Genomic DNA, 57024 nt, shown 5'->3' on the forward strand with positions numbered 1-57024 from the left:
CGATCGGGATGACGCGGACATTCTCGGTGCGCACCGGCTCGGCCTGCGCAGCGTTTGGCTCCATCTTGGACGTGAGTGGTCGCGGTCCGAGTACGGGCCTGCACACACCGCGGATTCGGTCGCCGAGGCCATCAAGCACGCCGCAAATTCACTAGGCTGAGCCGATGGAGCAATTTGACGGCGAAGTAGAGAAAGCACTGAACCGGGCCGGAAAAGCCTCTGGCGGGTTGACGATCCTGGCAGTGGTGATCCTGATCCTGGGCATCGGGGGCGGGTTGATCGGTGGTGCAGGGATGTTCCTCTCCGCCCTCGCGGGCGCGGCGCTGCTATACGGCGTCGCGGTGATCATCAACCTGCTCGGCATGCAGCTCGTGGTCTCGTGGGGGCAGATCCGCAAGTCGGGGAGTGACGGAGCCTCTCAGTGAGCCGCGAGGTCGGCGAGTAGATCGATTGCGGCCCTTGACGGGTCGTCGTCGTAGGCCGATGGGAAGGCCTCTTCGATTCGCCAGCCCGCCCGGTGCAATGCCCGGTGGCGCGCGATGTGTGCTTCGGGGCCCTCAGGGTGGACCTCGGCGACTACGCCGATTGCCTGTTCGGCTTCACCGAGCACCAGGTCCACCGTCCAATGGCCGACCGGATATGCCTGGCGCACTGGCACTTCCGCGCCTTCAAGCGCGTCCGCCAGTTTCGCCGTCCACTCGCCCACCGACTCGCCGTTGCCCGGCGAGCGCGGTGGTTGGTCGGCATACCGCAGGAACTCGCCGATGAGACCGTCCGGTTCGCCGATCGCGGTCACCACGTGCAGGTGCTCCCGTGCCCGGGTGACCATCACGTTGAACAAGTTCGCCCCTGCTGCGAAGCGCCGGCGTCCCGCCGTGTCACCCTCGGCCACGCCCAGCGCGATGATCACGGTCGCTGCCTCACTGCCCTGGAACGCGTGCACAGTGCCGGTCCGAAGCCGGTGGCGGCGAATGGTTTCGAGGTCGAAGCGCTTCAGGATGGCCGCCTCGATCGCCTCGGCCTGGGCCCGAAACGGGGAGATCACGGCCAGCCCGGTCGCGCCGGAGTCGACGAGTTCCGCCAGGAGGTCGATTGACCGTTCCACTTCAACCGGGATTACCCCGTCCTTAGAGGACTTGGCATTGACCCGGTGGACCGTGATGGCATCCGCCTCGTGGTTGCGCGGATGAGTAGTGATCGGTTTGACCCGCCCGTGGTAGAACTTCGCCGCCGAGAACCCGATCAAATGCGGCACGCTGCGGTGATGCTCGGTCAGTTCGACCACCGGCCCGGCCCCGCAGGCGAGGTCGTAGGCGCTTACTTTGCCGATGTCCAACTGCCCCAATCGATCGGACAGGTCGTGATTTGCCAGGACGTCCTCGGTCTTCGCGGCGCCGGTGAAGGAGACGAACCGCAGCTGCCGGGGATCGCCCGCGACTACCGCGCGGCGGGCGCGGGCAAGGACCGGGGCGGCCCGCATTTGGTTGATGTGGGAGGCCTCGTCGAGGATCACCAGGTCGAACATGCCCGGGCGGGCGGGGAGCACGTCCTCGACGTCGGCGACCGTGCCGATCCACAATGGCATGGCCTGGAGCAGCGCCTTCGCGTTCACCTGCTCCAGTAGCGTGCGCCGCTGCGGTCGGCCGCCCCGTCGCAGGGCGGCGGCGAGTTCGGCGACGGCGCGGCGAGAGGCGGCGTCGTGGCGCTGCGCCGATTCGGTCTCGATGGTCAGGGCCTGCCCGATCGCCTGGGCTGCTTCAGCGTCAGCGGTTTCGAGGCTGCGCCAGAGCGGCGCGAGACGCAGCCCGCCCGCGGACGCCAGGCGGGCGGCGTCACGCTGGTCGCGGGCGGCACGAAGCGCCCGAGCGATCGAGGCCGTGGCGCCGTCGCCTCCGGCGATGCGGCGCAGGCGTCTCCGGGCGACGCCCGCTCGCAGCCGCGGCCACCAACCGTCATCGGCGCTGTTCGCGATGGCGAGCAGTCGCTCCGCGCGGTCCAGATCGGCTTCCCGCAGGCCCGGGTAGTCATCGAGGAGGAACGACGGCAGGTCCTCGGCCCGGCTACGACGGCTCTCGATGTTCAGCCACTCGGCGACCTCGGCCTCGACCCGCTGGACATATTCGGTCGCCTCGGTCGCGGCCTGCCGTTGCCGTTCCACTTCACGGGCCTTGCGGCCCTTGGCAGTGCCGCCGCTGATGCGCGTCAGGAACCGATCGCGCCGCTCCGAATCGCCGAAGTGGACCGGCGGGGGACCGGGGTGGCGGTCGAGCAGGTCGGCGAGGACGTCCGCGGCGTGGACCGATTGGGTGGCGATGAGCACCGACTGCCCGTTCGCCATGGCGTCCAAGGCGATCGCGGCGAGAGTGTGGCTCTTGCCGCAACCCGGGGCACCGGCCACCACCGTGACCGGTGCGGTGCGGGCCTCTATCACGGCTGCGGTCTGCTCGCGGCTGAGCGGCAATGGTGACCAGAGTGGACGATCGTCGGTCGCGGGCAGGTCGTCGGACGGGTCGTACATCGCGGTGAGCGCGGTGCCGTCGACACCAGGACGGACGGCCCAGCCGCGCAGACCGCTGGCCAGAGGGGTCGGCGCCTGGTCGGCGGTAATGTAGACGACCGCTTTGACCACCACCAGGAGTCGATCCGGGTCGCGTTGCGCCGGAAGGTGCCAGAGCGTGGTGTCGGCGAACCCCGCTGCTTCGGCCGCCCGCTGGAGCCAGGTCAGGTCCTCCAGGACCGCGCTGCTGCGTTCGGGGTCGAAGACGGCTTCGAGCTGCGCGGCGAATTCGGTGCCCGCCAATGCCTCATGCACCTCGACATCACCCGCCGCGATCACCTCCTGCACTTCGGATCGCGCCGCGTCCGCCCGGAGGCGCACCGGGCGGTTGACGAGCGGGACGCGGATGCGCCGCTGCTTGCCGTCGACCTCGGTGCGGCCCACGACGACACCCCAGCCCTGACGCAGCAGCCGCTCGTCGCGGTGCAGCTCGTCGTACTTCGCCAGCTCCGCGGCTCCCCGGACATTGTCGAGATCCTTGCTCCACACGCACTGCTCCCCGAGATGGTCGCGCAGCAGCCGCTGCTGCGACGGCTGCGAGGTCGGGGCGAGATCGGCGAGGGCGTGGAGGAGCCGGGAGGCGCTCATGAGGGCCGAGTCTACTGGGGGACAAATCATTCCCGCTGGTCACACCTTCCGAGGCCACGGCCGACCGTGCTCCTGCCCACTTCGGTTTGCGTTCGAGCGCGCTCGAAGCCATAGCGTTCCCGGCATGAACGACACCACTGCCCGAACCTGGATCATCACCGGCGCCTCCCGCGGACTCGGACGCGCCATCGCCACCGAGGCACTCGCGGTAGGCGACAACGTCGTCGCGGCCGTGCGCCGCCCCGAAAGCGTCGCCGACCTCGAAGCCGCTCATCCGGACACGTTCGCCGCCATCGCCTTCGACGTGCGGGACATCGCGGCCGCCCCCGGACTCATCGGCGCGACCCTCGACCGCTTCGGACAACTCGACGTCCTGGTCAACAACGCGGGCCGCGCCGTCGTCGGCGCGGTCGAGGAGATCGCCGACGCGCAGCTGCGCGAGCTCATGGACCTGCACCTGTTCGGGCCCGCCGCGCTCGTCCGGGCCGCACTGCCCGTGATGCGGTCGCACGGCACCGGCACCATCGTGCAGATGAGCACGCAGGGCGGCCGCACCTCCTTCCCCGGCGTCTCCACCTACTCCGCCTCGAAATTCGCCCTCGAAGGCTGGTCAGAGGCGCTGGCCGGAGAAGTCGCCCCGTTCGGGGTGCGCGTCATGCTCGTCGAACCGAGCCGGTTCAGGACCGATTTCAACGCCGCCGACGTGCTCGAATTCGCCGAGGTCTCCGAGACCTACCGGGACGTGCTCGAAGCCGTCCGCAAGGACATGGCCGGGGCCGACGGCCGCCAGGAGGGCGACCCGGCGAAGGCCGCCGCGATCATCGTGTCCCTCGCCCACGGCGATGACGTGCCGCTGCGACTGCCGCTCGGGTCCGAAGCGGTGCAACGGCTCTCCGGTGCCTACCGCCGCGACCTGCAGGAACTCGAACGCTGGGCCGAGACCGCCCGCTCGGCCGATTTCGAGGACGTGCCCGCCTCGGTGCGGCCGGTCTAGGCTCGCCGTTATGGCCACCGATGAACTGATGGCGCGCGTCCTGGACATGCTCGGCGAGGACGGCCCGGTGTCGGTCGAGGCGATCCACAGCCTCATCGACCCGGCGGACCTCCCCGAGGCGATGACGATCGCCGAGGTCGCCGAGCTGCTGGACCTCTCCGCGCACACGCTGCGCTACTACGAGCGGGTCGGACTGGTCGAGGTCGCCCGCGACGGGCTCGGCCACCGCGTCTACGACGCAGAGGCGGTGCGCCGCCTGGTGTTCCTGACCCGGATGCGATTGTCGGGCATGCCGATGCGCGACCTGCAGCACTACATCGCGCTGGTCGACGCGGGGGATGCGACGGAGCCCGAGCGGCTGGACATGCTCGTGGAGCACCGTGACACCGTGCGGCGCCAGATCCGGGAGTTGACGCTCTCGCTCGTGGCGACCGAGTACAAGATCGCGAAGTACGGCGGGGCGACGGGCACCGATCTCTGAGGTGCCGTGCCTTTACGCTTCGGCCGGCTTCTCCGCGGCCGCTTCGGATTCGGCGTCGGCGGACACCTCGGGGCCGTCCGCGACCGGGGTGGTCTCGGGGGCCGCGGCCACGGGCTCGGGTTCCGGCTCGGGCTCTTCCTTGACCGGCATCGGGAGGGCCTGGGAGATCCGGAGGCTCTGCTGGAGGAGGTCCAGGCCGAGAGGGAGCGCGGCCGCGTCGGGCAGGTCGAGCTCGAAGCCGAGGTCGTCGGCGAGGCCGCCCTGCTTGGCGAGTTTGACCACGACGGGGTGCGCGGAGCGGTTCGGCGCGTAGCACCACTTGGGCGCGGCGAGGCCGAAGTCGCGGGCGATCATCATGGCGGCCATGGCGGCCGGGCCGTCGATGAGCATCGCGGTGGAGCGGGTCGCGGCGGTGAAGATCGCGGCGGCCATCGTGCCGAGCTGTGCCCCGCCGAGTCGCGACACGAGCGCTTCGGGGCTCCTCTTGAAGCCGCGGTTGAAGGCGAGGTGGTCGCGCAGGGCGGCGATGCGGCCCATCCAGGCCGAGTCGTAGACCGATCCGTTGGGGGCGTGCAGCTGCGGCATGTACGTGGTGATGTCGTCCTTGGCGATGAACGAGCAGACCGCGACGGAGGCGGTCGAGGCGCCGGCGCCGAGTCCGGCGATGAGGAGAAGGTCCGCGCCGCCGTCGATCGCCCGGTCGGCGGTCTCGCGGCCCAGGCGCAGGGCCTCGGTCAGCTCGGTCTCGTCGAGCAGCGGGCCTTCGACGCCTTCGCTCACAGGGGTGCGGACGACGGTGACGGGCAGCCCGGCGCGGGCGGCCTGCTCGGCGAGCGGGCCTTCGCCCTTTTCGAGTGCGGTGGCCTGCTCTTCGACGGGCGCGTAGTCGCCGGAGGCCCAGCCGTCCGGGTACTCCCCGGCGAAGAGGAGCATCTGCGGGGCGGTGAACGGTTCGGGGGCTTCGGTGGCCTGCATGCGGGCGGCCCAGCCGACGGCGGGCTGGAGGCGCCCGAGTCCGGCGCCCTCGATGAGCGCGTCCTGCAGCCGCGCGTTGGCGCGGGTGGTCCACACCCCGTTGGGGAACTTCGCTTTCAGGTCGGCGAGGGGCCCGGCGTCGGTCGTCTCAGTCACGGCATAAGGCTAGCGCGGGAGCCGTGGGGCACAATTGCCTAGTGACGACCATCGACTTCGCCAAGGGACACGGCACCGGGAACGACTTCGTGATCGTGCCCGACCTCAAGGACGCCCTGCCGTTGAAGGACGCCCAGGTGGCGCTCCTGTGCGACCGCCGCTTCGGGATCGGCGGGGACGGGCTGCTGCGCGTCGCGCCTTCGGAGGACCCGGCGGCCGAGTGGTTCATGGACTACCGCAACGCGGACGGCTCGATCGCCGAGATGTGCGGCAACGGCGTGCGGGTCTTCGTGCGCTACCTGCTGGAGCAGGGGCTGGCCGAGGGCCCGGAGGTTCCCGTGGCGACGCGCGCGGGGATCAAGACCGTGTACGTCGAGGGCGATGAGCTGCGGGTCGACATGGGAGCGGCCGCGTTCGGGCCGGTCTCGCAGGCTTCGGTGGAGGGTTTCACCTGGCCCGGCCAGTCCGTGTCGATGGGCAACCCGCACCTGGTGTGCCACCTCGGGGACGACGCGGAGCTGGAGGCTCTGGAGCTGTTCCACCAGCCGCGCTACGACGCGGGCGTGTTCCCTGACGGCGTGAACGTCGAGTTCGTGGTGGGCGCGGCGCCGCAGGTGCGGATGCGCGTCCACGAGCGGGGCGTCGGCGAGACCGCTTCGTGCGGCACCGGCGCGTGCGCGGTCGGCGCGGTCGCGCTGCGGCACGCCGGCCAGGACACGGGTGTGTGCAAAGTGGACGTCCCGGGCGGGACGCTCACCATCACCGTGACCGACGAGACGCTGTACCTGACGGGCCCGGCCGTGATCGTGGCCGAGGGGACCTTCCGGATCTAGCGCCCCGCGAAACGTGAATGTGAGGCGTGTCTGCCACAGGCCGTCCACAAACCCCCACCCTCCCAAGAGGGGACAGCCTCGGCGAAGCTTGCGAGCCGTAAATTGGCACAGCGGCGATCTTCGCGCCCGGGTCCGACAAAACGCCCCGGAAACCAGCGGTCTCCGGGGCGTCAAACGCGTCACGTCAGCGCATGGCCTGCTTGACCGCGGCCGCCACGGCCGGGGCCACGTTCGGGTCGAAGACGCTCGGCACGATGTACGTCGCGTTCACCTTCTCGGTGCCCACGCAGTCGGCGATCGCCGTCGCCGCCGCCAGCGCCGCGTCGTCGTTCCAGTCGTGCGCCTGCGCGTCCAGCAGCCCCCGGAACACGCCCGGGAACGCCAGCACGTTGTTGATCTGGTTCGGCTGGTCCGAGCGGCCGGTCGCCACGATCGCCGCGTACCGGGCGGCCTCCGTCGGGCTGATCTCCGGGTCCGGGTTCGCGAGGGCGAACACGATCGGGTCCTTGGCCATCTTCGCCACGTCGGAGCCCTTGAGGATGTTCGGCGCGCTCACGCCGATGAACACGTCCGCGCCCTCGACCGCGCCGGAGAGGTCACCGGAGTAGTCGGTCTTGTTGAAGTGCGTCCCGAGCCACTGGTGCGTCTCGTTGTCGGTCTCCATGTCGCTGTGCAGCGCACCGTCGCGGTCGACCGGGATGATGTCGCCGATCCCGGCCTTCTCCAGCAGCCGCATGATCGCGGTCCCGGCGGCGCCGCAGCCGACGATGGTCGCCCGGACGTCCTTGAACTCCTTGCCGACCACGCGCAGCGCGTTGGTCAGCGCCGCGAGCACGACGATCGCGGTGCCGTGCTGGTCGTCGTGGAACACGGGGATGTCGAGCCGCTCGCGCAGCCGCGCCTCGATCTCGAAGCACCGCGGCGCGGCGATGTCCTCGAGGTTGATGCCGCCGTATGTGGGCGCGAGCGCGGCCACGATGTTGACGATCTCGTCGGTGTCCTGCGTGTCCAGGCAGACGGGCCAGGCGTCGACGTCGCCGAACTTCTTGAACAGGGCGGCCTTGCCCTCCATGACCGGCATGGCCGCGGCGGGCCCGATGTTGCCCAGGCCGAGCACCGCGGAGCCGTCGGTCACGACGGCGACGGTGTTGCGCTTGATGGTGAGGCGCCGGGCGTCGTCGGGGTTCTCGGCGATCGCCATGCACACGCGGGCGACGCCGGGCGTGTAGGCCATCGACAGGTCGTCGCGGTTGCGCAGGGGCACTTTGGGGGTGACCTCGATCTTGCCGCCGAGGTGGACGAGGAAGGTCCGGTCGGAGACCTTCTTCACGTCGAAGTCCGGCATGGCCTCGAGGATCTGCGTGACCTGCTCGGCGTGGGCGGCGTCGGAGGTGTCGCAGGTGAGGTCGACGGTCATCCGCTTGTTGTCGGAGGCGACCACGTCGAGCGCGGTGACGATGGCGCCGGCCTGGCCGACGACCGTGGCGAGGCGCCCCGCCGCGCCCGGATCGGCGGACAGCGCCAGCCGGACAGTGATGGAGAACCCGGCACTCGGAAGACGCGCAGCAGTCATGCCACTCCTAATCAGTCACCACGTTGTGGACTCACGGTCGGTACCTCTGAATCATGCCACCGCGCCCGGGGGGTCTGCCCGCGCCCGGTCGCGGCGTGACGGCTCCTACCAGCGACTACGTCCTCGCTGGTCCGAATCGTCGACCAAGGGCCCCAGAGATCAATAAGAACAAATCTCCGCCCCGCCCCGCCGGATGGAGTGCGCGGCCATATTCGGTCGCCCTTTGTCGGCCGCACGTGTCAAGCTTGTGGTGATGCACCAAGAGCACATGAACTCCCAAGAAGACTTTCCGTCCACCGCCGCCCCTTCCGCGGGGGAGCTGGACCTGGAGGCCCGCCAAGCATTGCGGCGCGTCTCCGGTCTCGCCTCCACCGAACTCGCCGACGTCACCGACGCCGAGTACCGGCGACTGCGCCTCGAGCGCGTCGTCCTGGTCGGCGTCTGGACCGAGGGCACGATCGACGACGCAGAGAACTCCCTCGCGGAGCTCGCGCAGCTGGCCGAGACGGCCGGCTCCGAGGTCGTCGACGGCCTGATCCAGCGCCGCAGCAAGCCTGACGCCGGCACCTTCATCGGTTCCGGCAAGGTTCGCGAGGTCAAGGACACCGTCGAGGCCCTCGATGCCGACACGGTCATCGCCGACGGCGAGCTGTCCCCGGGCCAGCTGATCGCCCTCGAGAAGGCCATCAACGTCAAGGTCATCGACCGCACCGCGCTGATCCTCGACATCTTCGCCCAGCACGCGAAGAGCGCCGAGGGCAAGGCCCAGGTCGAGCTCGCGCAGCTGCAGTACCTGCTGCCGCGCCTGCGCGGCTGGGGCGACGCCATGAGCCGCCAGGGCGGCTCGAACGGCGGCGTGGGCCTGCGCGGCCCCGGTGAGACCAAGCTCGAGACCGACCGCCGCCGCATCCGCGCGAAGGTCGCCAAGCTCCGCCGCGAGCTCGCGAAACTCACCGTGACCCGTGAGACCAAGCGCGACTCGCGCACCCGCAACCGGGTCCCGGGCGTCGCCATCGCCGGGTACACCAACGCGGGCAAGTCGAGCCTGCTCAACGCCCTCACCGGCGCGGGCATCCTCGTCCAGGACGCGCTGTTCGCGACCCTCGACACCTCGACCCGCCGCTCCCGCACCGCCGAGGGCCGCGAGTACACGATCACCGACACGGTCGGTTTCGTACGCCACCTTCCGCACCAGCTCGTCGAGGCCTTCCGGTCGACGCTCGAGGAGGTCGCCGAGGCGGACCTCATCGTCCACGTCATCGACGGCTCGCACCCCGACCCGCTCGGCCAGGCCGACGCGGTCCGCGAGGTGCTCGCCGAGGTCGGCGCCGAGGAGGTCCCCGAGCTCGTCGTCGTCAACAAGCTCGACCTGGTCGCGCCGGACGACATGCTGCAACTGCGCTCCGACTGGCCTGACGCGGTCTTCGTCTCCGCCCACTCGGGCGAGGGCATCGACAAGCTCCGGGCCGCCATCGAGCAGGCGCTGCCGCAGCCGCACACGATGCTCACGGTCTGCATTCCTTACGTGCGCGGCGATCTCGTCTCCCGCCTGCGTTCGCGCGGCGAGGTCCTCGAGACCGACCACCGCGGCGACGGCACCGTGATCACGGCACGGGTCGACGAGGCACTGGCCGGGGAACTGCGAGCGTTTGTCCTGGAAAAGGACTGAATTCTAGTGGTCCTGAACATGTCTCACGGGGGTCCTGGCCAATACCCCCCGTGTTCTGGAACACTTGCGTGATGCGAGAGCGCCGTGTGGGCCGCAGGGTCCTACCTGCGCGGATCGTTGCCGGGGCTGCCGGAGCGGCTGTCCTGGTCACGGCCGCGCCCCCCGTGTACGCCCAAGAAGAGGGCGGCGGGGAAGTGGTGTGCGACCTGCACGACCCCCGACTGGCGAACCCTTCGGGCATCGCCGCCGCCGAAGACGGCGACGGCTGGTGGATCGTCTCCTCCGCCGACAACCAGGACTCGACGCTGTCGGTCCTGCGCGTCGGCGGGGACTGCAGTCCGCGCGACGCCGACGAGGTCTTCATCGAGCACCCGCCGATCGACCCGCAGGCGCTGGCGCTCGACGGCGGCGGCTTCATCTGGGTCGGCGACACCGGCGGCGCGACCGGCCGCGACTGGATCACCGTCAACCAGATCGAGATCGACTCCCTCGACAACAACGTCACCTACCGCTACGTCTTCCCCGATGCGGCCGAAGAGGTCGAGACGTTCCTCATCCCCGACTCCGGCGACAAGAAGCCGCTGTTCTTCTCCGCGGCCGACGGCGAGACCAACCTGTACTACCCGCCGGGGGAGAACCAACCCGAGAACACGCCGCTTGAGAACGTCGGCACCGTCGCCCTCTCCGAAGGCGGCTCGGTCACCGGCGCGGCCCTGAACGCGGACGCCAGCAAGGTCGCACTGCGCACCGAGACCGCCGTCTACGAGTGGACCGTCGACGGCGACGTCATCTCGACGCTGACCGAAGGCACCCCCGTGGTCACCCCCATCACCGATGCGGGCGGCGCGGAAGGCATGGCCTACGACGCCGACGGCAACTTCGACGTCCTGTCCTCCAGCGAGAGCGACGGCACGGTCGGGACCATCACCTCGTACGCCCCGGCCACCGCGGCCGCCGAAGAGCCCGCCGCCGACGACGGCGGCGACGAGCCCGCGGCCGAGGAAGAGGGCCCGAGCCTGGTCGACCGCATTCTCGACCTGGGCTTCGGCACCATCGTGAAGATCTTGGCCGCCATCGCGATCCTCGGCATGGCGACGATGGTCTTCGGCATCGTCATCATCCGCAAGTACCGCAAGCAGCAGGGCGAGAACGGCACCGAGGACGACGGGACCGAGATGGGCTTCGCCCGCGAGGAATCGGTCTTCGGCCGCGACCGGCACGCCGCTTACGACGACGACCCCGTGGACCTCGGCCTCGACTCCGGTCAGCCCGATCCCGACCTCGGGCAGATCGCCCGCGGCGCCACGGGCAGCGTCTACGGCGGCGCGCGCCCCGAGCCTTCGGGGAACGTCTACGGCGCCGCAGCCCCGGCCCGGCCCGAAACGACCGGCTCGGTCTACGGCGGTGCGCGCCAGGAACCCTCCGGGAACGTCTACGGCGCGAGCCCGGCCCGTCCCGAGGTGCCGCGGCCGAGCCCCGGCACCGGTTCGGTGTACGGCGGCGCCCGCGAGGAACCGCAGTACGGCGCGTTCGAAGGCGGCGGCCACGGCAGCGTCTACGACAACGCCGGCCCGGGCCAGTCCTTCGCGGCCCGTCCCGAGCCCTCAGGCAACGTCTACGGGGCTCGACCCGCCGCCCCGCCCACTGGTCAGGGAAGCGGGCACGTAGGCCCTCAGGGCGGCGTCTACGGGGCCGGAAACGCGGACCGGAGCCCGGAGCCGGAGGACGGCTTCTGGGGCCAGCCCGAAGGCGGCACCTACGGCCGGGGCCGCTGACACGACAGCGCCCGGAGCAGCGCATCGAACGCTGCTTCCGGGCACGGCTGTACTGCAGGGAGTACCAGTCGATCTAGGGGTACTAGATCTTCCGGAGGACGGCCACGACACGGCCGAGGATCTCGGCCTCTGAGGCGTCGATCGGGTCGTACAGGGAGTTCGCCGGGAGCAGCCACGGCTTGCCGTTCTTGCGCTTCCAGGTCTTCACCGTGGCCTCGCCGTCGATCATGGCGGCCACGATCTCGCCGTTGAGCGCGTCGGGCTGCTGGCGCACGACCACCCAGTCGCCGTCGGTGATGGCCGCTTCGACCATCGAGTCGCCCTTGACGCGCAGGAGGAAGTGCACGCCTTCTCCGACGAACTCGGCCGGCAGCGGCATGACGTCGTAGTCGCGCTCCTCGGCCAGGATCGGCTGCCCGGCGGCGATCTCGCCGACCATCGGGACGTACCGCGGCCGCGGGTGCTGCGAGCAGGTCTGCACGCCGCCCGGGGTGGACTGGCGGACGCCGACCGCGCGCGGCCGGCCGGCCAGGCGGTTGAGGTAGCCCTTCCGCTCGAGCTGCTTCATCTGGTAGGCGACGGACGAGGCCGAGGCGAGCCCGACTTCGGCGCCGATCTCCCGGACGCTGGGCGGGTAGCCCTTGTTGTTGATGAACTCCTCGATGTACTCGAGGACTTGCTGCTGCCGACGCGTGAGCTTGCGCGTTTTCGGTCGGGCTGTTGTGGTCTCGCTAGCCACAGGAGGCTCCCGTTAGACAAATGGGACGGTATGTCTGATTCCGACAATGTAACTCAGGTGCTGTGTCAAGTCAAACATTCGTGCGACTCCGGCGTGTCGTCGCGCTGGTTGGAATGTGTTTTGGCGCGGATTCACTCGAACGAGTGAACGATAGGCTTCCGCACGCTGCTGAAATATCGGCCCCGGCCCGAGTTTTCCGGGTGCTCGATTCAGCGTATCCTTGACACAAGATCTTGTGGTTTGTTGTATCGTCTCTCACTAGGTGTTGGGGTTTCCACACCTACTGGATTCGGTGGAGGGCAGACTGTCCCCTCCGCATCGCGCGCCGCAGGCGCGCCGGGATCCGGAAACTGTCAGACCCCAGAGCGACGATGGCGTGTGAAGGAGACTCTAGCGATGCGTTGCCCGTACTGTCGCCATCCCGACAGCCGCGTAGTGGACAGCCGTGAGGCAGAGGACGGGAAGATCATCCGCCGTCGCCGGGTCTGCCAGCAGTGCGAGAAGCGCTTCACCACGGTCGAGGAGTCCATTCTCGCTGTCGTGAAGCGAAGTGGCGCAACCGAACCGTTCAGCCGCAGGAAGGTCGCCTCCGGCGTTCTCAAGGCCTGTCAGGGCCGGCCCGTGGACGCCGACGACGTGGCGAAGCTGGCGCAGACCGTCGAAGACGAGATCCGCTCCCGCGGCGTGGCCGAGGTCCCCGCCAACGATGTCGGCCTGGCCATCCTCCAACCGCTGCGGCAGCTCGACGAAGTCGCCTACCTTCGCTTCGCCAGCGTCTACCGCAGCTTCGACTCCCTCGAGGACTTCGAGGCCGCCATCGCGCAACTGCGCGAAGAGCACGCCGCCCGCACCACCGTCGCCAACAACGACTGACCCCCAGCACGAACACCCATCCGATTCCCAGACCAGGCATGAGCAGACAGGGGCGAGGAACATGCCGAAGACCACGAAAGCCACTACCGCGACAGCACCGAAGCAGACGAAGCAGGCCAAGGCCGGCGGCCTCAAGGTGGAGCGCATCTTCACCAAACCGGGCGTGCACCCGTACGACGAGGTCAAGTGGGAGTCCCGCGACGTCGTCATGACCAACTGGCGCGACGGCTCGATCAACTTCGAGCAGCGCGGCGTCGAGTTCCCCGAGTTCTGGAGCATCAACGCCACCCAGATCGTCACCTCGAAGTACTTCCGCGGCGCCCTCGGCACCCCGCAGCGCGAGACCGGCCTCAAGCAGGTCATCGACCGCGTCGTGCGCCAGTACCACCTCGCCGGCGAGAAGAACGGCTACTTCGCCTCCGCCGAGGACGCCCAGATCTTCGCCGACGAACTCACCTGGCTGCTCCTCCACCAATACTTCAGCTTCAACTCGCCGGTCTGGTTCAACGTCGGCACCGCTGCGCCGCAGCAGGTCTCCGCCTGCTTCATCCTCAGCGTGGACGACACCATGGAGTCGATCCTCGACTGGTACAAGGAAGAGGGGATGATCTTCAAGGGCGGCTCCGGCGCCGGGGTCAACCTCTCCAAGATCCGCTCCTCCGCCGAGTTGCTCTCCTCGGGCGGCAACGCCTCCGGCCCGATCAGCTTCATGCGCGGCGCCGACGCCTCGGCGGGCACCATCAAGTCCGGCGGTGCGACCCGCCGAGCCGCCAAGATGGTCATCCTCGACGTCGACCACCCCGACATCGAAGCCTTCATTGACACCAAGGCGCGCGAAGAGGACAAGATCCGTGCCCTGCGCGATGCCGGGTACGACATGGATCTGGGCGGCGAGGACATGTTCTCGGTCCAGTACCAGAACGCCAACAACTCGGTCCGTGTCACGGACGAGTTCATGAAGGCCGTCGAGGAAGGCACCGACTACGCACTCAAAGGTCGACTCGACGGCAAGGAACTCTCCCGCCGCGACGCCCGTGAGGTCTTCCGCCGCATGGCCCAGGCCGCATGGGAATGCGCCGACCCGGGCATCCAGTACGACGACATCATCAACGATTGGCACACAAACGCCAATACCGACCGAATCTTCGCATCTAATCCTTGCTCGGAATATATGAGTCTAAATGACTCATCCTGCAATTTGGCGAGCCTGAACCTCATGAAGTTCCTCGGCGAAGACGGCTCGTTCGACGTCGAGCGCTTCGTCGCCACGGTCGAGTTCGTCATCACCGCCATGGAAATCTCGATCTCCTTCGCGGACTTCCCGACCGAAAAGATCGGCCAGACCACCCGCGACTTCCGCCAGCTCGGGATCGGCTACTCGAACCTCGGCGCGCTGCTCATGGCATCGGGCCACGCCTACGACTCCGAGGACGGCCGGGCCCTGGCCGCCGCCATCACCGCGCTGATGACCGGCGTCTCCTATCGTCGTTCCGCCGAGCTCGCAGGCGTCGTCGGTCCCTACGCGGGCTACGAGCTCAACGCCGAACCGCACCAGCGGGTCATGCACAAGCACGCCGCGGCCGCGGACGAAGTCCGCACCTTCGGCGACGTCGACGCCACCGTTCTCGACGCCGCAAAGGCCGAGTGGGCCAAGGGCAACGAGATCGGCGCCGTCAACGGCTGGCGCAACGCCCAGGCCTCCGTGCTGGCCCCGACCGGCTGCCTCACCGGCGACACCCTGATCACGACCGACCGCGGCCTCACCCGGCTCGAGTCGCTCGGCGACCCGTTCGGGGGGAAGTGGCAGGACCTCGACGCGACGGTCTCCACCGATGAAGGCCCGATGAAGGCGACGAAGTTCTTCGTCAACGGCGAAGAGCCGACACGTCGGATCACCACCGAGGCCGGATACCGGATTCAGGGCACACTCGTCCACCGGATCAAGGTCGTCGACGACGCGACCGGACAGTGGGAGTGGAAGCGACTGGCCGAGGTTCAGGCCGGCGACCTCGTTCCGATGCAGCTGCGGCAACTCGTCGGCGAACCCAACCGAGTGCCGCTGCCCGTGCTCGACCAGGCTTACTACACCGAAGACGGCGAACTCACCGTTCCGGACTCGGTGAGTGAAGAGTTGGCGGAGCTCGTCGGCTACTTCATGGGCGACGGCAGCCTGCACGCCAAGGGCATCCGCCTGTGCGTCGCCGAGGACGACCAAGACGTCACGGACCACCTCTGCCGACTCAGCGAGAAGCTGTTCAATCTCACTCCGCAGCTCGGCCAGCGCGAGGGCTATACCGAGGTCACGCTCCAGTCGGTCCGTCTTGCGCGTTGGTGGCAGGCTGCCGGCTTCGCCAAGGGCCGCCCCAGCGAAGACCACAGCGGGAAGGGCTGGAAGCCGCGCATCCCGGCGGCGATCCTGGAGACGAACTCCGAATCGGTCTACGAGGCTTTCATCCGCGGACTCTTTGAGGCGGACGGGACTGTCGGGGAAGGGGTGCAGAGCGTTTGCACCTGCACGCCGGAATTTGCCGACGAGATCCGGACCCTCCTGCTCACGCTCGGCTTCGCCACGACGACGCGCATCACTCCGACCGGCTGGGGCGGCGACGCCTCCGTCGTTCGGATCCGCAACATTGACCACGCGCTCAACTTTGCGGAGCGGATCGGCTTCATCGGTGGCCGCAAGAACCAACTCCAGGCTTGGGAAGAGCCGGAGCGCTCGGCCAAGCGGGACCGCGTGTACCTGCCCCGAGCCGCCTGGGACGAGATCGTCCCCGCCGGACACCCGTACCGGAACCGCATCGTGCTGTCACTCCGGAAGCACGGCGGCGTCGCGAGGCAGGCCGCAACGGATCTCTATGCGCACACGCGCGACGAGCGTCTGCGCTTCGCACTCGGCTACCTGTTCGAGCGTGTCGAAACCAACGAGGACGGCGGCGTCGTTCCGACGTACGACCTTTCGGTCCCGGAGAACGTCACGTACGTCGCCAACGGCATGGTCAGCCACAACACCATCTCGTTCATGATGGACTGCGACACAACGGGAATCGAGCCCGACCTCGCACTCGTCAAGCACAAGAAGCTCGTCGGCGGCGGCTCCATGGAGATCGTCAACCAGACCGTGCCCCGGGCGCTGGCGAACCTCGGTTACAACGAGGAGCGGCGGACCGAGATCGTCGACTACATCGCTGAGCACGGGTACGTGATCGATGCCCCGCACCTTGCGAAGGAACACTATTCGGTGTTCGACTGCGCCATGGGGGAGCGTTCGATCTCTCCGATGGGACACGTCAACATGATGGCCGCCGTGCAGCCGTTCTTGAGCGGGTCGGTCTCCAAGACGGTGAACCTGCCCGAGACCGCCACGGTCGAGGACATCGAAGAGGTCTACTTCCAGGGCTGGAAGCTCGGCCTCAAGGCGCTCGCGGTCTACCGCGACAACTGCAAGGTCGGGCAGCCGTTGTCCGCCAAGAAGAAGGAGATCGAGAAGGCCGTGGAAGCGGCCGTCGAGGAAGTGGTCGCCACGGTCGCCACGCACGGCCCGGTCCGCCGCAAGCTCCCGAAGAAGCGTCCCTCCCAGACCATCTCGTTCACCGTGGGCGGCGCTGAGGGCTACATGACCTCCTCGTCCTACCCGGACGACGGCCTCGGCGAGGTCTTCCTCAAGATGTCCAAGCAGGGTTCGACCCTCGCGGGCGTCATGGACGCGCTGTCGGTCTCGATCTCGATCGCGCTCCAGTACGGGGTGCCGCTCGAGAAGTACGTCGAGAAGTTCACCAACATGCGCTTCGAGCCCGCCGGCATGACCGACGACCCGGACATCCGCATGGCGTCGTCGCTGGTGGACTACATCTTCCGGCGCCTGGCGCTCGACTACCTGCCGTACGAGGAGCGCGCCGCGATCGGCATCCTCACCACGGCCGAGCGCACCGCCGAGCTCAACGGCGAAGACCCGTCCAAGGTCTCGCAGCCGGACGTCGACCTCGACGCACTGCGCGCGTCCGCGCCGATCGAGGAGGCCGTTGAGGACCGTGTGCAGATCGAGTCGAAGAAGTCCCGCAAGGACATCCTCAACTCGGCCCAGGCCCGCAGCGCCGACGCGCCGCTGTGCATGAACTGCGGTACGAAGATGCGCCCGGCGGGCTCCTGCTACGCCTGCGAAGGCTGCGGCGCCACCAGCGGCTGCAGTTAGAGGATATGGCTAAGCCGGGCCGCCTCGCGAACGCGAGGCGGCCCGGCCTTTTGTGGAGGCGCATTTGCAGATATCTAGGCATCACGCCCTGACCTCGTGATGTGATTCGGGCGCAGGCCCGGCCACCCGGCCGCCCACGAGAGGGGATTGACCCATGTCCGACATGTCCGCCGAACCGCCGCGCTACGGCCAGTACCCGGGCAACCAGCCGCCGGGGCGCTCCAAGGCCATGGGTCTGCTCGCTTTGATCTTCGGCGCGATTGCCCTGCTGCTGGGGCTCATTCCCATCGCGGGGGTATTTATCGCCGGGATCTTTGGCATCGCCGCGATCGTGCTCGGCGTCATCGGCATCTTCAAGTCGCACAAGGTGATGTCGATCATCGGCATTGTCCTGGCAGTGATCGCAATGATCGTCTCGAGCGCCATCTCCGGCACCTTCGTCGACGAAGTCGACGATGCCCTGGAGGACACGACCGACGAGACCGGCCCGGCCGATTCGGGAGATGACTCCGATGCCGGAGTGGGCGAGCCCGTACGCGACGGTAACTTCGAGTTCACGGTCGGGGATGTCGAGCAAGGGGAAACCACCATTGGCGACGACATCCTCAGCGAGGAGGCGCAGGGCGAGTTCGTGATCATCGACTTGACGGTGAAGAACATCGGAGACGAGGCCGGCACGTTCTTCGACAGCGATCAGAAGTTGTTCGACACTGACGGGAATGAATACTCCGCCAGCTCCGAGGCCGGGCTCCTCTTGGAGGGCAACGACGTTTGGCTCACCGAGATCAATCCCGGCAACCAGGTCGAGGGCAAGATCGTCTTCGATATCCCGACCGGGACGACGCCTGCCACGCTGGAACTGCACGACTCTGCCTTCTCCGGAGGGGTCGAAGTCTCGCTGGAATAGTCGCCGACGCGCCGCTGTGCATGAACTGCGGTACGAAGGTGCGCCCGGCGGGCTCCTGCTACGCCTGCGAAGGCTGCGGCGCCACCAGCGGCTGCAGCTGAGGACTGACCGCGAAGCGGGGCCGGAGGGACGCGTCCCTCCGGCCCCGCTCGGTGATTGCGCAGCGTAAGTGCCTCAAAACAGATCAAGACAGGTCGAAGTCGTTCGATGCGACGTGCATAGACTCGGCTCTATGCAGAACGTCCCCCCGGCCGCACTGGTCCGGATCGACCCCGGGGCCGCCGCGGCAAGTCTCAAGACCGCAAGCCCCCTCGAGCCCGACGCCGTCTTCGCGGTCTACCGGCTCGGCCGGTCCTCGTTCCACGCCGCCGCGATCCGCCGCGTCGGCGACGTCCCCGTCGTCGTCGCCGAGCGCACCGAGCCCATCGGCGGCGCCGAGTTCGACGGCCTGCTCTTGGCCTACCTCTCGGGCCGCCACCCTGACGCCGGCGCCCGGCTCTGGTCCCGCATCGAGAACCCCGTCGAGGCCACCGACCGGCAACTGCGCGCCCTGCTGCTCGAGAAGATCACGAGCGCAAGGGAACAGCTGTCCGAGCGCGACTTCACCGTGATCACGGTGCCGACCGCCGACATCAAGATGCCGCTGACGCGCGACGAGCTCGAGTCCCGCATCGAAGAGCTGGTCGAGTCGACCGCCGACGTCCTGGAGGAGACCCTCACCGAGGCGGGCGTCCACCCCGCCGAGCTCGCGGGCCTGCTCCTGGCGGGCGGCGCGGCCCGCACCCCGCTCGTGGCCACGACCCTGCGCCGCAGGTTCGGCATCGAGCCGATCCTCGCCTCGCCGAAGGCCAAGGTCCTCGCGGCCGAGGCCGCGCCCGTGGCGACCCGGGAACTGCCCTTCGTCGACGAAGAGGCACCGCCGCGCCGGCGCGGCCCCGGACGCACCGTGGTCATAGCCGCGGCCCTCCTGGTCGTCGTCGCAGCCGGTGCCGCGTTCGGCTCCGGACTCGGCGACGGCGACACCGATGACAACGACGCCCTCGCCGATGAGAGCGCCCCTGCCGCAACGGCATCGGACTCCGCTTCGGCCGCCTCGACGGAGCCCGGCGGCACGCCGTCCACTGAGGCCAGCGCCAGCCCCTCGGAGTCGCCGACCCCCGAAGAGGGCCAGCAGGGGCCGCAGGACCCGGTCGAGGACGAGACCTCCTCTGCGGATGCGCAGCCCACCACTGAGAGCGCCCCGACCGGGACGGTCCCGAACCTGGTCGGCCTGTCGACCGCCGACGCGCACCAGGCCGTCGAGGAGGCCGGTTTCGCGGGCGTCGAGCAGACGGGGGAGCAGCGCGACCTCTTCGACTGGTCGTACGAGGACTGCGAGATCATCGAGCAGTCGCCCAGGTCGGGGGCGAAGCGGGCGCTGTCCGAGACGGTCCAGGTGACGTTCTCGTACTCGGGCGAACCGAGCGACTGCGACGTGTAGCTCCTGCCCGTAGAGATTCCAGCACGATCGTGCTATTTTAGGTCGTGCGCAAAGGCGAGATGACGCGGCAGGCGATCCTCGATGAAGCGGTCCGGATGGCCCGCTACTCGGGGCTCTCCGGGCTGACCATCGGATCGCTCGCGGCCGCGGCGGACATGTCGAAGTCCGGCCTGTACGCCCACTTCAAGTCCAAGGAAACCCTCCAGCTGGCCTGCATGGAGCGCAACGGCGAGCAGTTCATCGACGAGGTGATCCGGCCCGCGCTGGCGAAGCCGCGCGGGATCACGCGTCTGCAGGCCCTCGTGGAGTACTGGATGCAGTGGTATTCGCATCCGGGCGGCTGCCTGTTCCTGGCCGCCGCCGCCGAGTTCGACGACCTGCCGGGCCCGCTCCACGATTTCATGGCCTCCGAGCAGCGCGACCTGCTCGAGTCGCTCGCCCGGATCGCCGGTACGGCGGTCGAGCAGGGCGAGTTCCCCGAAGACACCGATGTCTTCCAGGTGGCACAGGAAGTGTTCGGCATCCTCTTGTCCTACAACTGGATGAGTCGCATCCTGTCCTATCCCGACGCCGCCGACCGCGCGTGGACGGCGTTCAATCGACTGATCGACAGTCTCCGGTCCTGACCAGGAAGGCCGACACCCATGGCGTCCACAACCCCGACCACTGCGGCGAAAAAGAAAAGCACGACCGTTCGTGCTCCTTGGTATGTGCGCAACGGCTTCGCGGCCGCTGAGCACCTTGCGCCCGCCCGGGCCGCGAAGGTCCTCTGCGACCTGTGGTTCCGGCTCCCCGCCGGCCCTGAGAAGCGCCTGCGGGGCGAGGCCCCCGCCGGCGCCCACGTCTTCGAGCTCGAGTGCCTCGGCACCACGGTGTGGGGTTACGACTGGGGCGAGGGCCCGCTGGTCTACCTCGTGCACGGCTGGGGCGGCTCGACCGGCGACTTCAAGTTCATCGCCGCTAACCTGGTCGCCTCCGGCTACCGCGTCGTCGCCTTCGACGCCCCGAGCCACGGCAACGCCGGGCCCGGGCCGTGGGGCGAGCGGCACGCCAACGGCCTCCACCTCATCGAGTCGATGAACGTGGTCCTGGAGAAGTTCGGCACGCCCTACGCGGTCGTGTCCCACTCGATGGGCTCGCTCAGCTCGGTCCACGGGATGCTCCAGAGCGGCATCGACCCCCAAGGCATCCGGCTCGCGATGCTCGCGCCGTTCATCGGCGGCCAGGAGGGCTTCCGCGACACGATCGGCGCGATCGTCCCGGTCGGCCCGCGCATCTTCGAGCGCCTGGTGCCGCTCGGCGAGGCCAAGTCGGGCGTGAAGCTCGACGACTTCACCTTGCGCGGCATCGAACTCGAGGGCCCGGTGCTCATCGTCCACGACCGGGGCGACCGGCCCAACCCGTTCCGCCACGGCAAGGCCCTCGCCGACGCCTGGCCGAACGCCGAGCTCATGGCGACCACGGGTCTGGGCCACCGCAAGGTCCTGCTCAACCCGGCCGTCAGCGCCAAGGTCAGGGACTTCTTGAAGGGGCACAGTCTGAAGGGCGAGTAAGCGAAACGAATGAGGGCCCGGTCCACTGGACCGGGCCCTCATTCGTACGTCTTAACCCTCGTAGTGCACCGTCAGGCGCGTCCACGCCCCGATGTTGATGTAGGTGCCGTCGCCCACCGGGAACTCCACGTTCGGCGCCAGCGGCTCGTCGGAGCCGTTGAGGAACGTGCCGTTCGAGGAGCCGACGTCCATGATCGTCCACGAGCCGTCGGGCTTGGAGAACAGCTTCGCGTGCTGCGCGCTCACGCCGGGGTCGGCCACATCGCCGGACAGGTCGATGTCCGGGGTGATGCCGCGCTTGGCGCTGTAGCGGCCGATCGACAGGTCGCCCTTGTCGAGCGGGAAGCGGCGCGGCTTCGCGAACGACGGGTACTGCAGCTGCGAGGCCCCGTCAGAGGCCGCGACCTTGTTGAAGTAGCCCTGGTCCGCCGTGACCGCGACACCCCAGCGGGAGGCCTGGCCGGGCGGGGCGTAGTTCGAGGCGAGGTCGCTCGGCTGCGCGTCCGGCATCGAGAACCCGCCGGTGCCCGTCGCGGGCGGTGCGGAGGTCGGGGCGCCGAACGGCGCGGACGGGACGCCCGGAGGCGGCCCGGGCGGGGCCGAGGTCGGCGCGCCGTAGGCCTGCTGCGCATACGGGTCCTGGCCGTAACCCTGCTGGGGCTGCTGGCCGTACGGGTCCTGCTGCTGCGGTTGACCGTAGGGGTCCTGCTGCCCGTAGCCCGGCTGCTGCCCGTAAGGGTCCTGCTGCTGCGGCTGGCCGTACGGGTCCTGCTGCCCGTAACCGGGCTGCTGCTGCGAGTAGGGGTCCTGGGGCTGCGACGGCTGCCCGTAAGGGTCCTGCTGGCCGTAGCCGGGCTGCTGCTGTTGCTGCCCATACGGATCCTGCTGCCCGTAGCCCTGCTGAGGCTGCGCGTAGGGATCCTGCGGCTGCGACGGCTGCCCGTAGGGGTCCTGCTGCCCATAGCCCTGCTGGGGCTGCTGGCCGTACGGGTCCTGCTGCTGCGGCTGGCCGTACGGGTCCTGCTGGCCGTAGCCCGGCTGCTGCCCGTACGGGTCTTGCTGCTGCTGCTGCCCGTAAGGGTCGTTCGGCGCGTAGCCCTGGCCGAAGGCCGGTGACTGCGGGGGCTGGCCTTGCTGCCACGCCGGGTTGGGCGTCCCGCACTGCTCGCAGAACTGGGCTTGCGGGAAAGCCCCGCAGGCGCACTGGTACCCGCCCGGCTGTGGGGCACCGCCGTAGGTCGGCTGGTAGGTCAAGGTCGTCCCCCTCCAAGCATTTGGGTGTACTCGGCCTCGCTGACGACACCGAGCAGCGGGGCGGACTTCTCACCCTGCTCCGGAGGGTCCTGGCCGACATGCTCCTGCGCATGCCCTTCGGCCTGGACCGAACCGGGGGATTCGAGTTCCACCACCGCGACACTGATGTTGTCATGCCCGCCGTTGGCGAGCGCTTGTCGTGTCAACGCTACCGCCTTGTCGCCAACGCTGCCGTCCGGCAGTGGCAGAAGGTCGTGATCGTCATTGAAATAGCGCGACAGACCATCGCTGCACACTACGACATGTCCCCCTCCCAGATCCACACGGAGGAGGTTCGGGTTCAGGGCCGGAGCATCCGCCCCGAGCCACGCGAGCAGGGCTTTGGCGTACGGATTCTTGTACCGCTCGTCCTCGGGGTCGACCCCTTGGTACTCGAGCCGGGCCTGGATCGTGTCGTCCACCGTGAGGCATCTCGCCTCTTTCTCGCCGGCCCAGTACGCGCGGGAGTCGCCCACCCAGCACAGGATCGCCTGGTTCCCCTCGACCACCGCCGAGACGTACGTCGAAGACGGCGGCGAGTTCGGGTACTGCTTGCCCACCGCGGCCACCGCCGAGTGGGCCGCGCCCACGCCGCGCCGCGAGGCGTCCTCCGCGGACAGGCCCTCGCCGAGCGCCGACCGGATCTCCGTCACAGCGGCTTCCACCCCTGCGAGTGACGCGCGCTCAGAGTCCGAGGCCCCCGAGACCCCGTCGCAGACGACGACGATCTTTCGCCCGTCCTCGGCGACCGCGATCGCGATCGAGTCCTGGTTGTAGTGGTGCCGCTTGCCCACGTCGGTCGCGGCGCCGATGCCCGGCAGCCCGAACGACAGGTGGTCGTCGGAGCCGCCCGGGTGGTCCGGGTTCTCCTCCACGGCAGCCGAGGACAGCCACGCGGCCTCCTCGGCCGGGACCGCGAACTCCTCCAGGTCGCCGCCGCAATCCTCGCAGTAGCGGCCGAGGTCGGCGGGGAGACCGCAAGCGGTGCAACGCTTCGCGGCGCCCAAAGTGGGTGAGGGCTGCATAGGGCTCCTTCGCTACAGCATCGTGCGGGGGCGGTGGCGGTTGGCCAGGTCGAAGTAGTACACCTGGTCCTCCCGGCGGGTGCAGGCGTGGGCGAGGTCCCGGTAGGACCGCTCCAGCGCCAGGCGCAGCTCCCGCTCCTCCGGCTGTGCCCCGAACACGCGCGGCTCGTGCGCCGGCCCGGTGCGCAGCACCGTGTCCAGCGCCAGGTGGAGGATGCGGGTCGACACCAGGTGCCGGCGCCGCGGTTCGAGTTTGAGCTCGTCGAGCCGCCCGGCCATGTGGTGCAGGTCGAGCAGCGACGGCGGCGAGGTCCGCGAGTGCAGCGCGGTCTGGATGGCCGCGGTCTGCGCGATCCCGTACTGCGCCGAGGTCTTCGGGACCTGGTGCAGCGCCGTGATCGCCTCGGTCGAATGGCCTTCGAGGTCCAGCAGTCGCGCCCGACCGTATGCGGCCGAGACGAACCGGTGGTCGCAGGTCCAGATCCGCGTGTAGTGCGGCAGCGCCAGATCCCGGCGGCCCGCCATCTCCGCGCACGCCGCCAGCGCCAGGCGGGGCGCCAGCTCTCCGGGGAGGTGCGAGTAGACGGCGTCGAAATGCGCTGCGGCCGTGTGGAAGTCGGCCGCGAGCAGCGAGATCGTGCCGCGCAGCCACGTGACCTGCCAGGTGTTGCCCTCGCGCTGCGCGAACTGGTCGAGCGCGGACGCGGCCTGGTTGAGGTCCCCGGCGTTGACGAGGGTCCGCACGCGGCGCAGCTGCACCTCGGGGCTCTGCACGGGCGCGGAGTTCAGCTCGGCGAGGATCCCGCCGGCGTCGGTGGCCTGCAGCGTCGCCATGAACGCCGCCATCGGGTCGGCGAGGTCCACCATCGGCGTGGGCAGCGCGTGCGCCACGTCGAACGGGTCGCCGACGGCGTGCACGTCGTAGTCGAGGTCGGGTTCGCCGAAGACGGCCTGCTCGCCGCTGAACAGCGTCGAGGGTTCGAACCTGGGTTCGCCCTTCTGGACCGACTGCACCTCGTGCAGCACGCCGCGCACCTGGGTGCGCAGCTCGTCCGCGTCCTGGAAGCGCGAGCGCGGGTCGGCGTGCGTGGTGCGCATCAGCAGCCGGTGGAAGGACCCGAACTCGTTGAACACGGGCACTTCGGAGGCCGGCGGCAGCTTGTCGCGGTACGTGCTGGTGAAACCCTTGAAGTCCAACGCGAGCACGGCCATCGAGCGGCCGATCGTGTACAGGTCGGAGGTCACCGAGGGGCCGACGGACAGGATCTCGTCGTTCGGCACCGAGTAGCCGGGGGTGCCGTAGATCGCCGACTCCATGTCGTCGACGTGGCGCACCGCGCCGAGGTCGATGAGCTTGAGCCAGGTCTCGACGTGGATCATGTTGTCGGGCTTGAAGTCGCAGAACAGCAGGCCCCGGTCGTGCAGGTAGCTGAACGCGGGCAGCAGCTCGGCGGTGTAGGTGAGCACCTGCTCCAGCGGGAGCGGTTTGCGCTCGCCGTTCTCGTCGACCGCGTCCCTGATGTCGCGCAACGACTTCCCGGCCAGGTACTCCATGACGATGTACGACTGGAGCTGGCCCGAGCGCGGGTCGGCGGCGGTGACGAAGTCGTGGATGTCGACCACGTTGGGGTGGTCGATGCCGACGAGGAAGCGCCGCTCGTTGATCGCGGCCTCGATCGCGTCCTCGTCTGAGGTGTTGATGAGGCCCTTGATGACGACCCACCGCTGGGTGAGGTCGTCGGCGAAGTTCCGGTCGTTGGCGAGGTAGATCCATCCGAGACCGCCGTGGGCGATCGCGCCGAGCACCTCGTAGCGCTCCGAGAGCACGTCGCCGGGGCTGAGCGCGGGCGTGAACCAGTAGCGGGTGCGGCAGTGGGCGCAGTAGCCCTCCACGCGCCCGCCGCGCCCGGACTGGGGCCGGCCGACGGGCTTGCCGCACGCGGAGCAGAACCGCTTGTGCTCGGGCACTTGCGGGTTCGCCATGACCGCTTCGGCGGGGTCCCTGGGGGGCACCGGCGGCATGTCGGAGAGCCCGCCGCGCTGGCGGGTGCTCGAGGTGACCGATCGCGTGACGGGGCCCGTGATCGGCTGCGGCAGGAGCGCCGCGGGGGCCCGGTGCGGAGCGGGCGGCGGCGAGTGCATCGCGCCTGCGGGCACCATGCCCTGCGTGCCGGGCTGCGGCATCGGCGGTGAGGCCGGCGGCGCCGAGACGGGCGGTGCCGAGACGGGCGGCGGCGCGTACGCGGGCGGCACCGAGTTGGTGCCGTGCGGGCCGGGCGGCGCGGGCGCGAAGCCCGGCTGCGGCGGGACCGCTGGGGGCGTGTTGAGGCGCTTGCGGATGCTGACGGTGTCGGTCGCTTCGCCTTCGGGCTGGTAGGCGCCCGGGAGGTACCGCTGGGTGTGCTCGGGCGGCGGCTGCTGGTCGCTCATGTCGCTCCCTTAATCCCGGTACTGGGGGCTCGGCGGGGCGCCGGCGACGCCCAGCGGTCCTTTGAGCCACTTGTCGTAGGAGGTCTGCCAGGTGCCGTCCGCGATGAGGGCCGCGAGGGCGGAGTTGACGTAGCGGGCGAGGTCGGTGTTGCCCTTCTGGAACGCGATCCCGTAGGGCTCCTGGGAGAACGCGTCGCCGACGACTTCGAGGGTCGGGTCCTGGGCGGCCATGCCGGCGAGGATCGTGTCGTCGGTGGTGATGGCGTCGACGGTGCCCTGCTGGAGCAGGATCATGCAGTCGTTGAAGTCGGGCACGGTGACCGGCTGGGCCGCGGACTGCTCGGCGATGGTCCGCACGGAGGTGGACCCTTCACCGGTGCACACCAGGTGGTCTTCGGCGAGGTCCGCGAGGCTCTTGATGCCCGAGGTCTTCGGCACGAGGAGGCGCTGGCCGGCGTGGTAGTACTCGGCGGAGAACTCGACGTCGGCCCAGCGCTTGCAGTTCATGGTCATGGTGCGCACGACCATGTCGACCCGGTCCTCGTTGACGGCGCCTTCGCGCTGCTTGGAGGTCATGGGGACCCAGCGGATGTTCGCGTCGGGGCCGAGGATCGACTCGGCGATGGCGGTCGCGATGTCGATGTCGAAGCCGGTCGGCGTGTTCGTCGCGGGGTCGATGTAGCCCATGAGGTTCGTGGACTGGCTGATGCCGATGCTGATCTGCTCTTGGTCGTCGAGGCCCGCGCGGGCCTTCTCGACGGTGGCGGAGCCGGGGTTGTAGGACGCGAGCGGCTGGCAGCTCTCGTCGACCGGGGCGGTGTCGATTTCAGGCTCGAAGTTGATCCCGGCGGGCAGCGGCGTGGGGACGTCGACCTGCGGGGGCTCCATGCCGGCCGGCTGCGAGCAGGCCGCGAGGACGAGGCAGGCGGCGGCCGCGGCCGCGAGTCGGATCTGGTGTCGAATCATGCGTAGTACTCCGCCACTCGCAGCTGGATGCCGACCGCGGCGCTGATGAGCGCGCCGAGCGCCAGGGCCGCGAGCCCGACCGCGGCGCCCGAGAGGGACCGCTGGGCGTCGTGGGTGGCCTCGATGAATCGGTCGGCGCTGACTTCGGTCGCTTCGGTCAGGGCGTCGTTGAGGGTCGTGAAGGACGCCCACAGGCCGGTCTCGTCCTCGCCTTCGCCTTCGCCGACGACGAGCGCGACGGCTTCGCCGTAGCGGCCTTCCTGGGCGAGTTTGACGACCTCGTCGTGTCCGGCGCGCCAGGTCTCGGCGGCCTCGCGGGCGGTGTCGATGTTCTTCGACAGCTCAGGGTCGGAGGCGAAGGCCTCGTCGAGCTGGTCGAGCAGCTCGCCGGGGTCGGCCAGCGCCTTGAAGTGCTCTTCGAAGCGCGCCGCGGCGTCGGGGTCCTCGCCGCGGGCGATGAGCACGAGGGATTCCTCGGCGCGGGCCTGCTGGGCGGTGATCTCGGCGTCCGCGAGCAGTTCGAGCGGCCCCGCACCGTCCTCATGGGACCGGTTGGTGTGGTTGGCGGACGCCAGGGAGGCCATGCTGAGCCATCCGGCGAAGACGACCAGCAGCACGGTGCTGCCGACGAGTCCGAGGTTGAACACGCGGTTGGTCTTGCGCGACAGCCACATCTGGGCCCACACGAGGGTGCCGAGCGCGGCGATCGTCAGCGCTGCGGCCGCCCACGGGAACGCCGCGGCGTCCGCGCGCGACTCGCTCAGCTGCCCGAGGGAGTTCTCCTGCAGGTCGTGCGCGGACGGCAGCATTTCCTCGCGCATGAGGGTGGAGGCCTGCTCCTGGTAGGTCGCGCCGACGGGCTCGCCGAGGCGGTTGAAGGTGCGGGCGGTCTCGACCAGCCCGGTGTAGACCGGCAGCCGCGCGTTGAGCTCGGCGACGAGCTCGACGTCGGCGGGGGTCTTCACTTCACCTGCGGCGGTCGCGAGCGCCACGGTGGCGTCGCGCATGGCCTCGCGGTAGGTGTCGTTCATCTCGTCCGAAGGCGTACCGGCCGTCAGATACGAGGACGCGGCGGTCGCATCGGCCTGCGAAAGCGCTTGGTACAGCTGGAGAGCCGCTACCGAGAGTCGTCCTGACTGGCTGGTGGTCTCCTCGATGACGGCGGACCTGGCGAGGATCGCGGTCATGCCGGTGATCCCGGCGCCGAGGATGAGGGCGGCGACCACGGCGAGCACGCCGCGGAGCTGCCCGGGCGTGAACCGCAGCGCGGCCAGCATGCGGTCGAACCGTCGCTGCCCGGGCGCGGCGCCGGCGGGCGGTGCCGTTTCGCGGATCGCGGGCGCCGCCGGTGGGGCGGGCGCCTGCGTCTGAGCGGGAGGGGACTGGACGGACAACTACTGCACCTCACTTGATCGGCGACCCGCGGGCCTTCTGACTCGTTCGCCGCGCGCACGTCTGACGTGGCTGGAGTGTCGGGGGACTCCCACATGGTATCGGCCCGCGGCAACGGGCGGTGACTACCGCCTCGTGGCGGTTCGGCACGCGTCCGCGAAGGTACGGTGGGACCGTGCCGAACGCCGAAGATTACTCCACAGAGGATGACGCGCGCTGGATGGCGCGCGCCGTCGAACTGGCCGAACGCTGCCCGCCGTCCGCCACCGCCTTCAGCGTCGGGGCCGTCCTCGTCGTCGACGGCCGCGCGGTCGGCGAAGGCTGGTCGCGCGCCGAGGACCCGAACGACCACGCCGAGGAGGTGGCCCTGCGCCAGGCGGGCCCGGCGGCGCGCGGCGCGACCGCCTACACCTCGATGGAGCCGTGCGGGCACCGCGCCTCACGCCCCGACCCGTGCGCGCGCCTGCTCATCGCCGCCGGGATCAGTCGGGTCGTCTACGCGCTCGGGGAGCCGCGCAACTTCGTCGACGCGCCCGGCGGTGACGCGATTCTGCGCGAGAACGGCGTGGTTGTGGCCGTGATGCCCGAATTCGCGGCGGCGGCCGAGCGGCCCAATGCACATCTCCGTTAATCTGAGACCCATGAGGCCAATGATCGATGCCGACGAGGCCAGCGACCTGCGTGACGCGGTCCGCCTCGACGTCCGATGGACCTTGGGCGGGCCGTCCAGGGAAGCCGACTACGCGGCCGGGCATCTGCCCGGCGCGGTCCGGCTCGATTTCGACCGGGACGTGTGCGGCCCGGTCGGCGCCGTGGGCGGCCGGCATCCGCTGCCCGAACCCGAAGCGCTGCAAGCGGTCCTGCGGGCCGCCGGGATCGACGACGGCACCCCGGTGCTCGTCTACGACGACGGCGAAGGCATGGCCGCCGCCCGCACGTGGTGGACGCTCCGTTGGGCTGGACTCGAGCACGTCCAGGTCCTCCAGGGCGGCATCAAGGCCTGGACCGGCGCCGGCTTCCCGCTCGAGACGCAGACGCCTGAGCCCAAGCCGGGCAACGTGACCGTCAGCCCTGGCCACCTCCCGGTGCTCGACGCCGAGTCGGCCGCCGACTGGGCCCGCGACCGCGAACTGGTCGACGTGCGCGCCCCCGAGCGCTACCGGGGCGAGATGGAACCGGTCGACCCCGTCGCCGGCCACGTCCCCGGGGCTATCAACCTCTTCCTCGGCGACGACGACCTCTCGGACCCCGACCGGCTGCGCGAACGCTATGCGCCGCATCCGGAAGCGGCCTACTACTGCGGCTCCGGCGTCGGCGCGGCGCGCACCGCGCTCGCCGTGACCGCGGCCGGACTGCCGACACCGCCGGTGTACATCGGCTCATGGAGCGACTGGGTCTCAAGGGGCCGCGACGTCGCCACAGGGGAGAAATGATGAAGCGCGCACTGATCGCAGTCCCGGCCGCATTCCTGCTGGCCCTGGCCGCGTGCAGCGACGAAGGCACGCCCCAGGTCGAGGACCCGGTGGACACCGCCGTGAACGAGTCGAGCTCGGAAGGCGAGCCGACCGCGCCGGTCGAACTCGACCTGGCCGACGCCGGGGGCGCCTGCCCGTTCATCGATTCGGAGACGCTGAACTCCGTGACGGGGGAGGACTTCCGGTTCGCCTCCGGCGGTCCCGGCGAAGCCGCCGAGGAAGAGGACGCCCCGGCGCAGCTCACCTGCGCGGTGCAGACCGGCGAGGCCGCCTACCCGGACCTGACGCTGTTCGTCATCGGCACCGAGGCGACCGCCGAGGTCTACGAAGAGGAGCTCGCCGACGGCACCGAGGCCATCGACGGCCTCGGCGAGGCCGCGTACTGGATCGTCCACACCGAGGACACCGGCGCGGGCCCGGCCATGGAGATGGGCTGGTACGAGGGCGGCACGATCTTCGAGATGCGTTACACCACACCGCTGGACACCGACCCGGCCACCGTGAACGGCCTCGTCGCGGGCTTCACCGAACTCGCGAAGGGCATCGCCTCGGCCCACTCTGCCAATTTACGGCTCGCAAGCTTCGCCAAGATTGAGACAGCGGGCTGGGCCGAAAACGAATGAAGGCCGCCGGGCGAATGCCCGGCGGCCTCTTGCTTACCGCTTAGTGAGCGCCCTCCCCGCCGGGGGTGCGGGAAGGGCGCTCAGGTGCGGAGTGCAGTTTTCGGGCGCGAACGTCCCCAATGTTCAGCCCCGAAACGGGACAATTGGAAACGTTTGCAGCGCTTTGGACAGCCTACTCTCCGGTAAGGCCTCGGTCAAGACTCGAACGCATGCACTTCCAAGGCGCGCATGCCGTTGCGGCTCAGCGCGGTTGGAAGTACGGTGCGGTCGAAGACCCGGCCTACTGGACGGGAGTGGCGAAGATCTTCGCGGCGTCGTCGGTCGAGAGCCGGATCGTCGCCGCGCCCGAGGTCACCGCGACCTCGCCGTCGAGGCGGTCGATCGCGACCTCGGCGCCCGGGTCCACCCCGGCCTCGTGCAGCGAGGCCAGCAGCTCCGGGTGGGTCTGGGCCGATTCGCACAGGCGCGTCACGCGCACCTTCGAACCGGGGGAGACCACGCTCAACGGCCGCTCGTCGACCTCGTGGCCCGCGGGCACCGCCGAGGCGTCGAGCTCCTTGAGCCCGGGGATCGTGTTGCCGTACGGCGAATGCGTGGGGTGCTCCAAGAGCTCGTACACGCGCTTCTCCACCGAGTCGCTCATGACGTGCTCCCACTTGCAGGCCTCATCATGGGCCTCCACGTAGGACATGCCGATGACGTCGACCAGGAGCCGCTCCGCGAGCCGGTGCTTGCGCATCACCGCGACCGCTTGACTGCGGCCTTCTTCGGTGAGCTCCAGGTGCCGGTCGCTCTTGACGTTGAGCAGGCCGTGGCGCTGCATCCGGCCCACGGTCTGCGAGACCGTCGGGCCGCTCTGCTCGAGCCGTTCGGCGATCCGGGCGCGAAGCGCCGGAACGCCCTCCTCCTCGAGTTCGAGGATCGTGCGCAGGTACATCTCGGTGGTGTCGACGAGGTCCGTGGTCACAGCTTCGTTCCTTCACTTAGTCCGCCCGCAGGGCACCGAGCGGGGTGGGTCGAGTAGCCGCCAGACCCCCTGTCAGCACCAATGGTATACGGCGTGAAGGCCGCTCCTGCCATCAGCCATCCGGACGTACAGGGCGCTCACGCCCCATAGCGACGCCGTGAACCGGACCGTCAGGCTCGATCACGCCACATACTCGGCCAGGCGCCCGGCGTAGTCGGGCTGGCGCAGGCGGTGCAGCGCGTTCTTCTCGATCTGCCGGACCCGCTCGCGGGACAGGCCGAAGTCGGCCGAGACCTCTTCGAGGGTGCGCTGGCGCCCGTCGTCAATCCCGAAACGCAGCCGCAGCACGGTTTGTTCCCGCTCCGGCAGCGAAGCCAGCACGCTCGCGATGTGGCGGCGCAGCAGCGCGTACGACACGGCGTCGTCGCTGCCGTGCTCGCGCGGCAGGTGCGCGACCAGATCGCCCAGCGCGGTCGAGTCGTCCTCGCCCACGGTCTGGTCCAGGCTCACCGGCTCGCGGTCGTAGGACATGAGCTCCAGGACCTTGCCCGGAGTCACGTCGAGCTCCTCGGCGATCTCCTCGTAGCGCGGCTCGCGGCCCAGTTCGGCCATGAGGTCCTGGCGCACGCGGTTCATCCGCTTGATCTGGTCCACGGTGTGCGCGGGCACCCGGATCGTGCGCGACTGGTCGGTCACGGCCCGGTTGATGGCCTGGCGGATCCACCAGGTGGCGTACGTGGAGAACTTGTAGCCCTTCTGGTAGTCGAACTTCTCGACCGCCCGGATCAGGCCCAGGTTGCCCTCCTGGATGAGGTCCAGCAGGCTCATGCCGGCGCCGGAGTAGCGCTTGGCGACGGAGACGACCAGGCGCAGGTTCGATTCGAGCATGCGCTGCTTGGCCGCGCGGCCCTCGGCCGCGATGCGGGCCAGGTCGCTGCGGAAGTCAGGATCGGTGATCTCGCAGATGCGGCACTCGGCCATGAGGCCGGCCTCGATGGCCTTGGCGCACTCGACCTCCTCGGAGGCGGTGAGCAGCCGGTGCTTGCCGATGCCGTTCAGATAGGCGCGAACGGGGTCGCCGGAGTATTCGGCCGCGCGCTGCGCCGGGCGCCTCGCCGGACGCTGGCGGATGCTGTCGACAGGTGCCATCGAATTCGCCTTTCGCTGCAGACCCTCGGCGCGTGGGTTGATCCGCGCCATACCCGGTGGGCACCGGGCTTCGGGTTACCAGCTTGCAGCGGAATTCAAGGATTCTGATCCCCCAGATCGAAGGGTGGCACGAACCGGGGAGACACGATCAGAATTTCGGTTTCGGTGCTTCCCACCGATACCTGATGGCCACCAGCCGTACAACGAAGATCGTCGCGATGGCGATCAGCGAGAGCGTCCAGTGGCCGATCACGGACTCCCACCGGGCCCCGATCCCCACGATCACCGCGCCGATCAGCGCCGCCATCGCGTAGAAGTCCTCGCGGAGCACCGCCGGGATCTCCTGGACCAGGACGTCCCGCAGGATGCCCCCGCCGATTCCGGAGAGTACTCCCACGATGCAAGCCGCGTAGACCGCGAAACCGAAATCCAGGCCCTTCACGGTTCCGACCACGGTGAACAGGGCCAGCCCGGCCGCGTCGAGCACGAGCATCATCGGGCGCATCCGCGAGAGCGCCGGGTGGAACCGGAAGACGAACAGGGAGGCGACGAGCGCCACGAGCGGGTAGCGCCAGTCGGTGAGCACCAGTGGCTTGGCGTCGATGAGCAGGTCGCGGATGGCGCCGCCGCCGAGGGCGCAGATGACGCCGATGACGACCACGCCGAACAGGTCGAGCCGCTTGCCCACCGCGGCGCTGGCCCCGGAGGCGGCGAAGACCGCGGTGCCGACCAGTTCGGCGACCAGGCTCAGCACGCTCGGGTCGATATCGAGAGAAGGCTCCACCCGTGCGTTATAGCAGGTAGAGCCCCATCACAGTAGTGGTCCGCGGAAAGGTGAGAGCCGCGCTGCAGGCGTCAGCCCTTCATCTTCGCGTAGATGTCCTTGCAGTTCTGGCACACCGGGAAGCGGTCGGGGTCCCGCGTGGGCACCCACATCTTCCCGCACAGCGCCTTCACCGGGATGCCGTCGACCATCGCGGCCATGAGCTTGTCCTTCGGCACGTAGTGCGAGAAGCGCTCGTCGTCGCCGTCCTCGAACACGTAGTTCGGGTTGGTCTTCGTCTGCTCTTCGAGCAGGGTGGAACCGGAACCGCCGACTCCGTCGGAGCCACCAGTGGTGGGAAGTTCGCTCACGTCAACTCACTCCTCATTCGCGCGCAAGATCCCGTCAATCTTGCCACGGTCCTCTACAAATCTACGACTCGCAAGCATCGTCGAGGGGGCTGCTTATTCCGAATCGATCATGCGGCGCTCGGGCGCTTCGAGGGTCTGCGCCCGCCGCTGGTGCTTGATGAACCTGCCGGGCTTGCGCGCCAGGGCGTCGTTCGCCAAGATGACCGCCAGCCACGGCAGCACGGCCATGCCGACCACGCCGAGTGCCAGCCACAGCCACAGCATCGGCGCTTCCGCCATCACCAGGATGCCGATCACGATCACGAGCACGCCGCGGATCGACATCATCACGACGTACCGGATCGTCCGGTACCGCCGCTCCTCATCGAGGGACATCGCCGCATCCGTGATGCTGGTCGCCTTCTCACGCCTTGCCACCCTTCGAGCCTACGCCTGGCGGGTGCGGCAGGATCGGTGGCATGAAAGCAGTCGTGCAGACCGTCAGCGAAGCCGAAGTCACCGTCGAAGGGGCGACCGTGGGCGCGATCGGCGAGGGCCTCCTGGTCCTTCTCGGTGTCACCCACACGGATGGACCTGCGGAGGTCCGCTGGATCGCCGAGAAGATCTGGTCCCTGAGGATCATGCGGGACGAACTCTCGGCGTCCGATCTGGACGCACCGATCCTCCTGGTCAGCCAGTTCACCCTCTACGCCGACACGCGCAAGGGCCGGCGCCCGTCCTGGAACGCCGCCGCGCCCGGTCCGGTGGCCGAGCCGCTGGTCGAAGCCGTCGCCTCCGACCTGCGCGACCTCGGCGCCCGCGTCGAGACGGGAAAGTTCGGCGCCATGATGCAAGTCCGCAGTGTCAACGTCGGCCCCAACACGATCCTCCTGGAGCGATGAACGTGATGTCGCTCGCGGCCTAAAATCAACCGGGTCCAGTCCCGTCCGAGAGGAGCCCGCATGATCCCGGCCGCCCCACCCGAAACGCTTCCGTCGCTTCGGGTCTGGCAGCGCAAGGCCATGGTCTCGTACCACCGGGGTCAATCGCGCGACTTCCTCGCCGTCGCAACGCCCGGCGCTGGAAAGACCACGTTCGCACTGCGCATCGCCTATGACCTGCTCGCCGACGGCACCGTAGACACGGTCACCGTCGTCGCCCCGACCGAGCATCTGAAAGTCCAGTGGTCGGCCGCGGCCGCCCGCTTCGGCATCCAGCTCGACCCGGTCTTCCGCAACTCCGACGTCCACAGTGCAGCCGACTACCACGGCGTGGTCGTCACATACGCGCAGATCGGCGCCGACCCCGCGGTGCACCGCCGCCGCACGCTCGCCCGCCGGACCCTCGTCATCCTCGACGAGATCCACCACGCCGGCGACGCCCGCACCTGGGGCGAGGGCGTCCAGACCGCCTTCGACGAGGCCGAGCGCCGCCTGGCCCTGACCGGCACCCCGTTCCGCAGCGACGACAACCCGATCCCGTTCGTGGAGTACGAGGAGGACCCTGACGGGACCAAGCGCTCCCGACCCGACGCCCTCTACGGCTACCGGGACGCCCTCGCCGACGGCGTCGTCCGCCCCGTCATGTTCATGGCCTACTCCGGTCAAGCCAAATGGCGCACCAGCGCGGGCGACGAGCTCAACGTGCGCCTCGGCCAACCGCTCACCAAAGACCTCACGAGTCAGGCGTGGCGCACCGCGCTCGACCCGGAGGGGGAGTGGATCAAGCAGGTCATCAGGGCCGCCGACCGGCGGCTCTCCTCTTTGCGCGCGGCGGGCATTCCCGACGCGGGCGGCCTCATCATCGCCTCGGACCAGAACAGCGCCCGGTCCTACGCGGGGATCCTCAAGCGCGTCACCGGGAAGAGCGCCTCGATCGTCCTCTCCGACGACGTGGGCTCGTCGGACAAGATCGCCAAGTTCGCCGAGTCCGATGAGGAATGGCTCGTGGCCGTCCGCATGGTCTCCGAGGGCGTCGACATCCCGCGCCTCGCCGTCGGCGTCTACGCCACGAACGCGCACACGCCGCTGTACTTCGCGCAGGCCATCGGGCGCTTCGTGCGCTCCCGCCGGCCCGGCGAGACCGCCTCGGTGTTCCTCCCGAGCGTCATCCCGCTGCTGAGCCTCGCCGAGAACCTCGAGGCCGACCGCGACCACGTCATCAAGCCCAAGTCCCCGGACGAGGACCCCGAGCTCCTGCTGGAGCAGGCGCAGCGGGTCCTCAACGAGGGCACCGAACTCGGCGGCCAGCGCGAGACCCTCGAGTCGAACGCGGAACTCGACCAGGTGATCTTCGACGGCGGCTCGTTCGGCCTGCCGGTGGAGGCCGGGAGCGCCGAGGAGCAGGAGTACCTGGGCCTGCCGGGCCTCTTGACACAGGAGCAGGTGCACCTGCTGCTGCAGAAGCGCCAGCGCGAGCAGATGGCGAAGCAGAAGAGCGGGGCGCGCACGGAGACGGTGGAGCGGCCCGCGGCCGAGCCGGCGATGACGAACGCGCAGAAGCGACTCAAGCTCCGCAAGCAGCTGAACGCGCTGGTGGGCGCCCGCTCGTTCGCGACGAACGAGCCGCACGGGAAGATCCACGCGAAGCTGCGGTCGACGTGCGGCGGTCCGCCGAGCGCGCAGGCGACCATCGAGCAGTTGGAGGAGCGGATCGCCGCGATCCGGTCCTGGTGACCGAGGCATCAAGTGAACGACAGCGGGCCGCCATCTCTGGCGGCCCGCTGTCGTATCAAGGAACTGCTTTGGAATCGAACAGTCTTGACGGTGCTTACTTGACGCTACTCACTTGACGGTACTCACTTGAAATTTGATCAGGGCCCGAGCGGAAACCCGCTCGGGCCCTTACGATAAGCCTGTGCGCGCTAGTTCTCCGAGGCCATGAGGTCGGTGCCGCGCCACTCGAATTCGGGGTCGGCGGTGAAGTCGATGGCGATCGGCACGAGCTTCTCGGCGAACTGGTTCGCGTGGTGGCCGCAGAAGACGAGGTCGCCGCCTTCGGCCAGGGTCACGCGGAGTTTTGCCGCGGCGCTACACCGATCGCAGCGCTCGCCCGCGATCGGACGTTCCTCCGTCTGGGGCGGGGGCGTCAGGGTGGATGTCATACCAGGTCCTCCGCTGCGTTCGGTCGAAATGAAATCTGATGTCGGCCTGTTGACCGGCTCGTTCCGTTCAACGCCTGCACTGTACTACCTATGCCCGACACTTTCGGACTGAGACTGGCCTCACTTCTTGAGGGCCCGCCCGGTCCTTCGGTCGGGATAGTTGCTCCACACCGTAGCCCACGGAACGAGGATCGACAACCCGGCACGAGTCGTAGGTACCCACCCGTTCGGGTGATACACCACTGCTCGGAGCCTTGCTGCGCCTCTTCGGCTTCCGTTACGCCGGGAGCGAAACGGACCTAGTCGAGGTAGTCGCGCAGCACCTGCGAGCGCGACGGGTGCCGCAGCTTCGACATGGTCTTCGACTCGATCTGGCGGATGCGTTCACGGGTGACCCCGTAGACCTGGCCGATCTCGTCGAGGGTGCGCGGCTGGCCGTCGGTGAGGCCGAACCGCAGCCGCACGACGCCGGCTTCGCGCTCCGAGAGGGTCTGCAGCACCTGCTGGAGCTGCCCCTGCAGGAGCGAGAAGGAGACCGCGTCTACGGCCACAATGGCTTCGGAGTCCTCGATGAAGTCGCCGAGCTGGCTGTCGCCCTCGTCGCCGATGGTCTGGTCGAGGCTGATCGGCTCGCGCGCGTACTGCTGGATCTCGAGGACCTTCTCCGGGGAGATGTCCATCTCCTTGGCCAGCTCGTCGGGGCTGGGCTCGCGACCGAGATCCTGCAGCAGCTCACGCTGTATGCGGCCGAGTTTGTTGATGACCTCGACCATGTGGACTGGTATACGGATGGTCCTCGCCTGGTCGGCCATGGCCCTGGTGATGGCCTGGCGGATCCACCAGGTGGCGTACGTGGAGAACTTGTAGCCCTTGGTGTAGTCGAACTTCTCGACGGCGCGGATGAGACCGAGGTTGCCTTCCTGGATGAGGTCCAGGAACGCCATGCCGCGGCCGGTGTAGCGCTTGGCGAGCGAGACCACGAGTCGGAGGTTCGCCTCGAGGAGGTGGTCCTTGGCGCGGTCGCCGTCGCGGACGATCCATTCGAGGTCCCGGCGCATCTGCGTGGGGATCTCCTCGCCGCCCTCGCGGAGCAGCTTGAGACGCTCGACGGCGTACAGGCCGGCCTCGATGCGCTTGGCGAGCTCGACCTCCTGCGCGGCGTTGAGGAGGGGGACCTTGCCGATCTGCTTGAGATAAGCGCGGACCGAGTCGGCCGAGGCGGTCATCTCGGCGTCCTTGCGAGCCTGCTTGAGCGCCTCCGAGTCCTCCTCGTCCCACTCGAAGTCGTCGCCCTCTTCGTCGTCTTCGCCGTCCTTCTTGGACTTCCCGCGGGTGGCCTTCTTGGCGGCCTTCTTGCGGGTGGCCTTCTTGGCGGGGGCCGCGGCTGCGGCCTCTGCCAAGGCGTCGTCGTCGGCGGCCGCGGCGAGTTCGGCCTCGTCGGGCTCCTCGCCGTCCGCGGGCTTCTTCGCGGCGGCCTTCTTGACCGCCTTCTTGGCGACGGCCTTCTTAGCGGTCTTCTTGGCGGCCTTCTTGACCGGGGCCTCTTCGCCCGCCTCTTCGGCGGTCGGTGCGGCGGCGGCCTTCTTGGCGGTCTTCTTCACCGCGGTCTTCTTGGCGGCCTTGGCGGTGGTGGTCCGGGCGGAGGTGGCGGTGCGGGCGGCGGGGACGCGCTTGCGGGTGGAGGCGGAGCCGTCCACGACCACGGTCACGTCGGCCTCGGCCAATGCGCGAAGCACCTTCTTGCCATCGGCGGGGGAGGCCTGCACCGACTCCAGAACCTGGGCGACCGTCGCGGACGTCAGCTGCCCGTTGCTCTCTCGGGCCAGAGAGAGCAGCGAGTCGGTCAGGGAATTGACGTCTGTGCCGGTGGGACGTGCGTCAGTCACGAGCAACCTTCCGAGGCAATGGCGGGCACGGCGCAGCCGGGCTCCATAGCGGGTGAGCGTTGGATATTGGGTCGGCAGCCCAGGTCGGCACAACGACCGGGCAGGCGTGAATTGTAGCGCCGAAAATCGCCTGCGGCCCGTCCGTGGTGCCGTTTCGAGCTGTGTTTCCGCATTTTCAGTGTCAATGTGTCGCAGCACGTGGGGTGTGACGGCGGTCTATTCTACCGTGCAAGTGCCCTCGGGTGCTTCGCCGATGCCGCCTTGCGCGAAAGACTGGCGCGCGTCGGATGCCGAGCGTACCTCCGCGAAGTCGTCCCCCAGCACAATGGTGATCGGCTTGTCCCAGTCGAGATCGAAAGCCTCGTGCCCTTGGTAGAAGTACGCGTGCGTGTGGAGCCCGGCGGCGTACTGGTCGGGACCGAAGTACACCAGCGCGGTGCCGTCGTATTCCTCGTCTGCGTCGCCCGTCTCGGTGACGACGAAGCCGCGGTCCTCGAGCTGCGCGGCGGCCTGCTCGGCCAGTCCGTCGCTGTCGGTGCCGTTGAGGACGACGACCTCGATGTCCTCGGGGGCCGGGATCGGTGCGGTCTTGATCTCGACCGCGCCGGGCGGGCAGTCGTCGCTCGCCGACAATTGCGAGTCGTTCCGAATGGCCCACAGCGTGATCAAGCCCGCGACCAGCGCCAATGCGCATAGAACCGTCAAAGCGCGGATACGAGCGATACGCACGGCTGCCTCCCCGAGTCTCCAAAAAGTGCAAACGACCGTCTGCGCCTTAGACGAGCCGACGGCCCGCAAACGTTGCCATCCGAAAGGCTATCGTGCGCGGGTCGTCTCCGTGGGCGAGAGGCGGTACACTCGCTGCCCTCGACACAGAAGTGTTTCTCGCCACAATGGGGATGAAAAACCCTGGGGCATCGTGTATAGGAATGGACTGCACGCGGTAAGGTACGCCGCCTGCAGGGACGGAACCGAACCCGCCAGGAACCAGAGCCGGGCCGCTGTATCACCCGAATGCCCCAGCGGCAACCCGCCGCGCTCGGTTCCGGAGCCGCAAGAGAAACCAATGGGAGTGGAAAACGATGGCAACCGACTACGACGCCCCGCGCCGGGACAAGGAAGAGAACGCCGGGACCGACGGCATCGACGCCCTTGCGAAGGGCCGCACCGATCAATCGGGGTCGGTGGACGTCGACGAGGCCGAGGTGGCCGAGAACTTCGAGCTGCCGGGTGCCGACCTGGGCGATGAAGAGCTTTCGGTGAAGGTCCTGCCGATGCAGCAGGACGAGTTCCGATGCTCCAGCTGCTTCCTGGTCCACCACCGGAGCCAGTTCGCCAAAGAGAAGAACGGGCAGCCGATCTGCAAGGACTGCGCCTAGCCGCAGTCCGCGTCCACGGCTCGCAAGCTTTGCCGAGACCGCTGACATTCAGCTCGGAAGCTTTGCCAGGAACGGTGCCCCTCAGATAGCGCACGGCTCGCAGGAGACCTCCTGCGGGCCGTCTCGCTTGTCCGGGGCTCTAGGCCTCCACCGGCTCCCGCGCGGCCGTCAGCGCCGCTTTGAGCCGCTCGGGACGGCGCGAGGCGACGATCCAGTAGGGGGTCGGATCCGCAGGGTCGTCGAGGACGATCCGCAACCCGCGATTGATCCAGGGCCGCTGGACGATGAACGCCAGCGGATGCAATGCGACGCCCATGGCGTCGGAGTAGGCGACCGGCTCCAGGACCTGGACCTCGGCCACGGCCGACATCGGCAGCCGCGCGTCGTCCACGTGGAGCCACACCTCGCCGTCGACTTCAGCAACGGCGACCCGCAGGCGACTCAGCCACCACGCGCCGACGAACACCGCGACCATGAGCGCGACGCTCGCGGCCACACGCCACCAGCGCATGTCGCCGAAGTTGGACAGCGCCCCGGCGAGCACCGCCACCACGATCACGGCCAGCCAACCCGCCAATGGCAACCTCATGCGCTCGGCGTACCGTTCCGTATTTCTCATCAGGTCCTCTCGCGGGGTGGGATCAGACTCCTAACCCTAGTCTGAGCGATCGACGCCGCGAAGAACATTCTGGCCGCCGGGCTGGCGGTTGCAGCCTGTGGAGACGGTGTAAGACCGAAACGCTCCTAGCGTGGAGGCGACCGCCCGCGAAGCAGGAACCAGCAGGAAACCGCAAGGGATTACCGCCTGATCGGGAAACCGGTCAGAATCCCCTTCTCCAGCAGTAGGGGAGGATGCCAAATCTGAGACCATAACCCTGCCAGTCGCACAACCTCAGGGGCGTGCTTCCGCGAGTGAGAGGAACCCGACGACGATGTCAGCCGACGTCCCGGTCGCCATCCGGCGGCTCGACCCCGACCTGCCGCTCCCCGGCTACGCGCACCCCGGCGACGCCGGAGCGGACCTCTACGCCGCCGAGCGCGTCGAACTGGCCCCCGGGCAGCGGCACCTCGTCGGCACCGGCGTCGCCGTGGCGATCCCCGAAGGGCACGTTGGCTACACGAACCCGCGCTCCGGACTCGCCCACAAGCTCGGCGTCACCATCGTCAACGCCCCCGGCACGATCGACTCCGGCTACCGCGGTGAGATCAAGATCAACCTCGTGAACCTCGACCCGGAGCGGACCGCCGTCATCGAACGCGGCGACCGTGTCGCACAATTGGTGATCCAACCGGTCGTACGAGCCCGTTTCACCGAGGTCGACGACCTCGCGCCGACGCAGCGCGGCGCGAGCGGCCACGGATCCACCGGCGGGCACCGCCGACTTGCAGAGGAGAACGAACGTGTTTAAGCGGCGAAAGTCGAAGAAGCAGCGCCCCGCCGAGGGCGCCGTCCTCGACTCCCTGGCCGAGAGCGGGGAATCGTTCGAGCACGAGGCCACCGAAGGCCCCTTCGACGTCAGCGACGCCCCCGACGACGACATCCGCCGCATCGACCTGGGAGCGATCCGACTGCCCGTCCCCAAGGGCGTGGGCTTCCAGGCCCAGACCGACGCCAAGGGCAACATCAGCCAGGTCCTGCTGACCACCGGCGCCTCCGCGCTCCAGCTGCTCGTGCGCGCCGCGCCGCGCAGCGAGGGCATCTGGGAGGAGTTCCGCGGGGAGCTCACCGCCCAGGTCACCGGCCAGGGCGGCCAGGTCGAGCAGGTCGAGGGCCGCTGGGGCACCGAGCTCATCGCCAAGGTCGCCTCCAAGAAGGGCACCAACTCGGTGCGCTTCTGCGGCATCGACGGCCCCCGCTGGTTCGTGCAGGCCACCTTCCAGGGCCAGAGGGCCCTCGACGAGGCCGCCGCCCCCGAACTCGACGAGGCCCTGCGCCTCCTCGTCATCGACCGCGGCTCCGGCGCCATGCCGGTGCGCGAACCCCTCCCGCTGAAGCTGCCGCCGAAGATGGCCGAGGAGGCCGCCGCGCGCATCGCGCAGCGCAAAGCCGAAGGCGGCGACGGCAACCGCGCCATCATCGCGGCCGGCGACACCCCCAGGCCCCAGGTCCGCCGCAAGCCCTCCCCGCGCCCCAAGCGGTAGGGGACCATGCCCGCCGGGTCCCGCGTCAAGGACTGGTTGAAGCGCCTCGCCGTGCCCTCGCAGGAGTTGTTCGCCGACGAGATCCGCCGCACCTCGCTCGGCGAGCTCCTCGACGCCGACACGACCCCAGTCGAGCGGCTCGAACCCCGGCAGCTCGCCGCGGTCGCCGGCCGCCTGCGCACCGTCGTGCTGCGCACCGACGGCCGATCGCCCTCTGTCGAGGCCGAACTCTTCGACGGCACCGGTCAGGTCGCATTGGTCTGGATGGGTCGACGGCGTATCGTGGGCCTTGAGGCCGGGACCAGGCTCGTCGCTCGCGGCCGCGTGGCACAGCTGAGTGACGGACGACTCGTCGTCTACAACCCGACCTACGAACTGCGCCCCTGAGCGCGGACCAGCCACACGATCCGGAAGGCCCGCATTGAGCACCGAGACGCCGGCCCGCGAACCCGCCGACACCGAGTCCCGCGCGACTGACACCGAGCTCCGCGAGCGAGAGGGCACCGCCCCTCGCGAGGTCGATCCGGACGAGCTCCCGCCGTTCACCGAGCAGCTCTCGCAGCAGCTCGGCGGCGTCAAGGGCGTCGTCGAAGCCGCAGTCCCCATCACCCTGTTCGTGGTCCTCAACCCGCTCCTGCCCGACCAGATGGGGCCGCTCACCGGACTCCAGTGGGCCATCGTCATCTCGGCCGCGAGCGCGCTGGGCATCGCCGCCTGGCGCGCGGCTCGCAGGGAATCGGTCCGCCACGCGCTCAACGGCCTGTTCGGCATCGCGCTCGGCGCGTTCCTGGCCTGGCGCTCGACCGACGCCCGCAACTTCTACCTGCCCGGGATCATCCAGGGCTCGGTCTACGGTGTCCTGCTCATCGTCTCGGCGCTGGTGCGCCATCCGATCATCGGGTGGATCTATGCCGTTGTCGCCCAAGGCGGCAAGAAGGAATGGCGGCAGAACAAGCCGCTCGTGGACGTGCTCAGCCGGATCACGATCCTGTGGGGCGTCGTCTTCCTCCTCAAGAACGCGCTGCGCATCTGGCTGTACGCGATCGACGCTGACAACGCACTGGGCCTGGTGACCCTCTTCGGCGGCTGGCCCATCACGATCGCGCTGACGGCCTTCACGATCTGGGCCGTGCGCCGCAAGATGAAAGCCGTCGAGGACGCAAAGGCTTGATGTGCATGAAGGCGCGGCGCCCGAGCGCCGCGCCTTCGCCTTGCTCATTCATGGCTCGCAAGCTTCGCCAAGACTCGCGCCCCCGTTAACTCGGAAGGCAGGCGAACTCCGGTGCGCTGGCGAGCGATCCGGAGACGTTGAGTCCGAACTCGACGGAACCGCCTACGGGGATCGCCTTGTTCCAATCGACCGGCTCGGCCATCTCCATGGTGCCCATCGTGGAGTGCTCGGCGTTCCAGATGTTGCCGAGTGTCACGCCGCTCGGCCACTCCCAGTGCAGCATCCAGTTGTGGATGGCCTGCGTCCCGGTGTTGGCCACCTTGACGGTGACCGTGGCGCCTGAGCCCCAGCTGTTGACGGCTGCCGTTGCAGTGCAGGCGTATCCGGCGGGCACGGTGGGCTCGTCGGTCGGGTCCTCGCTGGTCGGGTCGTCGGTGGGCTCGGTCGGCGGCGTGGTCTCCTCAGCGGGCTGGCCCTCGCCGAACCACACGTCCGAGCACGAGTAGAAGGACTGGTCGAAGTGGCTGGCCTGCCAGATCATGTACACGACATGGTGGCCGGTGCGGCCGGGCGCCGAGACGGGGATGTCGACGAGGGTCCCGCCGCCTGAGGCCGGCGGTCGCCCGACGCCGGGATCGATGTCGCCGGTCTCCTTCACCAGCTCGAGGTCGGCCCAGTCGAGTGCGTCGGTCTGGGCGTCGTAGCCCTGTTTCGTGACGTAGATCCGGTAGTAGTCGGCGCCGTGGTTCGCCTGGTCCCAGTTGGTGAACGTGAAGTTCGCGTCCACCTTCGTGGTCTTCCAGGCGCCCGGGTCGTCGAGGGGGGCGTACCGGGTGCCACCCGTCTGACCGCCGGAGCACAGCTGGTTGTCGGGGACGGCGCCCTGGTGGTCGCCGCCGACCTGCTCGCGGTAGAGGCCGTTCCAGTTCCACATGGCGTTGGGGTCGTTCTGCCATGCGGCCCAGCACATGGGGTCTTCCTGCTCCATGGCCGGGTTCTGGAAGTCCGAGCCCCAGCGCTCCCAGCAGCTGTAGTGCCTCGAGGGCTGGGCGATGGACGTGCCGTGGCTGGCGGCGGGCTGGATGAAGAGGACCGAGGCGGCCCCGGCCGCGAAGAGCGCGGCGACGAGGACGATCAGGGTACGGAGGTCGAGCCGTTTGAGATGTGTCATGAAAGCGCTCCCAAAAAGTAGGAACATTGAGAACTTTCAATGTATCGCGGCGTACTCGCGCATGTAAAGCCCGAACGGCCGGGTTTCACGGGGTTTCCAGAAGGAACCCAGGCGCTTCAGCGCTTGAAGGTGCTCGAGTCCGGGGTGACCATGCCCGCACCGGTCGCGGTATCGGCGTGGAGGATCTCGCCGGTATCCGTGACCGGGTACGGCTCGCAGCCGCCCAGCGAGGCGTGCCACGAGCGACAATCCGCCGGTTTCAGCCGGTGGTGGTCGACCGCCGCTTTCCGAGGAAGACCGAGCGGGTCGCCTCTTCAGCGTCCTCATGGCACACGAACACCAGTTCGTCGCCGGCTTCAAGCGTGTCGTCCGGGGTCGGGGCGATGACGCGGCGGCCGCGGATGATCGCCACGAGCGCCACGTCGTGCGGCAGCGTCACCTCGGCGATGCGCTTGCCCACATGCGGTGCCTCGAGCGGCAGTGTGATCTCGACGAGGTTCGCCTGGGACTGGCGGAAGGTCAAGAGCCGCACCAGGTCGCCGACGCTCACGGCCTCTTCGACGAGCGCGGCGAGCAGTCGCGGCTTGGAGACCGAGACGTCCACGCCCCATTCCTCGTTGAACAGCCATTCGTTCTCGGCGCGGTTGACGCGCGCGACCACGCGCGGCACCGCGAACTCGGTCTTCGACAGGAGGCTCACCACGAGGTTCACCTTGTCGTCTCCCGTGGCGGCGACGGCCACGTCGCAGCCCTCCAAGCGGGCTTGGCGCAGGTTCTCCAGCTCGCACGCGTCGGCGAGGAGCCATTCGGCCTCCGGGACGCGTTCGGGCCGCATGGAATCGGGGTCGCGCTCGATGAGGAGCACCTGATGGCCGTTGCCGACCAGCTCCGCGGCGATCGACCGGCCGACGTTGCCGGCCCCGGCGATGGCGACCCTCATGCGGCACCTCCACGCGGGGCGGCGCCCGCGATCTCGCGGATCTTGCCTTCGTCCCCGTCGGCTACCAGCATGAACACCTGGTCGCCGTCTTGGAGCACCGTCGAGGGCGTCGGCAGCGTCGCGCGCCCGAACCGGGTGATGTACGCGACCCGGTGGCCCGTCTCCTGCTCCAAAGCGGACAGCGCGGTCCCGTACCAGGCTTCGGCGCAGATGATCTCGACCATCGACAGCGTCGCGGTCGGGTCCCGCCACAGCGGCTCCTGTTCCTCCGGCAGCAGGTGGCGCAGCAGCCGGTCGGCCGTCCACCGCACCGTCGCCACGGTGGGGATGCCGAGGCGCTCGTAGACGCTGGCGCGCTGGGGGTCGTAGATGCGGGCGATGACGTTCGGGACGCCGTAGTTCTCGCGGGCGACCCGCGCGGCGATGATGTTCGAGTTGTCGCCCGAGGAGACCGAGACGAACGCGTCGGCGCGGTTGATGCCGGCCTTCGCCAGGACCTCGCGGTCGAAGCCGACGCCGCGGACCGTGGTCTCGTCGAAGTCGGGGCCCAAGCGGCGGAAGGCCTTCGGGTCCTGGTCGATGATCCCGATCGTGTGCCCGCGCTCCACCAGGCTGCGCGCCAGGGACGAGCCGACGCGCCCGCAACCCATGATCACCACATGCACCCGGCTTCACCCTTCTCCTCGATGCTGATCCCGTGACCTTACCGCGCCGCCGCGCACGCTCGGGCCGGACGCTTCGAGTCCGGTGGACACCAAGAAAAACCGCTCAAGGGGGTACGGAAACGAACGTCCTATGCGTCTAGTAGACAGAACCTCGCCAACCCGAATGCGCCGGGGCCCGCTTCGGACGGTTCCCAGCCCGCGGCACGACCGCACGCCCGACGGCTCGTCACGAAGTAGGTCCGGACCCGGCCGACGGTCCTGCCAGGGCCCGCCGCCCGGTAATGTCGACATCTGTGACCCGGTCCTTGTCCGTCTTCAAACGACTGCTCGTGGGCGAGCCCTTCGCCTCCGGGCAGCGCCCGCCCTCGCTGGCGCTGTCCAAGCGGTACGCCATCCCCCTCCTCGCGGTCAACCCCATCTCCTCGCTCGCCTACGCCCCTGAGCAGGTCTTCCTCGTCCTCGGCGTCGCCGGGACCGCCGCCTACGCGTATTCGGTGTGGACCGGCCTCGCCGTCGCGGCCGTCATGGTCACCGTGATCGCCTCCTACCGCTACACCGTCCAGGCCTACCCGGGCGGCGGCGGGGACTACCGCGTCGTCGCCGCCAACTTCGGGCCCGGCGCCGGGCGCCTCGCCGCGGCCGCGCTCGTCCTCGACTACATCCTCACCGTCGCCGTCTCGGTCTCCGCGGCCGTCGCCGCCCTCGACGTGCTCCTGCCCGGCCTCCACCCGTGGCGCGAATGGATCGGCGCCGCCGCGATCGTGCTCCTGGCCGCCTTCAACCTCCGCGGCCTGCGCGTCTCGGGCCGCTTCGCCGCGGCCGTCACCGTCGCCTTCGTCGCCGGCATGGCCGCGCTCCTCATCGCCGGGTTCCTGCGCATCGGCGCCGGCGAAGACCTCACCGCCGCCTCCGCCGACGCCGTGACCGCCGAGAACCAAGAGTGGACCTCAGCGGCCCTGTTCATCCTGTGCGCCAGGGCTTTCGCCGCCGGATCGGTCGCCGTCACCGGCATGGAGACGTTCACGACCCGCGTCCGCTTCTTCCGACCCCCGCGCGGGCGCAACGCCGCCGCCGCGATCACCGCCGTCGGCGCCGCCACCGTCGCCCTCTTCACCGGCGTCGTCGTCCTCGCCTACCTCGTCGGCGCCCAGTCCTCCGCCGAGCCCGGCGCCGCCGACTACCTCCAGCACCCGCTCCTCGCCCAGCTCGCCGACACCGTCTTCAACGCCTCGCCCGCCGCCATGACCCCGATCATGCTCGCCACCGCCGGCGTCCTCATCCTCGCCGCCAACACCGCGTTCGTCGGGTTCCCCCAGCTCGCCTCGATCTTCGCCGAGGACTCCCTCCTGCCGCGCCAGCTCCACAAGCGCGGCGACCGGCTCGTCTACTCCAACGGCATCCTCATCCTCGCCGTCGCCGCCGCACTCCTGGTGATCCTCTTCGGCGGCCGGACCTTCGAACTCATGGGCCTGTACATCGTCGGCGTCTTCCTCTCGATGGTCCTGGCCAACGCCGCGATGGTCCGCCACTGGCGGCGCGTCCTCAGCGTCGAACGCGACGCCACGCGCCGCTCCCGCGCACGCCGCGCCCGGGGCACCGCGCTGCTCGCCGCGCTGGCGTGCGCGGTCGTGCTCGCGATCGTGGCGCTCACCGACTACCGGCGCGGCGGCTGGATCGCCGTGCTCATCATCGGCGGCTGCTACCTGCTCATGCGTTTCATCGCGCAGCACTACTCTGCCGTGCGCGACGAGATCGAGCTGCCGCCGGGCAAGCCGCGGCTGCCCGCGCGCAGCCACGCGATCGTGCTCGTCTCGAGCGTCAACCTGCCGCTCATGCGGATGCTCTCGTACGCCAAGGCCACCCGGCCCGACACCATCACCGGCCTGTCGGTGAACGTTGACGCCGCCGCGTCCCGCCAGCTCCTCGCCGAATGGGAGCGGCGCGGCATCAAGGTGCCGCTCACCGTCGTCGACTCGCCGTACCGGGAGATCACCGGGCCGATCGTCGACTTCGTGAAGGCCCGCCGCCGCGACGCCCCGAGGGACGTCGTCACCGTCTACCTGCCCGAATACGTGGTCGGCCAGGGCCCGCAGCCCGGGCGGCTCTCGCGCGGCTACTTCCACTGGACGACGACCCTGCTGCACAACCAGACCACCAAGGCCATCCGCCGCCAGCTCAAGTACGAACCGGGCGTCATGATCTGCATCGTGCCGTGGATCCTCGGCGAGAGCACCGAGCCCCCGCCGCTCCGCCGCATCCGCAAATGAGGCACCGCCGGCAGGCCGCGCAGGGGCGCGAGACGCGTTCACTGCCGGGCCCTCCGGACACGGTTTCACCGGGGCCCCGAGAGTCGATGTCACACCCGCGCGGTAAGCGCCGATGGCGGAGCGGTCCGACCCCGTATCCTGGCGTGCGGCCCGCTACAGCGGTGCCGCCGGTAAACCCAGAGGATGTGGACGATGATCGTCACCGTTGAAGACGTCGCCGCAGGAGGCCACTGCGTGGCCCGCGTCGACGGCGAGGTCTACTTCGTCCGGCACGCCCTGCCCGGCGAAACCGTCCGCATCGAGGTGGGCGAGCGCAAGAAGAAGTTCGCGTTCGCCGACGCCGTCGAGATCATCGAGGCCTCGCCGGACCGCGTCGAACCCCCGTGCCCTTACGCCGGGCCCGGCAAATGCGGCGGCTGCGACTTCCAGCACGCCACCCCCGAAGCGCAGCGCCGCCTCAAGGCCAAGGTCCTCTTCGACCAGCTCACCCGCATCGGCGGGATCGACCCCGTGAAGCTCGAAGGCGTCGAGGTCGAGGCCCTGCCCTGGGACGAGGGCGCCCTCGGCTGGCGCACCCGGATGCAGTACGCCGTGGACGAGAACGGCAGGCCCGGCCTGCGCGTCCACAAATCGCACGACCTCGTCCACATCGACAAGTGCGCCATCGCCACCGAGCGCATCCAGGAAGCCGACATCCTCACCAAGACCTGGGACGGCATGGGCGCCGTGGGCGTCGTCGACTCGAACGACGACGAGCTCGCCGTCTACACGCAGCTGCGGCGCACCGCCCGCCCGCACCACAAGAGCGGCCCCAAACTCGTCCACCAGACGGTCGGCGAGAACGAGTTCACGATCGACTTCGACGGGTTCTGGCAGGTCCACCCGGCCGCCGCTCCCGCCTTCCTCGAATGCGCGCTCGACTTCCTCGCCCCACGCGAGGGCGAATCCGCCTGGGACCTCTACGCCGGCGCGGGACTCTTCGCCGCCGGACTGGCCGAAGCGGTCGGCGAGACCGGACGCGTCGTGGCCGTTGAGAACGCGCGGTCGTCCCGCACCGCCACGAACCTCTCCGCGTGGAAGAACGCCGGGGCCATCGAAGACGACGTCGCCTCGATCACGCCCAACCTCGGCACCGTCGACCTTGTCGTCCTCGACCCGCCGCGCAGCGGCGCTGGCCCCGAAGTCATTGTGGCCCTTGGCGAAGCCCGCCCTCGGGCGATCTGCTACGTCGCCTGCGACGCGGGTGCGCTGGCACGCGACGCGAAGGACCTCGCGATCGAGGGCTACGAGCTGACCCGCATCCGCGCCTTCGACGCGTTCCCGATGACGCAGCACTTCGAGACGATCGCCCTCTTCGAACTCGTCGACTACTGACCGGGGCAGCGGTCACCGCGGCTTTGCGATAACTTGATTGCCGCCACTGACAGCATCCTCGGAGCCGATCGATGACCAACCCTCCCTACATGACCGGGCCTGCGAACGACCCGAACCCCCACCAGCCGGCCGGGTCCGCCGGGCCGCCGCCCGGACCCGCCGCGCCGTCCTTCCAGTACCGACCGCACGACCCGTACGGGACGTTCGCGGCCGCCCAAGGCGCCGAGCAGGCCGGACCGGTCCTTCCTCCCGCGCCGACCTTCGGGCAGCGCTGGGGGATCCTCGGCATGGAGGGCCGCCCCAAGCAGGTCACGTGGATCCTGCAGCTGCTGTGGATCTACCTGGCCGTCGCCGTGCTGCTGTCGCTGCTGTCGATCGCGTTCTCGGCCTTGATGGCCGGGCTGTTCTCGTCGAGCGTCGGGCTGGTCGTCAACCTCGTCTCCGGGGTGCTCGTCGCCGCGGTCGTCCTCGTCCTCATCTGGGCCGTCGCCAAGGAAAGCCTGGGCCGCTTCGGTTTCCAAGACCCGCGCATGGTCTTCTACATCGGACTCGGCTTCCTCGGCCTCGTCTCCCTCTGCGGGTTCATCGGGGCGATCAAGGTCCCGTTCGCACTCGTGCAGCTCCTCGCCGTTCTCCTGGTGCTCGCGCTGCTCTTCACGCGCCCGGTCGCGGCATGGCTCAAGGAACGCCCCGGCAACCAGCCCAAGGGCTCCGAGCAGCGGCCCGGCGACGGGCAGCCGGTCGTGGGCTACCAGCCGCCGCAGTGGAGGGACGCGGCGCACCCGCCCGCGGTCGCACCGCCGACGCAGCAACCGCCGAGCCCGCCCGCGAACCCGGGCTGGCCGCAGCCGCCGCGCTAGCGGATCAGTCGCAGCTGCAAGGGCAATCGCACCCGCTGCAGCAGCCGCCGTCACCTTCCGAGTCGCCGCAGCACTGGCAGCACTGGCAGCATTCGCACTCGCAGCAGTCACAGCAATCCCGGCAGCAGCCCTGGCGCGGCTGCCCGGTCCACGGATCGTTGTAGTGCTCGGCGCAGCACATCTGGCACGTGCAGGCCAGCACCGCGAAGCTGCACAGGCCCGCCCAGAACCCGCGCCGACGCGACCCGTATTCGTGGTCGTCGTAGCGCGGGCGGCGGTGGTCGTGGCGGTGATCGGACCTTCGGCTCGACGCGCACGTCGTGCCGAAGGTCTTCGAGAACGCATGGCGCGCATATCGATCCAGCAGCAGCTCGGTCAACGTCGCGTCCACGATCACGGCCGAGTCCAAGGCGCGCTTCATGTCCGCCAAAGCGCCCTTCGCCAGGGTCCGCGCGTCCACGATCGTAGAACCGGTGACCGCCAACGGGTTCCACGCCCCGCGCTCGGCGTCCTCCTCGAAGTCGTCCGCCGCATCCAGCAGGTGCGCCAAGCGGCCGAACGCCGCCCCCGCAGTCCGGAACGCGTCGGCGTTCTCCGGCCGACCGCCGATGAACGCGGCGTGCGCGAACAACTCGGCGGTGGCCGCCTCGGTAGGGGCGGTAACGGCGGTGAGCGGCGTGCCCGTGCCGCAGTCGGCCTCGATCTCGCGCTGGCCCTCGATCACCGCGAACAGCGACGCGGTGTCCAGGTCGATCGAGTCGCCGATCGCGGTGGCCTTGGCGCGCAGTCGATCCGCAGTCAAGCCCGCGATGCCGCGCGCTCCCGGCTTCGCCGCGAAGCCATCGCCGTCCTCCACGTGGTCGCGGATCTTCGCCGAGGCCAGCACCAGCGATGCGGCGGCGGCGAGGCGCGGGCCGCCGCCGATGGCGACGCGCTGGCGTCGCATGCCGCGCAGGGCGCAGGGCCCGGCGTTGCGGCTGTCGGCGTCGTCGCCCTGCTGGGCTTCGACGAGCACGGAGAGCGCGAGCGCGTCGTAATTGGTGGTGAGCCGCGCGAAATGGCCGGCGTCGTCGCGCAGTTCCAGGCACAGGCCGCAGAAATGTCCCATCCATCTGGGTTTGAGGTCGTCCGGTGTGCGGGAGGGACAGGGAGCGAGCATGCCGAACAAGAGGTCTCCTAGCGCTCGATGGCACGTTTCGGGACCGAGATCCGAGGCGTGCCTTAGGGGGCGTGTCTCCGCAGATGGTATCGGTCGGACGCAACGCGACCGCCGAGCGCGGGTCGGCGGTCGCGTGCGGGAGGCCTGCAGTGTCGAGGCGCTCAGCGAGGGGGGCGGCCCGCAAAGCGCACCAACATATTAGCACATACGCATGAATCCGGACGCGTTTTGCGAACCGATCAGCGGGCGAAGGTGAGGGTGCCGAAGCCCAAGGTGTCGTAGCCTCCGGAGTCGTCGCCGTAGTCGCCGCCCCCGCCTTCGGCGCCGTTCTGGGCGATCATGTCGGCGACGTTCGGCATGGACCTGCCCTGGCGACCCGCGTAGTGGTGGTAGATCGACTCCCACACCGGCCTGACCTGCCCGCGCGCTGCTTCGGAGATCACCGTCTGCTGCTCCGGCTTGCAGCCCTGCCCCGAACCCCACGCGTACGCCGTGAACGGGACGTCCCTGCCGAGGTTGAAGCGCGCGACGTACTCGGCGCACTTGGCGAACCTGCTGTCGTCGTAGCCGTACAGGTCCACGCCCTGGTTCCAGGCCATCTCGCAGATCGTCGCCAGCAGCCCGGTGGCCATGAGCGTGTGCCCCTGGTCGCGCCCGCTCTCCTGCTGCTGCGCCAGGCCCTCGTCCTCGTGGACGAACGGGATGGCGTGGTCGAGCGAGCCGTTGCCCTCGCCGTTGTACATGTAGTCGACCGCCCGGTCGAACAGGCCCTGGTCCTCGTTGAACACGCCGATCGCCATCACCGAGGCGACGGTGCACAGATCCCAGTTCGACCAGTAGTTGGTGATGCAGGCGTCGTTGTGGCCGTTCAGGAACTGGTCGTTGAGCGGGTAGAACACGTTCGCCAGCATGTCCTGGAACCGTCCGGCCTCGAAGCCGTCGACGTCGCGGACGAGCTCGGCGGCGTTGGCCGCCTGGTAGCCGTAGATCCCGGCGGCCAGGAACCGGTCGGCATTGCCGTTGATCTCGGTGAGGGTCGCCGACCAGGCGTTGAGAATCTCGACCGCCTTGTCGCGGTGGGCTTCGTCGCCGCTGATCCTCCAGCGCAGGGCGTTCTGGTAGGCGGCGTGGAGGTCCTTGTACAGAACCGGGTAGTTCTGCCCGTCGCCCCCGCGGATGACGACCGCCGTCGGCCGGGCCCACCAGTCGGCGTGGGAGCGGCCGTTGCCGGTCAGGCGGTTCCAGCCTTCGATCCACGGGGACTCGCCCGCGGCCACCTTCTCCGCCATGCGGTCGAAGTCCTCCTGCGTGTGCAGGAGTCCGGGGTGGCCGCCGTTGCCGGGTCCGGCCTCGCCTCTGGTGTTCTCCGCCGCGCCGCCCTCGCCGTCGGGGTCCGGGCTGGCGCTGGCGGACGGATCGACGGATGGCGTCGCGGCGTCCTCTGCAGTCGGGGGAGTGGAAGGTTCGTTGTCGCGGGTGAGCCAGTACCCGGCGGCGCCCGCCGCGGCGAGACCTCCGGTCGCGGCGGCGCCGACGATGATGTGGCGGCGTTTGATGTTGTTCGCGCGGTGCTTCGACATGGTGCTCCTGGCGATGGGGCAGCGCGCTGTGCCGGGGGAGGGCCCGCTGCCGGTCGGGAGGTAGTCGTGGAAGCCCCAATGCTTCCGAACTGATTCTCACACATCACCGAGAATGCTCGAAATCGAACAATGCGTGGCCCAAAAAAGCGCCGACCCGACCGGAGCCGGGCCGGCGCTGGGGAGCTAACCGAGCGGCGTCAGGTTGTCAGGAATCTCGTCCCAGGTGAGGCGCACGTGGGCGAGGGTCCCGAAGCCGAGGGTGTCGAACCCGCCGGAGGCGGTGCCGTAGTCTCCGCCGCCGCCTTCGGGGCTGTTGGTGCCCGCGAGGGCGCTGACGTTCGGCAGTGCGAAGCCCTGGCGCGAGGTGTAGTGGTGGAACACCATCTCCCACACCGGCCGCGCTTGGCCGCGCCCGCCCGCGCCCATCACGGTCTGCTCCTGGTAGGCGCAGTTCTGGCCGGTGCCCCAGGTGTACTTGGTGAACGGCAGGTCGTCGTGGCCGGAGTTGTAGCGCGCCACGTACTCCGCCGCCTTTGCGAAGGCGTTGTCGTTGGCGCCGTAGAGGTCGACGCCCTGGTTCCAGGCCATCTCCATGATCGTCGACATGAGCCCGATGCCCATGATCGAGTGCCCCTGGTCGCGGCCGGACTCCTGCCACTGCGCGAGCCCGCCGTCGTAGACGAACGGGACGGCGTTGCCGATGGAGCCGTTGCCCTCGCCGTTCCAGAAGTAGTCGATCGCCTGGTCGGTGATCGTGGCGTCGTCGCAGATGATGCCGATGGCGAGCTTGCTCGCCATGTTGCAGAGGTCCCAGTTGGCCCAGTAGTTCGTGATGCACGCGTCGTTGTGGTTGGTGAGGAACGATTCGTTCATCGGCAGGAAGATGCTCGTCATCATGTCCTGGAACCCGCCGAGGTCGAAGCCCGAGACGTCGCGGACGATGTCGGCGGCGGCGCAGAACTGGTAGCCGTAGATGCCGGCGGCCAGGAACCGGTCGGCGTTGCCGTTGACGGCCTCCAGCGTGGAGGACCAGGCGTTGAGGATCTGGACGGCCTTGTCGCGGTGCGCGTTGTCGCCGGAGACCTTCCAGCGCAGCGCGTTCTGGTACGCGGCGTGGATGTCGTTGTACAGCTGCGGGTAGTTCTGCCCGTCGCCGCCGCGGATGATGATCGCGGTCGGCCTTGCGGCCCAGGTGGACTGGGAGTGGCTGTTCGCGGTGAGCCGGTTCCAGCCCGCGACCCACGGCTCCACGCCGCCGTCGACCTTGGCCTTCATGCGGTCGAAGTCGGCCTGGGTGTGCAGCAGGCCCGGGTGGGTGGCCTGCGCGGTGACGTCGTCCGCCTCGTCCTGCGCCGCGGCGATGCCGAGCCCGCCGGCTCCGGCTACCGCGAGGCCGCCCGCGGCGATCGCGCCCTTGATCAGGCCCCGCCGCTTGAGGTTCGGGCCGTGCCCTGCGGTATTCGGTTCGATGGTGTTGTCCCTAATAGACATGGAGCTCCTTTGCGCCATGCGGTGTGCGATGCCGGGGAATGCCACCGCGAGTGTTCGGCGGGGGATGCCGGGGCGACTCCCGCCGCTGGCCAGTCTAAAGGCCATATAAACAAACATCAATCCCAAAGCGCATTTTTCCCAACTTTCCTACGTAATCGGACAATTGCAAAGCGCTACGGCACAAGGCAATGCAAGGGGCCGGGGCAGGCCCGGCCCCTTGCCATGTTCGATTACGCGACCCGCTTGAGGTTCCAGCGCTGCTGCACGCCGCCGGTGCCGGTCCACTGGATCGTGCCGCCGCCGTCGGACTCGCCGTTGCCGTTGTCGAGCACCTTGCCCGAGTGCTGGCAGGTGAGCTTGACGGCCCCGCCGCCGACGTCGGTGATCTGCCACCGCTGCGCCGCGACCCCGTTGTCGGTCCACTGCACGACCGCCGAGCCCTGGGTGGTCACCGAGTAGTTGTCGAGGGCCTTGCCGGAGTGGAGGTTCACGAGCTTGAAGTAGCCGCCGCCGACGTCGGTGATGCGCCAGCGCTGCCAGTTCCCGCCGTTGTCGCCCCACTGCTTCACTTGGGCGCCTTCGGTGGTGACCGAGCCGTTGTCGAGGCACTTCCCGGACCGCTCGGCCATGAGCGTGTAGACGCCGCCGGAGACGACCGCCGGGGTGGGCCTGGTGTGGGCGACGGTGCCGAAGCCGAGCGTGTCGAACCCGCCCGAGGCGGTGCCGTAGTCCCCGCCGCCGCCCTCGGCCCGCACCAAGGCGGCCATGCGGGCGACGTTGGGCATCCGGAGCCCGCGCCTGACGCTGTAGTGGTTGTAGACCATCTCCCACACCGGGCGCAGCTGGCCGCGCCCGCCCGCGCCCATGACGGTCTGCTCGGAGTAGGCGCAGCTCTGGCCGGTGCCCCACGTGTACTTGGTGAAGGGCAGGTCGTTGTAGCCGAGGTTGTAGCGCGCCACGTATTCGGCGGCCTTGGCGAACGCGAGGTCCCTGGCGGAGTAGAGGTCGATGCCCTGGTTCCAGGCCATCTCCATGAAGCTCGACATGAGCCCGATGCCCATGATCGAGTGGCCCTGGTCGCGGCCGGACTCCTGCCATTGGGCGAGGAATCCGCTGTGGACGAACGGGATGGCGTTGTAGATCGAGCCGTTGCCCTCGCCGTTCCAGAAGTAGTCGACGGCCGCGTTGATGATGCCCGCGTCGTCGCAGATGATGCCGATGGCGAGCTTGCTCGCCATGTTGCACAGGTCCCAGTTCGCCCAGTAGTTCGTGATGCAGGCGTCGTTGTGGTTGGTGAGGAAGTGGTCGTTCATCGGCAGGAAGATGCTGGTCATCATGTCCTGGAACGCACCGAGGTTGAATCCGGGCGCGCCGCGCACGAGGTCGGCGGCGCAGCAGAACTGGTAGCCGTAGATCCCGGCCGCGAGGAACCGGTCCGCGTTGCCGTTGACGGCCTCCAGTGTGGAGGACCACGCGTTGAGGATCTCGACGGCCTTGTCGCGGTAGGCCGTGTTGCCGGAGACCCTCCAGCGCAGGGCGCACTGGTAGGCGGCGTGGATGTCGTTGTAGAGCTGCGGGTAGTTCTGGCCGTCGCCGCCGCGGATGATGATCGCGGTGGGCCTTGCGGCCCAGGTGGACTGCGCGTGGCTGTTCGCGATGAGCTTCTCCCAGCCGGCGCGCCAGGGCTCCTGGTTGGTGCTGACCTTCGCGTACATGCGGTCGATGTCGGCCTGGGTGTGCAGCATCCCGGGGTGGACGGCCTGGATGCCGATCTCGTCGGTCTGCGCGTGCGCTGCGGGGACCGCGGTGCCGAAGGCGGCGAGGCCGCCGACCGCGGCGGCGCCTTGGAAGAGACGCCTGCGGGGGAGTGAGGGTGTCGGGTTATGGGGGTCTGAGCTGTTGAACGACATGGTGCTCCAATGCGCCATGCGGTGCGCGATGCCGGGGAATGCCACCGCCAACCTGCGGCGACCGGTCCGGGAACCGGGTGCCATGTGTCATATTAAACTAGACATCAACATATATCAATACGAGCGAACAAAGACGGTGCGGAACCGG

Annotated in this window: 51 protein-coding genes (1 of these 51 cut by a window edge); 26 read left to right on the plus strand and 25 right to left on the minus strand. The window is 69.1% G+C overall.

Annotated elements, in window-relative coordinates:
• Positions 1–160: the 3' portion of an HAD family hydrolase gene (locus ACFO8M_RS02405; protein ID WP_387969976.1), read on the plus strand. The gene continues 491 nt to the left of window position 1, outside the view; the window shows 160 of its 651 coding nt (coding positions 492–651); its start codon lies off the left edge, out of view; its stop codon occupies positions 158–160.
• A 4-nt stretch (positions 161–164) separates the two neighbouring features.
• The gene (locus ACFO8M_RS02410; RefSeq protein ID WP_387969979.1) at positions 165–425 is read left to right on the plus strand and encodes a hypothetical protein; all 261 of its coding nucleotides are present in this window, start codon (positions 165–167) and stop codon (positions 423–425) included.
• Here ACFO8M_RS02410 and ACFO8M_RS02415 read toward each other — a convergent pair.
• A complete protein-coding gene (locus ACFO8M_RS02415) occupies positions 419–3145 on the minus strand; it encodes a DEAD/DEAH box helicase (RefSeq protein WP_387969982.1) in 2727 nt (908 codons plus the stop codon). The genes ACFO8M_RS02410 and ACFO8M_RS02415 overlap by 7 nt on opposite strands.
• A gap of 124 nt (positions 3146–3269) precedes the next feature.
• Here ACFO8M_RS02415 and ACFO8M_RS02420 point away from each other — a divergent pair, with 124 nt between their 5' ends.
• On the plus strand, positions 3270–4139 hold the full coding sequence (locus tag ACFO8M_RS02420; protein ID WP_387969984.1) for an SDR family NAD(P)-dependent oxidoreductase: 870 nt from the start codon (positions 3270–3272) through the stop codon (positions 4137–4139).
• 10 nt (positions 4140–4149) lie between these two features.
• The gene (locus tag ACFO8M_RS02425) at positions 4150–4620 is read left to right on the plus strand and encodes a MerR family transcriptional regulator (protein WP_387969987.1); all 471 of its coding nucleotides are present in this window, start codon (positions 4150–4152) and stop codon (positions 4618–4620) included.
• A gap of 12 nt (positions 4621–4632) precedes the next feature.
• Here the strand turns inward: ACFO8M_RS02425 and ACFO8M_RS02430 are convergent, their stop codons facing one another.
• Complete coding sequence (locus ACFO8M_RS02430; protein WP_387969990.1) at positions 4633–5751, minus strand: nicotinate-nucleotide--dimethylbenzimidazole phosphoribosyltransferase; 1119 nt, start codon at positions 5749–5751, stop codon at positions 4633–4635.
• 50 nt (positions 5752–5801) lie between these two features.
• Here ACFO8M_RS02430 and dapF point away from each other — a divergent pair, with 50 nt between their 5' ends.
• The gene (gene dapF / locus ACFO8M_RS02435) at positions 5802–6584 is read left to right on the plus strand and encodes a diaminopimelate epimerase (protein WP_387971168.1); all 783 of its coding nucleotides are present in this window, start codon (positions 5802–5804) and stop codon (positions 6582–6584) included.
• A gap of 184 nt (positions 6585–6768) precedes the next feature.
• Here the strand turns inward: dapF and ACFO8M_RS02440 are convergent, their stop codons facing one another.
• Positions 6769–8157, minus strand: a complete 1389-nt coding sequence (locus tag ACFO8M_RS02440; protein ID WP_387969992.1) for an NAD-dependent malic enzyme — start codon at positions 8155–8157, stop codon at positions 6769–6771.
• Positions 8158–8425: 268 nt separating this feature from the next.
• Between ACFO8M_RS02440 and hflX the strand changes: the two genes are divergently transcribed.
• Together hflX and ACFO8M_RS02450 are read left to right on the plus strand one after the other, a co-directional pair.
• A complete protein-coding gene (gene hflX, locus ACFO8M_RS02445; protein WP_387969995.1) occupies positions 8426–9826 on the plus strand; it encodes a GTPase HflX in 1401 nt (466 codons plus the stop codon).
• A 71-nt stretch (positions 9827–9897) separates the two neighbouring features.
• On the plus strand, positions 9898–11601 hold the full coding sequence (locus ACFO8M_RS02450; protein WP_387969998.1) for a hypothetical protein: 1704 nt from the start codon (positions 9898–9900) through the stop codon (positions 11599–11601).
• A gap of 82 nt (positions 11602–11683) precedes the next feature.
• On the opposite strand, the gene lexA is transcribed toward ACFO8M_RS02450, so the two are convergent.
• A complete protein-coding gene (lexA, locus tag ACFO8M_RS02455) occupies positions 11684–12340 on the minus strand; it encodes a transcriptional repressor LexA (RefSeq protein ID WP_270110793.1) in 657 nt (218 codons plus the stop codon).
• A gap of 396 nt (positions 12341–12736) precedes the next feature.
• On the opposite strand from lexA, the gene nrdR reads away from it, so the two are divergent.
• The 6 genes from nrdR to ACFO8M_RS02495 all read left to right on the plus strand — a co-directional run bounded on the left by nrdR (position 12737) and on the right by ACFO8M_RS02495 (position 21345).
• Positions 12737–13213 carry a transcriptional regulator NrdR gene (gene nrdR / locus ACFO8M_RS02460; protein WP_387970001.1) on the plus strand — a complete coding sequence of 159 codons (477 nt, stop codon included), beginning with the start codon at positions 12737–12739 and terminating at the stop codon, positions 13211–13213.
• Between the two features lie 61 nt (positions 13214–13274).
• Positions 13275–17405 carry a vitamin B12-dependent ribonucleotide reductase gene (locus ACFO8M_RS26575; RefSeq protein WP_449267465.1) on the plus strand — a complete coding sequence of 1377 codons (4131 nt, stop codon included), beginning with the start codon at positions 13275–13277 and terminating at the stop codon, positions 17403–17405.
• A 406-nt stretch (positions 17406–17811) separates the two neighbouring features.
• A complete protein-coding gene (locus ACFO8M_RS02480) occupies positions 17812–18312 on the plus strand; it encodes a DUF4352 domain-containing protein (RefSeq protein ID WP_387971171.1) in 501 nt (166 codons plus the stop codon).
• 232 nt (positions 18313–18544) lie between these two features.
• Positions 18545–19792, plus strand: a complete 1248-nt coding sequence (locus tag ACFO8M_RS02485) for an Hsp70 family protein (protein ID WP_387970004.1) — start codon at positions 18545–18547, stop codon at positions 19790–19792.
• Between the two features lie 44 nt (positions 19793–19836).
• On the plus strand, positions 19837–20418 hold the full coding sequence (locus ACFO8M_RS02490) for a TetR/AcrR family transcriptional regulator (RefSeq protein WP_387970006.1): 582 nt from the start codon (positions 19837–19839) through the stop codon (positions 20416–20418).
• A gap of 84 nt (positions 20419–20502) precedes the next feature.
• Positions 20503–21345, plus strand: a complete 843-nt coding sequence (locus ACFO8M_RS02495) for an alpha/beta fold hydrolase (protein WP_387970009.1) — start codon at positions 20503–20505, stop codon at positions 21343–21345.
• A gap of 51 nt (positions 21346–21396) precedes the next feature.
• On the opposite strand, the gene ACFO8M_RS02500 is transcribed toward ACFO8M_RS02495, so the two are convergent.
• The 5 genes from ACFO8M_RS02500 to ACFO8M_RS02520 are packed head-to-tail and all read right to left on the minus strand — an operon-like array spanning position 21397 to position 28453.
• Positions 21397–22599, minus strand: a complete 1203-nt coding sequence (locus ACFO8M_RS02500; protein WP_387970011.1) for an FHA domain-containing protein — start codon at positions 22597–22599, stop codon at positions 21397–21399.
• Positions 22596–23663, minus strand: coding sequence for a PP2C family protein-serine/threonine phosphatase (locus tag ACFO8M_RS02505; protein WP_387970013.1), 1068 nt, complete (start codon positions 23661–23663; stop codon positions 22596–22598). The genes ACFO8M_RS02500 and ACFO8M_RS02505 overlap by 4 nt, the downstream gene beginning before the upstream one ends.
• A 12-nt stretch (positions 23664–23675) precedes the next feature.
• On the minus strand, positions 23676–26093 hold the full coding sequence (locus ACFO8M_RS02510; RefSeq protein ID WP_387970015.1) for a serine/threonine-protein kinase: 2418 nt from the start codon (positions 26091–26093) through the stop codon (positions 23676–23678).
• 9 nt (positions 26094–26102) lie between these two features.
• Complete coding sequence (locus ACFO8M_RS02515; protein ID WP_387970018.1) at positions 26103–27059, minus strand: glutamate ABC transporter substrate-binding protein; 957 nt, start codon at positions 27057–27059, stop codon at positions 26103–26105.
• Positions 27056–28453 (minus strand): CHASE3 domain-containing protein, encoded by a 1398-nt coding sequence (locus ACFO8M_RS02520; protein WP_387970022.1) that lies wholly within the window; start codon positions 28451–28453, stop codon positions 27056–27058. The genes ACFO8M_RS02515 and ACFO8M_RS02520 overlap by 4 nt, the downstream gene beginning before the upstream one ends.
• Positions 28454–28626: 173 nt before the next feature.
• Between ACFO8M_RS02520 and ACFO8M_RS02525 the strand changes: the two genes are divergently transcribed.
• Genes ACFO8M_RS02525 through ACFO8M_RS02535 form a run of 3 tightly spaced genes read left to right on the plus strand, consistent with a single transcriptional unit; the run spans position 28627 to position 30549 of the window.
• Positions 28627–29082: a deaminase gene (locus ACFO8M_RS02525; RefSeq protein WP_387970025.1), complete on the plus strand. Its 456-nt coding sequence runs from the start codon at positions 28627–28629 to the stop codon at positions 29080–29082.
• A gap of 10 nt (positions 29083–29092) precedes the next feature.
• Complete coding sequence (locus tag ACFO8M_RS02530) at positions 29093–29884, plus strand: sulfurtransferase (protein ID WP_387970027.1); 792 nt, start codon at positions 29093–29095, stop codon at positions 29882–29884.
• Positions 29884–30549, plus strand: a complete 666-nt coding sequence (locus tag ACFO8M_RS02535) for a hypothetical protein (protein WP_387970030.1) — start codon at positions 29884–29886, stop codon at positions 30547–30549. The genes ACFO8M_RS02530 and ACFO8M_RS02535 overlap by 1 nt, the downstream gene beginning before the upstream one ends.
• Positions 30550–30829: 280 nt before the next feature.
• Here ACFO8M_RS02535 and ACFO8M_RS02540 read toward each other — a convergent pair whose 3' ends face one another.
• The 5 genes from ACFO8M_RS02540 to ACFO8M_RS02560 all read right to left on the minus strand — a co-directional run bounded on the left by ACFO8M_RS02540 (position 30830) and on the right by ACFO8M_RS02560 (position 34216).
• The gene (locus ACFO8M_RS02540; RefSeq protein ID WP_387970033.1) at positions 30830–31516 is read right to left on the minus strand and encodes a metal-dependent transcriptional regulator; all 687 of its coding nucleotides are present in this window, start codon (positions 31514–31516) and stop codon (positions 30830–30832) included.
• Between the two features lie 180 nt (positions 31517–31696).
• Positions 31697–32665: a sigma-70 family RNA polymerase sigma factor gene (locus tag ACFO8M_RS02545; RefSeq protein WP_387970036.1), complete on the minus strand. Its 969-nt coding sequence runs from the start codon at positions 32663–32665 to the stop codon at positions 31697–31699.
• 148 nt (positions 32666–32813) lie between these two features.
• Complete coding sequence (locus tag ACFO8M_RS02550; protein WP_387970039.1) at positions 32814–33449, minus strand: trimeric intracellular cation channel family protein; 636 nt, start codon at positions 33447–33449, stop codon at positions 32814–32816.
• A 71-nt stretch (positions 33450–33520) separates the two neighbouring features.
• Positions 33521–33799, minus strand: coding sequence for a DUF3039 domain-containing protein (locus tag ACFO8M_RS02555; RefSeq protein WP_360405411.1), 279 nt, complete (start codon positions 33797–33799; stop codon positions 33521–33523).
• Positions 33800–33892: 93 nt separating this feature from the next.
• Positions 33893–34216 carry a DUF3099 domain-containing protein gene (locus ACFO8M_RS02560; RefSeq protein WP_387970042.1) on the minus strand — a complete coding sequence of 108 codons (324 nt, stop codon included), beginning with the start codon at positions 34214–34216 and terminating at the stop codon, positions 33893–33895.
• 41 nt (positions 34217–34257) lie between these two features.
• Between ACFO8M_RS02560 and dtd the strand changes: the two genes are divergently transcribed.
• The gene (gene dtd / locus ACFO8M_RS02565; RefSeq protein ID WP_387970045.1) at positions 34258–34680 is read left to right on the plus strand and encodes a D-aminoacyl-tRNA deacylase; all 423 of its coding nucleotides are present in this window, start codon (positions 34258–34260) and stop codon (positions 34678–34680) included.
• Between the two features lie 60 nt (positions 34681–34740).
• Positions 34741–36453 carry a DEAD/DEAH box helicase gene (locus tag ACFO8M_RS02570; protein ID WP_387970048.1) on the plus strand — a complete coding sequence of 571 codons (1713 nt, stop codon included), beginning with the start codon at positions 34741–34743 and terminating at the stop codon, positions 36451–36453.
• A gap of 188 nt (positions 36454–36641) precedes the next feature.
• On the opposite strand, the gene ACFO8M_RS02575 is transcribed toward ACFO8M_RS02570, so the two are convergent.
• From ACFO8M_RS02575 to ACFO8M_RS02585, 3 genes are all read right to left on the minus strand, one after another.
• Positions 36642–36881 (minus strand): DUF7455 domain-containing protein, encoded by a 240-nt coding sequence (locus tag ACFO8M_RS02575; RefSeq protein WP_091053111.1) that lies wholly within the window; start codon positions 36879–36881, stop codon positions 36642–36644.
• A gap of 299 nt (positions 36882–37180) precedes the next feature.
• Entirely contained in the window at positions 37181–38767 is a 1587-nt protein-coding gene (locus ACFO8M_RS02580) for an RNA polymerase sigma factor (RefSeq protein WP_387970051.1), read from the minus strand.
• A 216-nt stretch (positions 38768–38983) separates the two neighbouring features.
• Positions 38984–39496, minus strand: a complete 513-nt coding sequence (locus ACFO8M_RS02585) for a LytR C-terminal domain-containing protein (protein WP_387970054.1) — start codon at positions 39494–39496, stop codon at positions 38984–38986.
• Positions 39497–39849: 353 nt separating this feature from the next.
• Here ACFO8M_RS02585 and ACFO8M_RS02590 point away from each other — a divergent pair, with 353 nt between their 5' ends.
• Entirely contained in the window at positions 39850–40146 is a 297-nt protein-coding gene (locus tag ACFO8M_RS02590) for a DUF4193 domain-containing protein (RefSeq protein WP_205324853.1), read from the plus strand.
• Between the two features lie 139 nt (positions 40147–40285).
• Here the strand turns inward: ACFO8M_RS02590 and ACFO8M_RS02595 are convergent, their stop codons facing one another.
• Positions 40286–40765, minus strand: coding sequence for a DUF3093 domain-containing protein (locus ACFO8M_RS02595; RefSeq protein ID WP_387970057.1), 480 nt, complete (start codon positions 40763–40765; stop codon positions 40286–40288).
• 313 nt (positions 40766–41078) lie between these two features.
• Here ACFO8M_RS02595 and dut point away from each other — a divergent pair, with 313 nt between their 5' ends.
• The 4 genes from dut to ACFO8M_RS02615 are packed head-to-tail and all read left to right on the plus strand — an operon-like array spanning position 41079 to position 43459.
• A complete protein-coding gene (gene dut, locus ACFO8M_RS02600) occupies positions 41079–41555 on the plus strand; it encodes a dUTP diphosphatase (RefSeq protein WP_387970060.1) in 477 nt (158 codons plus the stop codon).
• Positions 41548–42288: a DUF3710 domain-containing protein gene (locus tag ACFO8M_RS02605; protein ID WP_387970063.1), complete on the plus strand. Its 741-nt coding sequence runs from the start codon at positions 41548–41550 to the stop codon at positions 42286–42288. The genes dut and ACFO8M_RS02605 overlap by 8 nt, the downstream gene beginning before the upstream one ends.
• 6 nt (positions 42289–42294) lie before the next feature.
• Positions 42295–42675 carry an OB-fold nucleic acid binding domain-containing protein gene (locus ACFO8M_RS02610; protein WP_387970066.1) on the plus strand — a complete coding sequence of 127 codons (381 nt, stop codon included), beginning with the start codon at positions 42295–42297 and terminating at the stop codon, positions 42673–42675.
• Between the two features lie 34 nt (positions 42676–42709).
• Positions 42710–43459, plus strand: coding sequence for a DUF3159 domain-containing protein (locus ACFO8M_RS02615; RefSeq protein WP_387970069.1), 750 nt, complete (start codon positions 42710–42712; stop codon positions 43457–43459).
• 85 nt (positions 43460–43544) lie between these two features.
• Here ACFO8M_RS02615 and ACFO8M_RS02620 read toward each other — a convergent pair whose 3' ends face one another.
• From ACFO8M_RS02620 to ACFO8M_RS02630, 3 genes are all read right to left on the minus strand, one after another.
• Positions 43545–44630, minus strand: coding sequence for a lytic polysaccharide monooxygenase auxiliary activity family 9 protein (locus tag ACFO8M_RS02620; RefSeq protein WP_387970072.1), 1086 nt, complete (start codon positions 44628–44630; stop codon positions 43545–43547).
• 259 nt (positions 44631–44889) lie between these two features.
• On the minus strand, positions 44890–45570 hold the full coding sequence (locus ACFO8M_RS02625; protein ID WP_387970075.1) for a potassium channel family protein: 681 nt from the start codon (positions 45568–45570) through the stop codon (positions 44890–44892).
• Positions 45567–46235 carry a potassium channel family protein gene (locus tag ACFO8M_RS02630; RefSeq protein WP_387970078.1) on the minus strand — a complete coding sequence of 223 codons (669 nt, stop codon included), beginning with the start codon at positions 46233–46235 and terminating at the stop codon, positions 45567–45569. The genes ACFO8M_RS02625 and ACFO8M_RS02630 overlap by 4 nt, the downstream gene beginning before the upstream one ends.
• A gap of 293 nt (positions 46236–46528) precedes the next feature.
• Between ACFO8M_RS02630 and ACFO8M_RS02635 the strand changes: the two genes are divergently transcribed.
• The 3 genes from ACFO8M_RS02635 to ACFO8M_RS02645 all read left to right on the plus strand — a co-directional run bounded on the left by ACFO8M_RS02635 (position 46529) and on the right by ACFO8M_RS02645 (position 50736).
• A complete protein-coding gene (locus ACFO8M_RS02635) occupies positions 46529–48502 on the plus strand; it encodes an APC family permease (protein ID WP_387970081.1) in 1974 nt (657 codons plus the stop codon).
• A 192-nt stretch (positions 48503–48694) separates the two neighbouring features.
• Positions 48695–49876, plus strand: a complete 1182-nt coding sequence (locus ACFO8M_RS02640; RefSeq protein WP_387970083.1) for a class I SAM-dependent RNA methyltransferase — start codon at positions 48695–48697, stop codon at positions 49874–49876.
• A 71-nt stretch (positions 49877–49947) separates the two neighbouring features.
• A complete protein-coding gene (locus ACFO8M_RS02645; RefSeq protein WP_387970086.1) occupies positions 49948–50736 on the plus strand; it encodes a hypothetical protein in 789 nt (262 codons plus the stop codon).
• A 4-nt stretch (positions 50737–50740) separates the two neighbouring features.
• Here ACFO8M_RS02645 and ACFO8M_RS02650 read toward each other — a convergent pair whose 3' ends face one another.
• The 4 genes from ACFO8M_RS02650 to ACFO8M_RS02665 all read right to left on the minus strand — a co-directional run bounded on the left by ACFO8M_RS02650 (position 50741) and on the right by ACFO8M_RS02665 (position 56960).
• Complete coding sequence (locus tag ACFO8M_RS02650; protein ID WP_387970088.1) at positions 50741–51844, minus strand: DUF5685 family protein; 1104 nt, start codon at positions 51842–51844, stop codon at positions 50741–50743.
• A gap of 290 nt (positions 51845–52134) precedes the next feature.
• Positions 52135–53475, minus strand: coding sequence for an alginate lyase family protein (locus ACFO8M_RS02655; RefSeq protein ID WP_387970091.1), 1341 nt, complete (start codon positions 53473–53475; stop codon positions 52135–52137).
• A 183-nt stretch (positions 53476–53658) separates the two neighbouring features.
• Positions 53659–54966, minus strand: coding sequence for an alginate lyase family protein (locus ACFO8M_RS02660; RefSeq protein WP_387970094.1), 1308 nt, complete (start codon positions 54964–54966; stop codon positions 53659–53661).
• Positions 54967–55196: 230 nt separating this feature from the next.
• A complete protein-coding gene (locus ACFO8M_RS02665; protein WP_387970097.1) occupies positions 55197–56960 on the minus strand; it encodes an RICIN domain-containing protein in 1764 nt (587 codons plus the stop codon).
• Positions 56961–57024 lie beyond the last annotated feature (64 nt).

Origin of the sequence: Glycomyces rhizosphaerae, from assembly GCF_042647865.1 — a bacterium.
GTDB lineage: Bacteria > Actinomycetota > Actinomycetes > Mycobacteriales > Micromonosporaceae > Glycomyces > Glycomyces rhizosphaerae.

Coding starts and splice junctions, on each gene's coding strand:
- ACFO8M_RS02410 (WP_387969979.1), top strand. CDS start 165: ATGGAGCAATTTGACGGCGAAGTAGAGAAAGCACTGAACCGGGCCGGA.
- ACFO8M_RS02415 (WP_387969982.1), bottom strand. CDS start 3,145: ATGAGCGCCTCCCGGCTCCTCCACGCCCTCGCCGATCTCGCCCCGACC.
- ACFO8M_RS02420 (WP_387969984.1), top strand. CDS start 3,270: ATGAACGACACCACTGCCCGAACCTGGATCATCACCGGCGCCTCCCGC.
- ACFO8M_RS02425 (WP_387969987.1), top strand. CDS start 4,150: ATGGCCACCGATGAACTGATGGCGCGCGTCCTGGACATGCTCGGCGAG.
- ACFO8M_RS02440 (WP_387969992.1), bottom strand. CDS start 8,157: ATGACTGCTGCGCGTCTTCCGAGTGCCGGGTTCTCCATCACTGTCCGG.
- hflX (WP_387969995.1), top strand. CDS start 8,426: ATGAACTCCCAAGAAGACTTTCCGTCCACCGCCGCCCCTTCCGCGGGG.
- ACFO8M_RS02450 (WP_387969998.1), top strand. CDS start 9,898: ATGCGAGAGCGCCGTGTGGGCCGCAGGGTCCTACCTGCGCGGATCGTT.
- nrdR (WP_387970001.1), top strand. CDS start 12,737: ATGCGTTGCCCGTACTGTCGCCATCCCGACAGCCGCGTAGTGGACAGC.
- ACFO8M_RS26575 (WP_449267465.1), top strand. CDS start 13,275: ATGCCGAAGACCACGAAAGCCACTACCGCGACAGCACCGAAGCAGACG.
- ACFO8M_RS02480 (WP_387971171.1), top strand. CDS start 17,812: ATGATCGTCTCGAGCGCCATCTCCGGCACCTTCGTCGACGAAGTCGAC.
- ACFO8M_RS02485 (WP_387970004.1), top strand. CDS start 18,545: ATGCAGAACGTCCCCCCGGCCGCACTGGTCCGGATCGACCCCGGGGCC.
- ACFO8M_RS02505 (WP_387970013.1), bottom strand. CDS start 23,663: ATGCAGCCCTCACCCACTTTGGGCGCCGCGAAGCGTTGCACCGCTTGC.
- ACFO8M_RS02510 (WP_387970015.1), bottom strand. CDS start 26,093: ATGAGCGACCAGCAGCCGCCGCCCGAGCACACCCAGCGGTACCTCCCG.
- ACFO8M_RS02515 (WP_387970018.1), bottom strand. CDS start 27,059: ATGATTCGACACCAGATCCGACTCGCGGCCGCGGCCGCCGCCTGCCTC.
- ACFO8M_RS02530 (WP_387970027.1), top strand. CDS start 29,093: ATGAGGCCAATGATCGATGCCGACGAGGCCAGCGACCTGCGTGACGCG.
- ACFO8M_RS02535 (WP_387970030.1), top strand. CDS start 29,884: ATGAAGCGCGCACTGATCGCAGTCCCGGCCGCATTCCTGCTGGCCCTG.
- ACFO8M_RS02545 (WP_387970036.1), bottom strand. CDS start 32,665: ATGGCACCTGTCGACAGCATCCGCCAGCGTCCGGCGAGGCGCCCGGCG.
- dtd (WP_387970045.1), top strand. CDS start 34,258: ATGAAAGCAGTCGTGCAGACCGTCAGCGAAGCCGAAGTCACCGTCGAA.
- ACFO8M_RS02570 (WP_387970048.1), top strand. CDS start 34,741: ATGATCCCGGCCGCCCCACCCGAAACGCTTCCGTCGCTTCGGGTCTGG.
- ACFO8M_RS02575 (WP_091053111.1), bottom strand. CDS start 36,881: ATGACATCCACCCTGACGCCCCCGCCCCAGACGGAGGAACGTCCGATC.
- ACFO8M_RS02590 (WP_205324853.1), top strand. CDS start 39,850: ATGGCAACCGACTACGACGCCCCGCGCCGGGACAAGGAAGAGAACGCC.
- ACFO8M_RS02595 (WP_387970057.1), bottom strand. CDS start 40,765: ATGAGAAATACGGAACGGTACGCCGAGCGCATGAGGTTGCCATTGGCG.
- dut (WP_387970060.1), top strand. CDS start 41,079: ATGTCAGCCGACGTCCCGGTCGCCATCCGGCGGCTCGACCCCGACCTG.
- ACFO8M_RS02610 (WP_387970066.1), top strand. CDS start 42,295: ATGCCCGCCGGGTCCCGCGTCAAGGACTGGTTGAAGCGCCTCGCCGTG.
- ACFO8M_RS02620 (WP_387970072.1), bottom strand. CDS start 44,630: ATGACACATCTCAAACGGCTCGACCTCCGTACCCTGATCGTCCTCGTC.
- ACFO8M_RS02625 (WP_387970075.1), bottom strand. CDS start 45,570: ATGAGGGTCGCCATCGCCGGGGCCGGCAACGTCGGCCGGTCGATCGCC.
- ACFO8M_RS02640 (WP_387970083.1), top strand. CDS start 48,695: ATGATCGTCACCGTTGAAGACGTCGCCGCAGGAGGCCACTGCGTGGCC.
- ACFO8M_RS02645 (WP_387970086.1), top strand. CDS start 49,948: ATGACCAACCCTCCCTACATGACCGGGCCTGCGAACGACCCGAACCCC.
- ACFO8M_RS02650 (WP_387970088.1), bottom strand. CDS start 51,844: ATGGGACATTTCTGCGGCCTGTGCCTGGAACTGCGCGACGACGCCGGC.
- ACFO8M_RS02655 (WP_387970091.1), bottom strand. CDS start 53,475: ATGTCGAAGCACCGCGCGAACAACATCAAACGCCGCCACATCATCGTC.
- ACFO8M_RS02660 (WP_387970094.1), bottom strand. CDS start 54,966: ATGTCTATTAGGGACAACACCATCGAACCGAATACCGCAGGGCACGGC.
- ACFO8M_RS02665 (WP_387970097.1), bottom strand. CDS start 56,960: ATGGCACCCGGTTCCCGGACCGGTCGCCGCAGGTTGGCGGTGGCATTC.